General features: G+C 71.4%; 52 protein-coding genes and 1 tRNA gene (2 of these 53 running past the window's edge). 21 read left to right on the top strand and 32 right to left on the bottom strand.

Translation table 11 applies throughout. From position 1 onward, the window contains the following. The 17 genes from atpB to AC07DO_RS23525 form a co-directional block, all read right to left on the bottom strand. Positions 1-496, bottom strand: the 5' portion of a protein-coding gene (gene atpB, locus AC07DO_RS23605) for a F0F1 ATP synthase subunit A (protein ID WP_150188459.1). 275 nt of this gene lie to the left of the window's left edge; only the first 496 of its 771 coding nucleotides appear in the window; it begins with the start codon at positions 494-496; its stop codon lies beyond the left edge, outside the window. Positions 497-772: 276 nt separating this feature from the next. Then, a complete protein-coding gene (locus AC07DO_RS23600) occupies positions 773-1,222 on the bottom strand; it encodes a Cg1360 family ATP-synthase-associated protein (protein ID WP_150216182.1) in 450 nt (149 codons plus the stop codon). 261 nt (positions 1,223-1,483) lie between these two features. Next, entirely contained in the window at positions 1,484-2,794 is a 1,311-nt protein-coding gene (locus AC07DO_RS23595) for an MraY family glycosyltransferase (protein WP_479062304.1), read from the bottom strand. A gap of 70 nt (positions 2,795-2,864) precedes the next feature. After that, positions 2,865-4,202: a serine hydroxymethyltransferase gene (locus AC07DO_RS23590; RefSeq protein WP_479062302.1), complete on the bottom strand. Its 1,338-nt coding sequence runs from the start codon at positions 4,200-4,202 to the stop codon at positions 2,865-2,867. A gap of 49 nt (positions 4,203-4,251) precedes the next feature. Then, positions 4,252-4,902, bottom strand: a complete 651-nt coding sequence (locus tag AC07DO_RS23585; RefSeq protein ID WP_150172254.1) for an arsenate reductase/protein-tyrosine-phosphatase family protein — start codon at positions 4,900-4,902, stop codon at positions 4,252-4,254. Then, the gene (locus AC07DO_RS23580; protein ID WP_150172252.1) at positions 4,899-5,546 is read right to left on the bottom strand and encodes an L-threonylcarbamoyladenylate synthase; all 648 of its coding nucleotides are present in this window, start codon (positions 5,544-5,546) and stop codon (positions 4,899-4,901) included. The genes AC07DO_RS23585 and AC07DO_RS23580 overlap by 4 nt, the downstream gene beginning before the upstream one ends. A gap of 58 nt (positions 5,547-5,604) precedes the next feature. Next, entirely contained in the window at positions 5,605-6,450 is an 846-nt protein-coding gene (gene prmC, locus AC07DO_RS23575; protein WP_150186230.1) for a peptide chain release factor N(5)-glutamine methyltransferase, read from the bottom strand. Positions 6,451-6,487: 37 nt separating this feature from the next. Further along, complete coding sequence (gene prfA / locus AC07DO_RS23570; protein WP_479062299.1) at positions 6,488-7,564, bottom strand: peptide chain release factor 1; 1,077 nt, start codon at positions 7,562-7,564, stop codon at positions 6,488-6,490. Between the two features lie 115 nt (positions 7,565-7,679). Further along, positions 7,680-7,901: a 50S ribosomal protein L31 gene (gene rpmE, locus AC07DO_RS23565; RefSeq protein ID WP_055564417.1), complete on the bottom strand. Its 222-nt coding sequence runs from the start codon at positions 7,899-7,901 to the stop codon at positions 7,680-7,682. 160 nt (positions 7,902-8,061) lie between these two features. Next, positions 8,062-9,174: an LCP family protein gene (locus tag AC07DO_RS23560; protein ID WP_479062297.1), complete on the bottom strand. Its 1,113-nt coding sequence runs from the start codon at positions 9,172-9,174 to the stop codon at positions 8,062-8,064. A 318-nt stretch (positions 9,175-9,492) separates the two neighbouring features. Next, on the bottom strand, positions 9,493-11,586 hold the full coding sequence (rho, locus tag AC07DO_RS23555) for a transcription termination factor Rho (protein WP_479062295.1): 2,094 nt from the start codon (positions 11,584-11,586) through the stop codon (positions 9,493-9,495). 393 nt (positions 11,587-11,979) lie between these two features. Next, on the bottom strand, positions 11,980-12,897 hold the full coding sequence (gene thrB, locus AC07DO_RS23550; RefSeq protein ID WP_479062293.1) for a homoserine kinase: 918 nt from the start codon (positions 12,895-12,897) through the stop codon (positions 11,980-11,982). 248 nt (positions 12,898-13,145) lie between these two features. Beyond that, positions 13,146-14,204 carry a threonine synthase gene (thrC, locus tag AC07DO_RS23545; RefSeq protein WP_479062291.1) on the bottom strand — a complete coding sequence of 353 codons (1,059 nt, stop codon included), beginning with the start codon at positions 14,202-14,204 and terminating at the stop codon, positions 13,146-13,148. A gap of 6 nt (positions 14,205-14,210) precedes the next feature. Beyond that, positions 14,211-15,503 carry a homoserine dehydrogenase gene (locus AC07DO_RS23540; protein WP_479062289.1) on the bottom strand — a complete coding sequence of 431 codons (1,293 nt, stop codon included), beginning with the start codon at positions 15,501-15,503 and terminating at the stop codon, positions 14,211-14,213. A gap of 103 nt (positions 15,504-15,606) precedes the next feature. Next, positions 15,607-16,998, bottom strand: a complete 1,392-nt coding sequence (gene lysA / locus AC07DO_RS23535) for a diaminopimelate decarboxylase (RefSeq protein ID WP_479062287.1) — start codon at positions 16,996-16,998, stop codon at positions 15,607-15,609. Between the two features lie 211 nt (positions 16,999-17,209). Then, positions 17,210-18,328: an ArgS-related anticodon-binding protein NrtL gene (nrtL, locus tag AC07DO_RS23530; RefSeq protein ID WP_479062286.1), complete on the bottom strand. Its 1,119-nt coding sequence runs from the start codon at positions 18,326-18,328 to the stop codon at positions 17,210-17,212. A gap of 221 nt (positions 18,329-18,549) precedes the next feature. Then, positions 18,550-19,089: a response regulator gene (locus tag AC07DO_RS23525; RefSeq protein ID WP_479062284.1), complete on the bottom strand. Its 540-nt coding sequence runs from the start codon at positions 19,087-19,089 to the stop codon at positions 18,550-18,552. A gap of 201 nt (positions 19,090-19,290) precedes the next feature. On the opposite strand from AC07DO_RS23525, the gene AC07DO_RS23520 reads away from it, so the two are divergent. The 3 genes from AC07DO_RS23520 (at position 19,291) to AC07DO_RS23510 (ending at position 21,904) form a co-directional block, all read left to right on the top strand. After that, positions 19,291-19,362 (top strand) — tRNA-Arg (locus tag AC07DO_RS23520). A gap of 368 nt (positions 19,363-19,730) precedes the next feature. Then, positions 19,731-20,750 (top strand): helix-turn-helix domain-containing protein, encoded by a 1,020-nt coding sequence (locus AC07DO_RS23515; RefSeq protein ID WP_479062283.1) that lies wholly within the window; start codon positions 19,731-19,733, stop codon positions 20,748-20,750. Positions 20,751-21,250: 500 nt separating this feature from the next. After that, positions 21,251-21,904 (top strand): YceI family protein, encoded by a 654-nt coding sequence (locus tag AC07DO_RS23510; protein ID WP_479062281.1) that lies wholly within the window; start codon positions 21,251-21,253, stop codon positions 21,902-21,904. On the opposite strand, the gene tatA is transcribed toward AC07DO_RS23510, so the two are convergent. From tatA to AC07DO_RS23495, 3 genes are read right to left on the bottom strand one after another with little or no spacing between them, the layout of a single operon-like run. Continuing rightward, the gene (gene tatA / locus AC07DO_RS23505; protein ID WP_479062280.1) at positions 21,899-22,207 is read right to left on the bottom strand and encodes a Sec-independent protein translocase subunit TatA; all 309 of its coding nucleotides are present in this window, start codon (positions 22,205-22,207) and stop codon (positions 21,899-21,901) included. The genes AC07DO_RS23510 and tatA overlap by 6 nt on opposite strands. Before the next feature lie 22 nt (positions 22,208-22,229). Next, entirely contained in the window at positions 22,230-25,622 is a 3,393-nt protein-coding gene (locus tag AC07DO_RS23500) for a P-type ATPase actuator domain-containing protein (protein WP_479062278.1), read from the bottom strand. Between the two features lie 7 nt (positions 25,623-25,629). Then, positions 25,630-26,004: an ArsR/SmtB family transcription factor gene (locus tag AC07DO_RS23495; protein WP_479062276.1), complete on the bottom strand. Its 375-nt coding sequence runs from the start codon at positions 26,002-26,004 to the stop codon at positions 25,630-25,632. A gap of 336 nt (positions 26,005-26,340) precedes the next feature. Here AC07DO_RS23495 and AC07DO_RS23490 point away from each other — a divergent pair, with 336 nt between their 5' ends. Further along, complete coding sequence (locus tag AC07DO_RS23490; protein ID WP_479062274.1) at positions 26,341-27,111, top strand: thioesterase II family protein; 771 nt, start codon at positions 26,341-26,343, stop codon at positions 27,109-27,111. A gap of 83 nt (positions 27,112-27,194) precedes the next feature. Here AC07DO_RS23490 and ku read toward each other — a convergent pair whose 3' ends face one another. Further along, complete coding sequence (gene ku, locus AC07DO_RS23485) at positions 27,195-28,358, bottom strand: non-homologous end joining protein Ku (RefSeq protein ID WP_479062272.1); 1,164 nt, start codon at positions 28,356-28,358, stop codon at positions 27,195-27,197. A gap of 83 nt (positions 28,359-28,441) precedes the next feature. On the opposite strand from ku, the gene ligD reads away from it, so the two are divergent. Then, positions 28,442-29,332, top strand: coding sequence for a non-homologous end-joining DNA ligase (ligD, locus tag AC07DO_RS23480; RefSeq protein ID WP_479062270.1), 891 nt, complete (start codon positions 28,442-28,444; stop codon positions 29,330-29,332). A 128-nt stretch (positions 29,333-29,460) separates the two neighbouring features. On the opposite strand, the gene AC07DO_RS23475 is transcribed toward ligD, so the two are convergent. Next, entirely contained in the window at positions 29,461-30,207 is a 747-nt protein-coding gene (locus AC07DO_RS23475; RefSeq protein WP_479062497.1) for a dienelactone hydrolase family protein, read from the bottom strand. 302 nt (positions 30,208-30,509) lie between these two features. Between AC07DO_RS23475 and AC07DO_RS23470 the strand changes: the two genes are divergently transcribed. Then, positions 30,510-30,938, top strand: a complete 429-nt coding sequence (locus AC07DO_RS23470) for a nuclear transport factor 2 family protein (RefSeq protein ID WP_479062269.1) — start codon at positions 30,510-30,512, stop codon at positions 30,936-30,938. A 61-nt stretch (positions 30,939-30,999) separates the two neighbouring features. Here the strand turns inward: AC07DO_RS23470 and AC07DO_RS23465 are convergent, their stop codons facing one another. Beyond that, the gene (locus tag AC07DO_RS23465) at positions 31,000-31,809 is read right to left on the bottom strand and encodes a nuclease-related domain-containing protein (RefSeq protein ID WP_479062267.1); all 810 of its coding nucleotides are present in this window, start codon (positions 31,807-31,809) and stop codon (positions 31,000-31,002) included. Between the two features lie 264 nt (positions 31,810-32,073). Between AC07DO_RS23465 and AC07DO_RS23460 the strand changes: the two genes are divergently transcribed. From AC07DO_RS23460 to AC07DO_RS23430, 7 genes are all read left to right on the top strand, one after another. Then, complete coding sequence (locus AC07DO_RS23460; protein ID WP_479062265.1) at positions 32,074-32,676, top strand: hypothetical protein; 603 nt, start codon at positions 32,074-32,076, stop codon at positions 32,674-32,676. 63 nt (positions 32,677-32,739) lie between these two features. Next, positions 32,740-33,432, top strand: coding sequence for a class F sortase (locus AC07DO_RS23455; RefSeq protein ID WP_479062263.1), 693 nt, complete (start codon positions 32,740-32,742; stop codon positions 33,430-33,432). A 65-nt stretch (positions 33,433-33,497) separates the two neighbouring features. Continuing rightward, the gene (locus AC07DO_RS23450) at positions 33,498-34,241 is read left to right on the top strand and encodes a hypothetical protein (RefSeq protein WP_479062261.1); all 744 of its coding nucleotides are present in this window, start codon (positions 33,498-33,500) and stop codon (positions 34,239-34,241) included. Further along, positions 34,241-35,569 carry an ATP-binding protein gene (locus AC07DO_RS23445; protein WP_479062259.1) on the top strand — a complete coding sequence of 443 codons (1,329 nt, stop codon included), beginning with the start codon at positions 34,241-34,243 and terminating at the stop codon, positions 35,567-35,569. The genes AC07DO_RS23450 and AC07DO_RS23445 overlap by 1 nt, the downstream gene beginning before the upstream one ends. A gap of 94 nt (positions 35,570-35,663) precedes the next feature. Further along, positions 35,664-36,023 carry an SH3 domain-containing protein gene (locus tag AC07DO_RS23440; RefSeq protein ID WP_479062257.1) on the top strand — a complete coding sequence of 120 codons (360 nt, stop codon included), beginning with the start codon at positions 35,664-35,666 and terminating at the stop codon, positions 36,021-36,023. Positions 36,024-36,098: 75 nt separating this feature from the next. Next, complete coding sequence (locus tag AC07DO_RS23435) at positions 36,099-37,463, top strand: FtsW/RodA/SpoVE family cell cycle protein (RefSeq protein WP_479062255.1); 1,365 nt, start codon at positions 36,099-36,101, stop codon at positions 37,461-37,463. Position 37,464: 1 nt separating this feature from the next. Next, entirely contained in the window at positions 37,465-38,925 is a 1,461-nt protein-coding gene (locus AC07DO_RS23430; RefSeq protein WP_479062253.1) for a peptidoglycan D,D-transpeptidase FtsI family protein, read from the top strand. Between the two features lie 20 nt (positions 38,926-38,945). Here the strand turns inward: AC07DO_RS23430 and AC07DO_RS23425 are convergent, their stop codons facing one another. Further along, the gene (locus tag AC07DO_RS23425; protein WP_479062252.1) at positions 38,946-40,052 is read right to left on the bottom strand and encodes a ferritin-like domain-containing protein; all 1,107 of its coding nucleotides are present in this window, start codon (positions 40,050-40,052) and stop codon (positions 38,946-38,948) included. Positions 40,053-40,177: 125 nt separating this feature from the next. On the opposite strand from AC07DO_RS23425, the gene AC07DO_RS23420 reads away from it, so the two are divergent. The 4 genes from AC07DO_RS23420 (at position 40,178) to AC07DO_RS23405 (ending at position 43,697) form a co-directional block, all read left to right on the top strand. After that, on the top strand, positions 40,178-41,116 hold the full coding sequence (locus AC07DO_RS23420; RefSeq protein ID WP_479062251.1) for an AurF N-oxygenase family protein: 939 nt from the start codon (positions 40,178-40,180) through the stop codon (positions 41,114-41,116). A 110-nt stretch (positions 41,117-41,226) separates the two neighbouring features. Further along, positions 41,227-41,955: a TetR/AcrR family transcriptional regulator gene (locus tag AC07DO_RS23415; protein ID WP_479062249.1), complete on the top strand. Its 729-nt coding sequence runs from the start codon at positions 41,227-41,229 to the stop codon at positions 41,953-41,955. A 30-nt stretch (positions 41,956-41,985) separates the two neighbouring features. After that, entirely contained in the window at positions 41,986-42,258 is a 273-nt protein-coding gene (locus AC07DO_RS23410; RefSeq protein ID WP_479062248.1) for a hypothetical protein, read from the top strand. A 287-nt stretch (positions 42,259-42,545) separates the two neighbouring features. Then, the gene (locus tag AC07DO_RS23405) at positions 42,546-43,697 is read left to right on the top strand and encodes a C40 family peptidase (protein ID WP_479062247.1); all 1,152 of its coding nucleotides are present in this window, start codon (positions 42,546-42,548) and stop codon (positions 43,695-43,697) included. Here the strand turns inward: AC07DO_RS23405 and AC07DO_RS23400 are convergent. From AC07DO_RS23400 to AC07DO_RS23380, 5 genes are read right to left on the bottom strand one after another with little or no spacing between them, the layout of a single operon-like run. After that, positions 43,667-44,905 carry a styrene monooxygenase/indole monooxygenase family protein gene (locus tag AC07DO_RS23400; RefSeq protein WP_479062246.1) on the bottom strand — a complete coding sequence of 413 codons (1,239 nt, stop codon included), beginning with the start codon at positions 44,903-44,905 and terminating at the stop codon, positions 43,667-43,669. The genes AC07DO_RS23405 and AC07DO_RS23400 overlap by 31 nt on opposite strands. A gap of 28 nt (positions 44,906-44,933) precedes the next feature. Further along, complete coding sequence (locus AC07DO_RS23395; protein ID WP_479062245.1) at positions 44,934-45,551, bottom strand: GTP-binding protein; 618 nt, start codon at positions 45,549-45,551, stop codon at positions 44,934-44,936. After that, on the bottom strand, positions 45,532-45,954 hold the full coding sequence (locus AC07DO_RS23390) for a DUF742 domain-containing protein (protein ID WP_479062244.1): 423 nt from the start codon (positions 45,952-45,954) through the stop codon (positions 45,532-45,534). The genes AC07DO_RS23395 and AC07DO_RS23390 overlap by 20 nt, the downstream gene beginning before the upstream one ends. Further along, entirely contained in the window at positions 45,951-46,448 is a 498-nt protein-coding gene (locus AC07DO_RS23385) for a roadblock/LC7 domain-containing protein (protein ID WP_479062242.1), read from the bottom strand. Before AC07DO_RS23385 ends, AC07DO_RS23390 begins: the two co-directional genes overlap by 4 nt. An 8-nt stretch (positions 46,449-46,456) precedes the next feature. Further along, positions 46,457-49,306: a nitrate- and nitrite sensing domain-containing protein gene (locus tag AC07DO_RS23380; RefSeq protein WP_479062241.1), complete on the bottom strand. Its 2,850-nt coding sequence runs from the start codon at positions 49,304-49,306 to the stop codon at positions 46,457-46,459. 356 nt (positions 49,307-49,662) lie between these two features. Between AC07DO_RS23380 and AC07DO_RS23375 the strand changes: the two genes are divergently transcribed. Continuing rightward, positions 49,663-50,508 (top strand): hypothetical protein, encoded by an 846-nt coding sequence (locus AC07DO_RS23375; protein WP_479062240.1) that lies wholly within the window; start codon positions 49,663-49,665, stop codon positions 50,506-50,508. A gap of 117 nt (positions 50,509-50,625) precedes the next feature. Here AC07DO_RS23375 and AC07DO_RS23370 read toward each other — a convergent pair whose 3' ends face one another. Then, positions 50,626-51,132, bottom strand: coding sequence for a MarR family winged helix-turn-helix transcriptional regulator (locus AC07DO_RS23370; RefSeq protein WP_479062238.1), 507 nt, complete (start codon positions 51,130-51,132; stop codon positions 50,626-50,628). Between the two features lie 257 nt (positions 51,133-51,389). Here AC07DO_RS23370 and AC07DO_RS23365 point away from each other — a divergent pair, with 257 nt between their 5' ends. Next, positions 51,390-52,223 (top strand): lysozyme, encoded by an 834-nt coding sequence (locus tag AC07DO_RS23365; RefSeq protein ID WP_479062237.1) that lies wholly within the window; start codon positions 51,390-51,392, stop codon positions 52,221-52,223. Between the two features lie 58 nt (positions 52,224-52,281). On the opposite strand, the gene lon is transcribed toward AC07DO_RS23365, so the two are convergent. Further along, entirely contained in the window at positions 52,282-54,702 is a 2,421-nt protein-coding gene (gene lon, locus AC07DO_RS23360) for an endopeptidase La (RefSeq protein WP_479062235.1), read from the bottom strand. Between the two features lie 140 nt (positions 54,703-54,842). On the opposite strand from lon, the gene AC07DO_RS23355 reads away from it, so the two are divergent. Further along, a complete protein-coding gene (locus tag AC07DO_RS23355) occupies positions 54,843-55,472 on the top strand; it encodes a GNAT family N-acetyltransferase (protein WP_479062234.1) in 630 nt (209 codons plus the stop codon). On the opposite strand, the gene AC07DO_RS23350 is transcribed toward AC07DO_RS23355, so the two are convergent. Further along, entirely contained in the window at positions 55,384-56,265 is an 882-nt protein-coding gene (locus AC07DO_RS23350; RefSeq protein WP_479062233.1) for a rhomboid-like protein, read from the bottom strand. The two genes, AC07DO_RS23355 and AC07DO_RS23350, sit on opposite strands and share 89 nt — an antisense overlap. Before the next feature lie 185 nt (positions 56,266-56,450). Here AC07DO_RS23350 and AC07DO_RS23345 point away from each other — a divergent pair, with 185 nt between their 5' ends. Then, a protein-coding gene (locus AC07DO_RS23345) for a spermidine synthase family protein (protein WP_479062232.1) crosses the window boundary here: on the top strand, positions 56,451-56,497 show its 5' portion. Its footprint extends 631 nt past the window's final position; the window shows 47 of its 678 coding nt (coding positions 1-47); the start codon lies at positions 56,451-56,453; its stop codon lies beyond the right edge, outside the window.

Raw genomic sequence — 56,497 nt, 5'->3', positions numbered from 1 at the left:
ACACGAGCCACTTGATCGGGCCGAGCGAGTTGTCGAACCCGGTGATGTTCTTCCAACCGCCCACGAAGCCGTGCTTCTTGAAGGTGAGAGGAACCCAGACCAGGTAGACGACCGCCGCGAGCACCGCCGGGTAGGCGATGATCGACGAGACCGGGAACTGGGTCAGCGGGATCACGGACCAGATGTTCATGATCCAGATGAAGAAGAACAGGGAGACCATGAGCGGGACGTACTTCTCGCCGTCCTTCTTGCCCATCGTCTCGTAGACGATCCCGCGGCGTACGAAGTCGTAGCCGGCCTCGCCCATCATCTGCAGCTTGCCCGGGACGACCTTGGCCTTGCCGAACGCCACGTAGAAGAAGGTGACGACGACGAGCGTGGTCATCAGGGCGAGCAGCATGACCTTGTTGAACTCGAACCCACCGACGGTGAACATCGGCTTGAAAAGGAACGAGTGCAGGCCCGGAGCCGGGAAGCCACAGCCGTTGTCGGACATGATCCGACAGCTCCAGTCAAAGGCGAGCTCAGTTTGGTCAGCACTCACCGCGGGCTCCTTCGGCGTGACGCATAGGTACGGCAACCTCGTTGTCGTGTCGGCGCGGCGCGCGGCCGCGGGTCGGCACCGGACTGGTGTTTCGGAAGTGTGAGCGGCATTCAGGCATCGAGCCTCGCGATTGTGCAGGCGTCAGCTCAGATGCCCGCGCCCGCAGTGCCGCAGTTGGCACCGGACGATAGCAGCATCTCGAACGGCCATTTATCCCGCCCCTACCCTTCACGTCGACGACCCCGACTTCTCCGGCTTGTCCTTCTTCGAGGAGTCGCTTTCGGAGTCGGGTTCGACGTAAAGGATCTTCGCCTTCATGTGCGCACGCGCCTGTGCGGCCATCCACACGATGGTCGCCGCGACGAGCGCGGCGGCGAAGGCCCTCGGATTGAAGAGCGTGGTGTCCTTGAACAGACCCATGAAGACGAGGAGCAGCAAGAGTTGGGCGACGTAGAGCATCATGCCCATTGCCTGAAACAGCTGCGGAAGCGATTTCGCCGTCTTCTGCAGGACGAACAGACCGAGCCCCATGAAGGCAATGACAACCACGGTGCCGACGACGGCTCCGATCGCCCCCTTGCCACCGGCAACGACACCGCTCACCGCGGCGACGATCGCGCCGACGGCAGCCGTGGGCACGGCGGACTGAAGGAGATTTCGGGCGTCTTGAGACGGCATGGCGGCAGCTCCGCTTACTGATGGGGGCAGGGTGTCGTCATGGACGAGCGTAGACCCGGGTCGAGAGGGGCCCTCGGGCCAATGGACCGTCGCACTACGGTCCTTCGGCTCTATCCCGGGATCTCGTGAACGGTATCACAAACTATTTGATGAGGTCTTTACCTGTTAGGTGTGCCGACTGTCACACATGAGGAGCAACCTGCGCGTCTGTGCATCCGGAGCGCCAATTTGACTGGTAATGGCGCGATTTCGGGTCGGGCGTCAACGTGACGACTCGGCTTCCCGCCGCTCCTGGAAGCGCGAACGGGCGCCGATCGCGGGCGCTCCGTTGACGCCCGCGGGCACCGGAGGCTCCTCTTCCGTCGGCATCGCGTCCTGGGCGGCCAGTTCGGCGGCAGCGGCACGGCGGCGGCGGTAGCGCGGCGGCACGAAGGCCTCGGCCCACCGCGGGGTGCGCGGGGTGAAGCGCGGCAGCAGGAGCAGGACGAGGCCCAGCGCGCTGAGGGCGACGATCAGCAGCAGGATCCACATGCTCGTCGAGTGGACCGAGTACGCGACGGTGCCGAAGGCGATGAGCGCCGACCAGAAGTACATGATGAGCACCGCGCGGCTGTGCGAGTGGCCGATCTCCAGGAGCCGGTGGTGGAGGTGGCCGCGGTCGGCGGCGAAGGGCGACTTGCCGTTCCAGGTGCGCCGCACGATCGCGAGAACCAGGTCCGCGAAGGGGATCGCGATGATCGTGAGCGGCATCAGGAGCGGGATGAAGACGGGGAGCATCGCGTGCGTCGCGTCGCGTCCCGTGCCGAAGTTCAGCTTCATCGTCGCGGGGTCGACCTGTCCGGTGACGGAGATCGCGCCCGCCGCGAGGATGAGCCCGATGAGCATCGAGCCGGAGTCGCCCATGAAGATGCGCGCGGGGTGCATGTTGTGCGGCAGGAAGCCGAGGCACATGCCCATGAGGATGGCGGCGAAGAGCGTGGCGGGCGCCGCTGCCTCGATGCCGTAGCCGTACCAGATGCGGTAGGCGTACATGAAGGACGCGGCGGACGCGATGCAGACCATGCCCGCGGCGAGGCCGTCGAGGCCGTCGACGAAGTTCACGGCGTTGATGGTGATGACGACCAGGGCCACCGTCAGCAGCGTGCCCTGACCGGACGTGAGCGAGACCGTGCCGACGCCGGGGACCGGGATCCACAGGATCGTCAGACCCTGCATCACCATGACGCCCGCGGCGATCATCTGCGCGCCGAGCTTGATGAGCGCGTCGATCTCGAACTTGTCGTCCAGGACGCCGATCAGCCAGATCAGCGCCGCGCCGGAGAGCAGCGCGCGCGGTTCGTTGGAGTTCTCGAAGACCGCGTTGAGGTTCGGCAGGTGGTCGGCGACCAGGAGCCCCGCACAGAGTCCGAAGAACATCGCGATCCCGCCGAGCCGGGGCGTGGGCTCCCGGTGCACGTCACGAGCGCGGATCTCCGGCATGGCGCCGGCCACGATCGCGAACTTCCGCACCGGGCCGGTCAGCAGGTAGGTCACCGCGGCCGTGATGCAGAGCGTCAGCAGGTATTCACGCACGGGCTTCCCCACAGGTCTCGCTGGCCATCTCAGCCCCACACCCTAGCTCTGCGCGCATACGGTTGAGGACTTACGGGTAGCGACGATGGTTGCACGACTCTCCGTCGCCCTCTGACCCGACTGCCCCTTGCCAGGCCGGATACGGCGGAAATCCTCCCACCAGTTCACGTACCTCTTCTCGTACGTTCGTGTCCTCGCGCACCGCTTCGACCAGCAGGCCCGCGATGCGCGCCTGTTCCGGGGCGCTCATGCCCTGGGTCGTGACGGCCGCCGTGCCGAGGCGCAGGCCGCGGGTGTCGTCGTGGGGCAGGGCGCAGGTGTCGAGGAAGATCCCGGAGGCGGCGAGACGGCCGCGGGCCGTGTGGGCGTCCACTCCCAGGGGGGCCGGATCGGCCAGGATCAGGTGGGTGTCCGTGCCGCCGGTGGTGATGGCGAAGCCGCCCACGGTCAGCGCCTCCGCCAGGACGCGTGCGTTGCGGACCACCTGATGGGCGTACCCCGTGAACGCCGGCGTGGCCGCCTCGCCGAACGCCACGGCCTTGGCGGCGATCGTGTGCATCTGTGCGCCGCCCTGCGTGAACGGGAAGACGGCGCGATCAATACGTTCCGCAAGATCCGTCCCGCACAGCAGGAGGCCGCCCCGCGGGCCGCGCAGGACCTTGTGCGTCGTGGCGCAGACGACGTCCGCGTGCGGCACGGGGCTCGGCGCCGCTCCCCCGGCGATCAGGCCCATGGGGTGCGCCGCGTCGGCGATGAGGTACGCGCCCACGTCGTCGGCGATCTCTCGGAAGGCCGCGTAGTCGATGTGCCGGGGGTAGGAGATCGAGCCGCACACGATGGCCTTGGGGCGGTGCGAGCGGGCGAGGGCGTGCACCTGGTCGTAGTCGATGAGGCCGCTCTCGGGGTCCACTCCGTACCCGACGAAGTCGAACCACCGGCCGGAGAAGTTCGCGGGCGAGCCGTGCGTGAGGTGCCCGCCGTACGGCAGGCCCATCGCCAGGACCGTGTCGCCGGGCCGCAGCAGCGCGGCGTACGCGGCGAGGACCGCCGAGGAGCCGGAGTGCGCCTGCACGTTGGCGTGCTCGGCGCCGAACAGGGCCTTGGCCCGGTCGACGGCGATCCGCTCGGCGATGTCGACGAGCTCGCAGCCGCCGTGGTGGCGCGCGCCGGGATAGCCCTCGGCGTACTTGTTCGCGAGCGGCGAGCCGAGCGCCGTGAGGACGGCGGGCGAGGTGAAGTTCTCGGCGGCGATCAGCTGCAGTGCGTCGGCCTGTCGGGCGGCCTCCGCGGCGAGGACCTCGGCCAGCTCGGGGTCCTGCCTGCGCAGCCCTTCGAGGTCCGTGTAGGCGACGGGGGCGGCGGGTGCGGTGGACGCGGCGGGTGCGGTGCTGACCGTGCTGAGCGACATCGTGGGCTCCGGGGCCTTGCGGGGGTGACCTCAGATCCAATGTAGGCCGCTACATGTGCGCGGGCACCCCGGTCAGCGCCGTCACCACGGGGTCGAGTGCCTGGTTGATCTCGTCGCCCACCGACCGGAAGAAGGGCAGGGGCGCCCCGTACGGGTCGTACACCTCGTCGGCCTCCACGTTCGGCGCGAGGAGCCAGCCGCGCAGCGCGGCGGCGGCCCGCACCAGGGCGCGGGCCCGCTCCACCACTCCGCCGTCCGGGTCCGGCAGCGTCGTCATGTCTATGGCCCGTACGAGCCGCGTGAACTCCTTGAGCGTGAACGTGCGCAGGCCCGCCGAGTGGCCCATGGAGATGACCTGCGCCCGGTGGTCGCGGGTGGCGGTCAGCACCAGGTCGGCGCGGATGACGTGGTCGTCGAGGAGCTCCCGGCCCATGAAGCCGGTGGGGTCCGCGCCGAAGTCGGCGAGGACCGTCTCGGCGTTGGTCTCCATGGGAGCGCCCTCGTGGCCCCAGGTGCCCGCGCTCTCCACGATCAGGCCGCCGGTGAGGGGGTCGCCGAGGCGGTCGGCCAGGGCATGTCTGGTCAGCCGCTCGGTGATGGGCGAGCGGCACACGTTGCCGGTACTGACGTGGAGGATGCGGAAGGTGTCCGCAGAGCCCGGGAAACCCGCTATGCCACGCCCCGTCTCAGGGGCTGTCAATTCGCCACCTCGAGGTCGGGTACCACCTTGCGCAGCTCGTCCGCGTCGAGTGCGCCCGCGCGGAGCAGCACCGGCACCTTGCCCGTGACGTCGACGATCGACGACGGGACGATGCCGGGGGTCGGGCCGCCGTCCAGGTAGACGGAGACGGAGTCGCCGAGCATCTCCTGCGCGGCGTCGCAGTCCTCGGGGGCGGGGTGTCCCGTGAGGTTGGCCGAGGAGACGGCCATCGGGCCGACCTCGGTGAGCAGCTCGATGGCGACGGGGTGCAGCGGCATGCGGATGGCGACCGTGCCGCGGGTGTCGCCGAGGTCCCACTGCAGGGACGGCTGCTGCTTGGCGATGAGGGTCAGGGCGCCCGGCCAGAAGGCGTCGACGAGCTCCCAGGCCATCTCGGAGAAGTCGGTGACCAGGCCGTGCAGCGTGTTCGGGGAGCCGATCAGGACGGGCGTGGGCATGTTGCGGCCGCGGCCCTTGGCGTCCAGCAGGTCGGCGCACGCCTCCGGGGAGAAGGCGTCGGCGCCGATGCCGTAGACCGTGTCGGTGGGCAGCACGACCAGCTCGCCGCGGCGGACGGCGGACGCGGCCTCGCGCAGACCGGTCGTACGGTCGGTCGCGTCGTTGGTGTCGTATCGCCGTGCCATTAGTCCGGACTCCTCACTGAAAAGCTGACACTGATGATCTGGGTCGTCAGGGCTGTCGTCACGGCATCGCCTTGCGGGCGGTGGCGAAGCGCGGGCGGTTGTTGAGGTCGGGGTGGTCGGCCGCGTCGGCCCAGCCGCGTTCCTCGGTGAAGATCCACGGGACCTGGCCGCCCTGGGTGTCCGCGTGCTCGATGACGACGACTCCCCCGGGCCGCAGCAGCCGGTGCGCGGTGCGCTCGATGCCGCGGATCAGTTCCAGGCCGTCCTCGCCGGAGAAGAGGGCGAGCTCGGGGTCGTAGTCACGGGCTTCGGGGGCGACGTACTCCCACTCGGTGAGCGGGATGTACGGGGGGTTGGAGATCACGAGGTCGACCTGTCCGTCGAGCTCGGGGAAGGCCTCCCTGGCGTCTCCCCGTACGAGCTCGACCCTGGACCCCTCGACGTTCTTCCGCGTCCATTTCAGGGCGTCCTCGGACAGCTCCACGGCGTGCACCCGCGAGCGCGGCACCTCCTGCGCCATGGCGAGGGCGATGGCGCCGGAGCCGGTGCACAGGTCGACGATGAGCGGCTCGACGACGTCCATCGCGCGGACGGCGTCTATGGCCCACCCGACGACGGACTCGGTCTCCGGACGCGGCACGAAGACGCCGGGGCCGACCTGCAGCTCCAGGTACCGGAAGAAGGCCCGTCCCGTGATGTGCTGCAGCGGTTCGCGGGCCTCGCGGCGCGCGACGGTCTCCCAGTAGCGGGCGTCGAAGTCGGAGTCCTTGACGGAGTGCAGCTCGCCCCGCTTCACGCCGTGCACGAAGGCGGCGAGCTCCTCCGCGTCGTTGCGCGGCGAGGGCACGCCGGCGTCGGCCAGCCGCTGGGTGGCCTGGGCCACTTCCGCGAGCAGCAGGTTCACGCTGGTCCTCCGGGGCGGGTCGTACGAGCGGGTGTTCTTACGCGGCGGCGAGCTTGGCGGCGGAGTCGGCGTCGACGCAGGCCTGGATGACCGGGTCGAGTTCGCCGTCGAGCACCTGGTCCAAGTTGTACGCCTTGAAGCCGACGCGGTGGTCCGAGATCCGGTTTTCCGGGAAGTTGTACGTACGGATCTTCTCGGAGCGGTCGACGGTGCGGACCTGGCTGCGGCGGGCGTCCGCGGCCTTGCTCTCCGCCTCCTCCTGGGCCGCCGCGAGGAGCCTGGAGCGCAGAATACGCATCGCCTGCTCCTTGTTCTGGAGCTGGCTCTTCTCGTTCTGGCAGGAGGCGACGACTCCGGTGGGGACGTGCGTGATGCGGACGGCGGAGTCCGTGGTGTTGACGGACTGGCCGCCGGGCCCCGAGGAGCGGTAGACGTCGATGCGCAGGTCGTTGGCGTGGATCTCGACGTCGATCTCCTCGGCCTCGGGCGTCACGAGGACACCGGCCGCGGAGGTGTGGATGCGCCCCTGGGACTCGGTGGAGGGCACGCGCTGCACGCGGTGCACGCCGCCCTCGTACTTCAGCCGCGCCCAGACGCCCTGGCCGGGCTCGGTCGCGCCCTGGCCGCCCTTGGTCTTCACGGCGACCTGGACGTCCTTGTAGCCGCCGAGCTCGGACTCGGTGGCGTCGATGATCTCGGTCTTCCAGCCGATGCGCTCCGCGTACCGCAGGTACATGCGCAGGAGGTCGCCGGCGAACAGGGCGGACTCGTCGCCGCCCGCGCCCGCCTTGATCTCCAGGATGACGTCCTTGTCGTCGGACGGGTCCCGGGGCACGAGCAGCAGCCGCAGCTTCTCGGTGATCTCCTCGCGCTGCCGCTCCAGGTCCTTGACCTCGGCGGCGAAGTCCGGGTCGTCGGCCGCGAACTCGCGCGCGGTCTCGATGTCCTCCCCGGTCTGCTTCCAGGAGCGGTACGTCGCGACGATCGGGGTCAGCTCGGCGTAGCGCTTGTTGAGCTTGCGCGCGTTGGCCTGGTCGGCGTGGACCGACGGGTCCGCGAGCTTCTGTTCGAGATCGGCGTGCTCGCCGATCAGTTCCTCGACCGCCTCGAACATCGGGGGCTCCTGGTCTTCTGCGCGGTGGTTCTCCGCGAATTGGCTGCGGGACGGCAAAAGCGCCGGTCCCGGCCACCCCTTCGTGAGGGCGGCCGACGACCGGCGCAGTGGCTCGCTACTTCTTGGCGGAGCCGGCCTTGCCGAAGCGGGCCTCGAAGCGGGCCACACGGCCACCGGTGTCGAGGATCTTCTGCTTGCCCGTGTAGAACGGGTGGCACTCGGAGCAGACCTCGGCACGGACGGTGCCGCTGGAGATCGTGCTGCGGGTGGTGAACGACGCGCCACAGGTGCAGCTGACCTGCGTCTCGACGTACTCGGGGTGGATGTCGCGCTTCAAGGTGTCTCCTAGTTTCGGGAGGGCGCCGGGTCGTACGTGCGGATTGCTCGTACGTGAACCGGGGCCGACGTACCAGTCTGCCAGGACCGGCCGTATCTCCCAAAACCGGGGTGGAGGCCGATCTATTCCGGGCGGGTGTCGTCCCGGCCCGGATCACCGGTCAGTGGCTCGCAACCACGTCGCCCGCGTCGCCCTTGTCACCGGCGGACTTCTCCGTGGCGGACTTGGGGATGGGCTTGTCGGCCCTGAGCGCGTCCCAGACCTCCTGGTCGGCCTTCTCCAGGGGAAGGACGCGGTTGGGGTCGTTCGGGTCGTACTGGATGGGCAGCGTGACCATCTTCATGTCGCCCGCGCCGATGCCCTTGAGGCCGTTGGCGAAGCTCGCGAGGGACTTGACGTCGTTCAGGTCCGAGTCGGTGGTGACGGCGCTGGTCGCGTCGTCCGCGAGGTCGAACAGCTTCTTCGGGTTGCTGAAGACGCCGACGTCCTTGACCTGGTCGAGGAGGGCCTTGATGAAGGCCTGCTGGAGCTGGATGCGGCCGAGGTCGCTGCCGTCGCCGACGCCGTGCCGGGTGCGGACCAGGCCGAGGGCCTGCTCGCCGTCGAGGGTGTGGGTGCCTGAGTCCAGGTCGAGGTGGCTGTCCTTGTCGTGGATGGCCTTCTTCGTGGTGATGTCGACGCCGCCGAGGGTGTCTATGAGCTTCTTGAAGCCCGTGAAATCGACCTCTACGTAGTGGTCCATCCGGATGCCGGACATCTTCTCGACGGTCTTGACGGCGCAGGCGGGGCCTCCGACCTCGTACGCCGTGTTGAACATCTGCCGCTGCCCGCCGGCCTCGGTCTTGCCGTCCTCGGTCGCGCAGTCGGGCCTGGATATGAGGGTGTCGCGGGGTATGGAGACGACGCTGGCCGTCTTGTGGCCCTTGTAGACGTGGACGATCATCGCCGTGTCCGAGCGGGCGGCGCCCTCGTCCTTGCCGTACTTGGCGTTGTCGCCGGAGCGCGAGTCCGAGCCGAGGACGAGAATGTCCTGGGAGCCGTTGTCGACGTCCATGGGGCGGTCGGTGCCGAGAGCGGCGTTGATGTCGACGCCCTTGATGTTGCCGTTGAGCTTGAAGTACACGTAGCCGAGGCCGGTGCCTCCGAGGACGGCCACACCGGCGGCGGTCCAGGCGGTGACGACGAGCACCTTCTTGCGCGTACTGCGCGGCTTGCGGCGGCGGCCCCGCTTGCCGCGCTTCGGCGCGTCGGCGGCCATGCTGTCGTCGGTCATGCGCTCCTCAGTCCCGTCGGTCGGCTACCCCCTGTTTTCAGGGTCGGATCGGCGTGTCGTGACTAGTCAGACGGCCAAACCGTCTGAAGGGTTGCACAGCGCGTTGTGCGCGCCCCCGGCACCGTTGGTGACCGACCGTGTACCGCCACCCCACGAATTCAGGCCTCACCTGCGGCTTTTTACGCCACCGGACTACCGCCCGTGACCGTGAGAATCTCTTATGCGTGTGGCCAAGGTCTCTCCCCGGACGCATTCCGTACCAAAAGGGCCGCCCCGTCACAGCTGTGACGGGGCGGCCCTGTGGACTGCTGAGGACGACTAGTCGTTGCCGTTGCCCGGCGTCGGGGTCGTCTTCTGGATCTGCAGCAGGAACTCGGCGTTCGACTTCGTCTGCTTCATCTTGTCCAGGAGCAGCTCGATCGCCTGCTGCTGGTCGAGCGCGTGCAGCACACGGCGCAGCTTCCAGGTGATGGCGAGCTCGTCGGAGCCGAGCAGGATCTCTTCCTTGCGGGTGCTGGACGAGTCGACGTCCACCGCCGGGAAGATCCGCTTGTCGGAGAGCTTGCGGTCCAGCTTGAGCTCGAGGTTGCCGGTGCCCTTGAACTCCTCGAAGATCACCTCGTCCATGCGCGAGCCGGTGTCGACGAGCGCGGTGGCCATGATGGTCAGCGAGCCGCCGTCCTCGATGTTGCGCGCGGCACCGAAGAAGCGCTTCGGCGGGTAGAGCGCGGTCGAGTCGACACCACCGGACAGGATGCGGCCGGAGGCCGGGGCGGCGAGGTTGTACGCACGGCCCAGACGCGTGATCGAGTCGAGCAGCACGACGACGTCGTGGCCCAGCTCCACCAGGCGCTTGGCGCGCTCGATGGCGAGCTCGGCGACCGTGGTGTGGTCCTCGGCGGGGCGGTCGAAGGTCGAGGAGATGACCTCGCCCTTCACCGACCGCTGCATGTCGGTGACCTCTTCCGGACGCTCGTCGACCAGGACGACCATCAGGTGGCACTCGGGGTTGTTGTGCGTGATCGCGTTGGCGATCGCCTGCATGATCATGGTCTTGCCGGTCTTCGGCGGGGCCACGATCAGACCGCGCTGCCCCTTACCGATGGGCGCGACGAGGTCGATGATGCGGGTGGTGAGGATGCCGGGGTCCGTCTCCAGGCGGAGGCGGTCCTGCGGGTACAGCGGGGTCAGCTTGTTGAACTCCGGTCGCCCGCGCCCGGATTCGGGCGCCATGCCGTTGACCGAGTCGAGGCGTACGAGCGCGTTGAACTTCTCGCGGCGCTCGCCGTCCTTGGGCTGACGGACCGCGCCGGTGACGTGGTCGCCCTTGCGCAGGCCGTTCTTGCGGACCTGGGCCAGCGACACGTACACGTCGTTGGGTCCCGGGAGGTAGCCCGACGTACGGATGAACGCGTAGTTGTCGAGGATGTCCAGGATGCCCGCGACGGGGATCAGGACGTCGTCGTCGGAGACCTGCGGCTCGTTGCCGAAGCCCTGCTCGTCGCGGCCGCGACGGCCACGGCGGTCGCGGTAGCGCCCGCGGCGTCCGCGACGCCCGCCCTCGAAGTCGTCGTCGTCCTGCGGACCGTTGTCGCGCTGCTGACGGTCCTGGCGGTCCTGCCGGTCCTGACGGCCGCCACCCTGCTGCTGGCGGTCCTGGCGGTCCTGACGGCCGCCGCCCTGCTGGTCGTCGCCCTTGTTGCCGCGGCGGTCGCGGTCGCGGTCACGGCTGCGGCCCTGACGGTCGCGGCGCTCGCGACGGCCGTCGCCGCCGTTGTCGCCGGAGGCGTCGTTGCCCTTGTCGCCCTTGGCGCCCTTGTCGTCGGACGCGTCGCCCGCGGCCTCGCCCTTCGCCTCGGCGGCGACCGTCTCCGGGCTGCCCGCGTCGGCGGTGGCACGGCGCCTGCGGCGCTCGGCCGGCGGCTGGTCCTCGGCGCCGCGCTCGCCCTCGCTCGCGCGGGCGGGGCCGCCGGCGGGCTGACCGGGGATGTCGATCTGCTGCTGGGCGGCGGACTTGTCGGCCTTGCCCTCGGACTTGCCGCTCGCGGCCTTGGCCGGGGCGCTCGCCTTGGCGGCGGGCTCGGCGTCGTCACCCGTGCGGGCCTTCGAGGTGGCACGGCGCTTGGGCTTGGTCTCGGTGGTGTCCCCCGAGGAGGCGGCGCTCTTCGCCGGGGCTCCGCCCCCTGCCTGCGCCTCCTTGATGACCTCGATCAGCTGGCTCTTGCGCATGCGCCCGGTGCCCTTGATCCCAAGGCCCGATGCGACCTGCTGCAGTTCCGCCAGCACCATGCCCTCGAGGCCGGTGCCGCGGCGCCGCCTCGACCCGGCCGAAGCACCGGTGGCAGGCGCCGCGGAGGCGTCCGTGGCGGGCGTGTCGGCAGTCACGCCCATCAGATCGGTGGTGTCGCTCACGAAGGGTCCTTCCCTGGAGCGGACGTCGGCCTGTCTGGCTCGGCGACCGGTTGTGCTGTCCGGCGGTCGGTCCTTGCATTCTGTGGGCCGTGCCGGGGCGGTGGTCCGCCAACGCGGCGGAAGAATTCATTGGTGATGGCGATTCCCGGTGCGGTGCCACTGAAGTGCGGTGTCACCCGGCTCGGTCACGCCGGTTCCGGAGCGTGCTCAGGACCGCTCAGTGCGGGGCACGAAGCAGTTTGGGAGGCTCCCGGAAGAATGGTTGTCCCGGACGGGGACACAAAGCACCTCGCCATGGTGAGGTCGGGTGCAGACTTGAGATTAACACTACCGGATCCAACAAACATTCCCCCTCTCAGGATCGGGACACCCCGAATCCCTTCGTTCGCTGCGTCAGGGCGCGAGCGGCAGCACGCTCGCTCCCGAGGCGTCGAGCTCCAGGCGGTTGGCCGCCCAGCCCTCTCCAGCCAGTCGTGCGACCTTGTCGGCCGCACTGTCTTCGGCCAGCGCGAGGACCGTGGGCCCCGCGCCGGAGATCACCGCGGGCACGCCGTCGGCGCGCAGCCGTTCCACCAGGGCGGCGCTCTCCGGCATGGCGGGAGAGCGGTACTCCTGGTGCAGACGGTCCTCGGTGGCGGGCAGCAGCAGCTCGGGGCGCCTGGTCAGGGCCTCGACGAGCAGGGCCGCACGGCCCGCGTTGGCGGCCGCGTCGACGTGCGGGACGGTGCGCGGGAGCAGGCCGCGGGCCGTCTCGGTGAGGACGGGCTTTCCGGGGACGAAAACCACCGGAACGATGGAATCGACGGGTTCCATCCTGATCGCGCGGGCGGTGCCCCCGTCCATCCAGGAGAGCGTGAAACCGCCGAGAAGACACGCGGCGACATTGTCCGGATGGCCCTCGATCTCGGTGGCCAGTTCCAGCAGCGCGGCGTCGTCGAGCCTGGCCTCGCCGCCTATCGTCACGGCGCGCGCGGCGACGATGCCCGCGCAGATGGCGGCGGACGACGAGCCGAGGCCGCGGCCGTGCGGAATGCGGTTGGCGCAGACGATCTCAAGGCCGCGCGGCTGTCCGCCGAGCAGGTCGAAGGCGGTGCGCAGGGAACGTACCAACAGATGTGACTCGTCGCGCGGGAGGGTTTCGCTGCCCTCGCCGGCGATGTCGATGTTCAGGCCGGAGTCGGCCACCCGGACGACGACGTCGTCGTACAGCCCCAGCGACAGGCCCAGGGCGTCGAAGCCCGGACCGAGGTTGGCGCTGGTGGCGGGGGTGCGCACCCGGACGGCGGCGGCGCGGAACGCGGGACCGGCCATCGCTCGATGACTCTCCTTGAGCTGCGTGTTTTTGAGGCTGCGTATTTTCGGTACGTGCCACGTGTACGGAACACCCGAAGGCCGCGAACAACGGCGGCACCGCGGCATATGCGGCGGGGCGGGTTCGGTACAGCCTATCGAAGGAAGGTTCTGTGGCGACATAGGGCGCACAGGAGGCGCACGATGCGTGTCGTAAGCCCCCTGTGCCACCCCCTGTACAGGGTCGCGGGTTTCGTCAGCCCACGTGGTTACGCGAGGCCGAGGCGCTCGGCCGCGGCGGCCGCGTCGACCGGGACGGTGACCGGCTGCGGAGCGCCCGCGACGGCCCAGTCCGGGTCCTTCAGGCCGTTGCCCGTGACGGTGCAGACGATCTTCTGGCCCTTGTCGACCTTGCCCTGCTCGGCGGCCTTCAGCAGACCGGCGACCGAGGCGGCCGACGCGGGCTCCACGAAGACACCCTCCTGGGACGCCAACAGCTTGTAGGCGCGCAGGATCTCACGGTCCGTCACCTCGTCGATGAAGCCGTCCGACTCGTCGCGCGCGGCGAGCGCGTGCTGCCACGACGCGGGGTTGCCGATGCGAATCGCGGTGGCGATCGTCGAGGGGTCCTTGACGACCTCGCCGCGCACGATGGGCGCGGAGCCGGAGGCCTGGAAGCCCCACATCCGGGGGGTACGGGTCGACACCGCGTCGGCCGCGTACTCCTTGTAGCCCTTCCAGTAAGCCGTGATGTTGCCGGCGTTGCCGACGGGAAGGACGTGGATGTCCGGGGCATCGCCGAGCGCGTCGACGATCTCGAACGAGGCGGTCTTCTGGCCCTCGATCCGGAACGGGTTCACCGAATTGACCAGCGCCACCGGGTAGTTCTCCGACAGAGCTCGAGCGAGGTTCAAGCAGTCGTCGAAGTTGCCGTCGACCTGGAGGATCTTCGAGCCGTAGACGAGCGCCTGGCCCATCTTGCCGAGCGCGATCTTGCCCTGCGGCACGAGGACCGCGCAGACCATTCCGGCGCGTACGGCATAGGCGGCCGCGGACGCCGAGGTGTTGCCGGTGGAGGCGCAGATGACGGCCTTCGCGCCCTCCTCCTTGGCCTTGGTGATCGCCATGGTCATGCCGCGGTCCTTGAAGGACCCCGTGGGGTTGGCGCCCTCGACCTTGAGGTGGACCTCGCAGCCCGTGCGCTCGGAGAGCACCTGTGCCGGTACGAGCGGCGTGCCGCCCTCCCGGAGCGTCACGACCGGCGTGGTGTCGGAGACCGGAAGACGGTCCCGGTACTCCTCGATGATTCCGCGCCACTGGTGGGTCATTGCTGCTTACTCCCCTTCAACCCGCATGATGCTGGCGACACCACGCACGGTGTCGAGATTGCGCAGCGCCTCGACGGTACCGCTGAGGGCGGCGTCGGGCGCGCGGTGGGTGACGACGACGAGGGAGGCCTCGCCGTCCTTGCCCGTCTGACGGACCGTATCGATCGATACGCCGTGTTCGGCGAAGACCGTCGCGACCTGGGCGAGCACGCCCGGCTTGTCGGCCACGTCGAGGCTGATGTGGTAGCGCGTGACGACCTCGCCCATGGAGCTCACGGGCAGCTGGGTGTACGCGGAGTCGCCGGGCCCGGTGGCTTCGGCGAGCTTGTTGCGGCAGACGGCGACGAGGTCGCCGAGGACGGCGGACGCGGTGGGCGAGCCACCCGCGCCGGGCCCGTAGAACATGAGCTGCCCGGCGGCCTCGGCCTCGACGAAGACGGCGTTGTAGGCGCCGCGCACCGATGCCAGCGGGTGGCTGAGCGGAATCATCGCGGGGTGCACGCGCGCGGTGACGGACTCGCCGTCGGCGGCCCGCTCGCAGATGGCGAGCAGTTTGATGGTGCAGCCCATGCGTTTGGCGGAGGCGAAGTCGGCGGCGGTGACCTCTGTCATGCCCTCGCGGTACACGTCGTCGAGGCGCACGCGCGTGTGGAAGCCGATTCCGGCGAGGATCGCGGCCTTGGCGGCGGCGTCGAACCCTTCGACATCGGCGGTCGGGTCGGCTTCCGCGTACCCCAGCGCGGTGGCCTCGTCGAGGGCTTCCTGATAGCCCGCCCCCGTCGTGTCCATCGCGTCGAGGATGAAGTTCGTCGTCCCGTTCACGATGCCGAGGACGCGGTTGACCTTGTCGCCCGCGAGGGACTCGCGCAGCGGCCGGATGAGCGGAATGGCACCGGCGACGGCGGCCTCGTAGTACAGATCACGCCCGTGCTCGACGGCGGTCTCGTGCAGCGCGGCGCCGTCCTGGGCGATGAGCGCCTTGTTCGCGGAGACGACGGAGGCGCCGTGCTCGAAGGCGGTGGTGATGAGGGTGCGGGCGGGCTCGATGCCGCCGATCACCTCGACGATCACGTCGATGTCCCCGCGCTTGACCAGGGCGGTCGCATCCGTGGTGATGAGCGAAGGATCGATTCCCTCGCGCACCTTGGAGGGGCGGCGGACGGCGACCCCGGCGAGCTCCACCGGGGCGCCGATCCTGGCTGTGAGGTCGTCGGCGTGCGTCGTCATGATGCGCGCCACCTCTGAGCCGACAACCCCACAGCCCAGCAGCGCCACCTTCAGCGGACGCGTACGCATCATCCGACCTCACTTCTCATACATCTACGGTGGGACCAGTCTCACCCACCGGAACGGACTTTCTGTCCATCGTCCGGATCCTGAGACATCTATTTCATCTTTTGCGTCATCCGACGTCGAGACGCAGGAGATCTTCCTCCGTCTCACGCCGGACGATCACCCGCGCCCCGCCGTCGCGCACGGCGACGACGGGCGGGCGAAGTGCGTGGTTGTAGTTGCTCGCCATGGAGCGGCAGTACGCGCCGGTCGCGGGCACGGCGATCAGATCACCGGGCGCGAGGTCCGCCGGAAGGAAAGCATCTCGTACGACGATGTCACCACTCTCGCAGTGCTTGCCCACGACACGCACCAGGACGGGGTCGGCGTCGGAGGAGCGGGAGACGAGCGCGACGGTGTATTCGGCGTCGTACAGCGCGGTGCGGATGTTGTCGGACATGCCTCCGTCCACGGAGACGTAGGTGCGGAGTCCTTCGAGGGGCTTGACGGTGCCGACCTCGTAGAGCGTGAAGGCGGTGGGCCCGACGATGGCGCGCCCCGGCTCGACGGAGATCCGGGGCGTCCGCAGCTTCGCCGCCGCGCACTCCCGGGTCACGATCTCGTTCAGCGCCGTGGCGATCTCGTGCGGCTCGCGGGGGTCGTCGTCGGAGGTGTAGGCGATGCCGAGCCCGCCGCCGAGGTCGATCTCGGGCAGCTCGACGCCGTGCTCGTCGCGCACCTCGGCGAGCAGCTGCACGACGCGGCGGGCGGAGACCTCAAAGCCGGCCATGTCGAAGATCTGCGAGCCGATGTGGGAGTGGATGCCGATGAGTTCGAGCGAATCGAGCTTCAGCACGCGCCGCACGGCCTCGGCGGCCTGCCCGCCCGCGAGCGCGATGCCGAACTTCTGGTCCTCGTGCGCGGTGGCGATGAACTCGTGGGTGTGCGCCTCGACGCCCACGGTCACGCGGATCTGCACGCGCTGCCGCTTGCCGAGCCGCTCGGCGATGTGCGCGACGCGGACGATCTCCTGGAAGGAGTCGAGCACGATGCGGCCGACGCCGACGGCGACGGCCCGCTCGATCTCTTCGGGGGTCTTGTTGTTCCCGTGGAACGCGATGCGCTCGGTGGGCATCCCGGCGTCGATGGCGGTGGCGAGCTCGCCCCCGCTGCACACGTCGAGGTTGAGCCCCTCCTCGTGCAGCCACCGCACGACGGCGCGGGACAGGAACGCCTTGCCGGCGTAGAACACATCGGCCTCGCTGCCGAAGGCGTCACGCCAGGCCTGGCACCGGGCGCGGAAGTCGGCCTCGTCGATGAAGTACGCGGGCGTACCGAACTCCTCGGCGAGCCGCGTCACGTCGATCCCGCCCATGCGCACGCCCCCCTCGGGGTCACGGGTGACGGTGCGGGACCAGACCTTGGGGTCCAGCGCGTTGAGATCGGCGGGCGGCGCGCTGTAGTGCCCTTCGGGGAGCACGTCGGCGTGGCGGGGGCCTGCGGGGTGGGCGGAACGGCTCATGGGTGTGGTGTCTCGTCTCTTGCGGAGGTGACGGCCGTGGTGGGGGGACGCGATCGCGGAAGGATCGGCTGCGGACGCGGGTGCGGGTCCGGTTGCGGGTGCCCGAGGCGGGCCCCCGGTGCGCGCACGTTCTCGCCTGCGCGCGCCGTCTCGCTCGCGCGCCCCGTCTCGCTCGCGCGCTCCTTCTCGCTTGCGTTCTCACTCACGGATGTCACTGGAATTCGGGTGCGTTGATGCCGAGCAGGGACAGGCCACCGGCGAGCACCGTCCCGGCGGCTTCGGCGAGGGCCAGCCGGGCACGGTGGGCGGCCGAGGGTTTCTCGTCACCGCGCGGCAGGACGGCTCCCTGCGGGTCGCTCTGAAAGGCCAGGAACGCGTCGGCGATGACGACGAGCTGCCTGGCGAGTCGGTCCGGGGCGCGGTGGCGCCCTGCGGAGGCGAGGGTGGCGGGGTAGTCGCCCAGGAGGGTGAGGAGGGCGTCGCCGAGGGCCGAGGGGGTGACACCCGGGTCGCTCTGCGGCTGGGCGTCGAAGCCCAGCTCGGCGGCGTTGCGGGTGAGGGCGCGGGAGCGGGCGTAGGCGTACCGGACGCGGAAGAGCGGATTGCTCTCCCGCTGTACGAGGTGGTCGTCGCCGCCCTGCGCCGGGGTGACGCGGGGGTGGTCGTGCGGGGCGGGGTGGAGCAGTGCCCAGCGGGCGGCGTCGCGGCCGAGGCGGAGGACCGCGTCGGCGGGGGCGGGGGCCGGGACGGGGCGAAGGGTGGGGAGGGGCTCGGGGGGCCGGCCGTACGCGTCGATGCGTACGTCGAGGGCGTCCGTCCACGCCGGGTCGGTCTCGCCGTCGCACGTCACGCGGACGAGGACGCCCTGCGAGCGCAGGACGCGGCGGGCGCTGTCGGCGAGGACGGCGGCCCGGAGCTCGCGGGGCACGTGGATCTGGGCGAGGCCGCCGGTGTCGGGGTGGACGTGGCCGTAGCAGCGGCCGCGCTCGCGGATCTCGCGCACGAGGGCGGCGGAGCCGGCGCGGGCGCGGGCATCGGTGAGCGTGATGTTGAGGAACCCGGGCCCGGTGATGTCGACACCGGCGATGCCGGGCTCGGCGGCGAGCCGCGACGACAAGACGTCGGCGACGTCACGCGGCGTGCGTCCGGCGGCGCGGGCGACCTGGAGGGCGACGTTGGTGGCGAAGTCTCCGCGTCCCCCGGGCCGGGGCCGCTCGACCCGCACGTTCCCCGCCTCCACGGGCGCGATCACGTCCCCGCTGAGCTCCCCGGCATCGACGGCATGACGCATGGCGCGCAGCACGGTGCGGGAGAGCTCGACGGGGGTCACGGGTCCAGCGTATGGGAGGAGGGGGGTGGGTGGGCGACTCGGTTTCGGGGATGGTCCGGGATGTGGACGGGGGCGGCGACCCGGCTGCGGCTACGGGGCTGCCGACACAACTACGGGGTTGCGTCCGACCAGGCCACCACACCGGTCGACGCGTCCGTACGCACTACTGGGTACTGCCTACTGGTCTGATGGGGACTGGCTACTGGTCCGATGGGTAGTGCCTACTGCTCCGACGCCCCACACCCCGCACCACCGCGACGAGGATCACGTCCAGCCGTGACGCCCTCACGCACTCTTTCCCCACCGGAGTCGGGGTCACCTTCTCCTTCGGCCTCCGACTCCCCCTCCCCCATGCCGCCCCGTTCCCCTTTGCCCTCCGTTCCACCCTCCGCCGAGGTCAACTGGCGGACGATGCCGACGAGTTCGTTCGGTTCGAAAGGCTTGGCGAGGAAGGCGTCGACACCGACATCGAGGCCGCTCTCGACCTCGTACTGCGTGCACGCGCTGATGAGGACGATGGGGAGGTCACGGGTCCGTGCGTCGGACCGCAGCCGCGCCGCGGTCCGCAGCCCGTCGAGCCGGGGCATCACGACGTCGAGGGTGACCACATCGGGCTGGACCTGCTGCACGACGTCCAGGCATTCGACACCATCGGCCGCGGTCACGACCTCGAAGCCCTCCAGCTCGAGGTTGACCCTGATCAGCTGCCGGATGACCTTGTTGTCGTCCACAACAAGCACGCGGCCGGGCACGCCTGGCACAACTCGAGAGTAGGTCCGCGCCCACCACCGCGTCCCGGTTTTCCCTACTTCCGCCCCGTGCGGCCCGCCCGGCCACCGCTCCCCTCCCCCGCGGAACGACCCCGCCCACGGCCCGCCCCGGAACCAGGGAAATACCTGTTCATGGCGAGCCCCGGAGAGCTGGTAGGGTTCTACCCGTCACCGCGCAAGCCGCGCTGATACGCCCCCGTAGCTCAGGGGATAGAGCAACGGCCTCCGGAGCCGTGTGCGCAGGTTCGAATCCTGCCGGGGGCACCTTCGATTAGGTGCCCAAAGACCCCGTCACCAGCGGAAACGCTGATGCCGGGGTCTTCGCGTATGTGCGGGCGTGTGCGGGCATGTCCGGCCTGATGCGGCCGTGCGTCGAGGCCGCCCCCGTTTCGAGGAGACCCGTACGCGGAGTTGCGAAGGTTTGCGACGCGCTCGTTTGCGCTGCTCGTCCCGCAGGGGTTCCAGGGGTGAGATCCGCGTTCGGGGCCGCGTGCAGGAACCCTCGCGTCGGAAAGGGGTGGTGGAGCCTTCCCCCTGCGGGGTGGTGGGCGCACGCTTGGTGCGGGGCAGAGGGGGCGAGCGTACGAGTGAAAGGGTTGAGGATGATCCGAGCGTGCCTGTCCAGTGAGGCCGTGCCCCCCAAGGAGCGGTTCGACTGGTGGTTCGGGCTGAAGTCCGCGTCGCCGATCGCGACGACGTTGCACAGTGACTTCACCGATGATTTCCCCGTCGCCGTCGATCATGTGGATCTGGGGGCCGCGACGCTGACCACCATGGCGTATCCGTCGGCCGAGGTGCGTCGGACGGCTCGGCACATTCGTAGAGGGGATCCTGGGAGTCTGCAGGTTTCTCTGACTCTGCAGGGGCTCAGCGGCTTCGAGCAGGCCGGGCGGAACGTGCAGTTCGGGGCGGGGAACTTCCTGCTGTACGAGTCTTCTTCGCCCTTCGAGGGGTGGATGCGGCGGCAGGACGAGAGTGGTGAGAGCGGCGCTGCCACTCGGAGCATCGTGGCCACGTTGCCCATGCACCTGCTGCCGTTCCCGGCCGACCGCCTCCCCGACCTCGTCTCCCGACCCCTGTCCGGTCGTGAGGGGTTCGGTTCACTGCTCTCGGTCTTCATGCGTCAGGTCGTCGATGATCCGGGGCAGTTCGGGGACACGCCCGCGGCCGCCGACCGGCTCACCCATACGCTCGTCGACCTCGTGGGGCACCTTGCCGCCCAATATGTCGACGTCGAGCGCTCGTTACCGGCCGAGAGCCGTACACGCGCCCTGTTGCTGCGGGTGCAGAGCCATGTCCGAAGGCATCTGCGCGATCCCGGACTGAGTCCCGACAGCATCGCCGCCGCGCATCACATCTCCACGCGGTACCTGCACCGGCTCTTCCAGGAGCAGGGGCTGACCGTCTCCTCCTGGATACGGCAGCTGCGCCTCGAACGCTGCCGTCGGGCGCTGGCCAATCCCGCCCTCGCCACCGTGCCCGTCGGCGCCATCGCCGCCCGCTGGGGGTTCACGCGGCCCGCTGTCTTCACCCGCGCGTTCCGTGCCGCGTACGGGCTCACCCCCAGCGAAGTCCGCGCACGCACGGTGCTCAGCGGCGGGAGTGCGCTGGCGGTCAACAAGAGTGCGCCCTTGGTCAACGACGCCGAGTGAGCGGTCGGGAAGACTTTGGGGCGGCGGCGAGAACGGGGGTTCGCCGCCAGTGTCCGCCACTGCGCCCGAAGGAACGGGGGAGGGCGTAGGGGCGCGTACACCTGATGAGGCGGTGTGCCGGCCGACGACGTGTGCGAGTGCGTGCGTTGCAAGTGTCGTGTGCGTTGCATGTGTCGCGTGCGTGCTTGTGTTGCGTGCGGTGCGTGCGTGCGTCGGGGCCGGCATGCCGCTCGGGGCGCCGGGTCTGCCCGGGGGGCTATGTGACGGGGCGCCGGCGCCCTCCCCTCCCTGCTCCCTGCTCCCTGCTCCCTGCTCCCTGCTCCCTGCCGTGACCGTGTGTGACGTCCGGCCGTCCGACCGTGCATCCACATCATGTTGATCCTGTGCATCTTTGCCGTCGGCACCATGGAACCCGGACGAGGCCACCCATCTTGCGAGGTGGCGGGCGCGGGGCGCGTGATAGCACGGAGCGATCATCGTCGAGGGAGGGTACGGACCCCGTGGGCATCTTCAGCCGTCGCCAGACCGCCACCATCGAGCCGACGTGGGCCGGCGGCACCGGCTCGTCCGGCACGTACGCCTCCGCCGGCGGTGTCGCGCTCGACTCCGCGCTGCGCGGCCTGACGGGGCAGTGGACCATCGACGGTCCGCACAGCCGCGTCGGCTTCTCCGTGCGGCACGCCATGGTGACGACCGTCCGGGGCGCCTTCGCCGACTACGACAGCACGCTGTACTTCGACGGCGACCGGCCCTCCGCGTCGCGGGCCGAGATCGTCATCCGGGTCGCCAGCGTCGACACGGGCGTGGAGCAGCGGGACGCGCACCTCGTCGGCGCCGACTTCTTCGACGCGCGCCGCTTCCCGGAGATGGTGTTCCGCAGCACGTCCACCGTCCACGACGGCGGGGAGAGTTTCCGTATGGCCGGGGACCTGACCATCCGCGACGTCACCCGTCCCGTCGAGCTGCAACTCGACTACCTGGGGTCGGTCGTGGACCCCTTCGGTTTCGAGCGGGTCGGGTTCGACGGCACCACCACCATCGACCGCACCGACTGGGGGCTGGTCTACAACCAGCGCCTCGCGGCGGGCGGCACGATGGTCAGCGAGAAGGTGCGGCTGCAGTTCGACATCTCGGCCATCCGGGCCACGTCATGACGTGACGTCGCTGCCGGTCCGCTCGGGGCGCTCGGCGCGCTCGGTGTGTTCGGACCGCCCGGTGTGCTCGGTGCGCCCGGTGTGCTCGGGGCGCTCGGTGCGCTGTCCGGCCGGCTCCTGCTCCCGCTGCGCGTCCTCGTCCCTCAGCGCCTTCGTCTCGCTCTTGAGGATGCGCAGGGACTTGCCCACCGAGCGGGCGACGTCCGGGAGTCTCTTGGAGCCGAACACCACGACGACCACGAGAAGCACGATCAGTAGGTGCCAGGGCTGCAGGGCGTTGCGGATCATCTGGGCCCTCGTCATTCTTCCGTCAGTGACACTTGCCTTATTGCGCAACTGTACAACCGTTACTCCGGGGTCCGACGCGGGATCGGAGTGCCAGAAGCGCTGTCGCGTAGAGGGCCAGGACCAGGGCCACGAGTGCGTAGTAGAAGGGTGGCAGGGGTGTCATGCCCAGGGGAGGGCCCAGGGGGGAGAGCGGGAGGAGGATGCCTGCGGCTGCCAGGCCCATTGCCGCGTAGGTGACCGGGGTGGCCGTCCTGCCCGGGGCGGTCGTCGCGTACGTCGCGCCGCGCAGGAGCAGCATCGCCAGCGCCTGCGTGAGCAGGTTCTCGGTGAACCAGCCCGCGTGGAACAGCGACTCGTCCTCCGTCCCCGTCGGGCCCGGTGCCGCGAGCGCGAGGACCGCGAAGGTCGCCAGGTCCGCCGCCGCGTTGAGCACGCCGAAGCCCGTGATGAGGCGGAGGAAGGCGCGGGGGCGCAGGACGGTGGGGCGGCGCAGGGCGGTGGGGGCGGGGCGTTCGTGGGCGAAGGCGAGTTGGGCCGCGTCGAAACAGAGGTTCTGGACCAGTACCTGGGCCGGGAGCATCGGCAGGAAGGGCAGGAGCAGGCCCGCGGTGAGCATCGCTATGACGTTGCCGAGGTTGGAGGAGAGCGTGATGCGCAGGTACGTGGCTATGTTCGCGCCGCTGCTCCGGCCCGCGGTGACGGCGCGCTCGATCGTGGCGAGGCCGTCCACCACGCCACTGGGCAGGGGGCCCGCCACGCCGCCCGTTGGACCTTCCGTTGGGCCGCCCGTTGGACCTTCCGCTTCGGAGTCGGAGTGGGGGGTCGTGGTGTGTGGAGTGCCGTACGGCGTGTGCGGAGTGCCGTACGGCGTTTGCTGCGGCAGCACCACGTCCGCCGCCTCCCTCGCCACCGGCACCGCGTCGTGCGGAGCCAGGCCCACGTCGGCCGCGTGCAGGGCCGGCAGGTCGTTGACGCCGTCGCCGAGGAAGCCCGTGGTGTGGCCGTGGGCTCGCAGGGCCGCTACGACGCGGGCCTTGTGGTCGGGCGTGCAGCCGGCGAAGACCGTGGTGCGGTGCGCCAGTTCCGCCAGGGCTGCGACGTCGGCGGGAGGGAGGGCGTCTATGTCCTCGGCCGTACGGATGGCGTCGGGGGCGAGGGGAAGGTCCAGGTCTCGGCAGACGCGTGCGGCCGTGCCCGGGTGGTCGCCGGTGAGGATCTTGACCGTGACGCCTCGGTCGGCGAGCGCGCGCAGGGCGGGACCGGCTGCCGGGTCCGGGGCGTCGCGGAAGGTGACGAACCCGACGAAGGTGAGTCCGTGCGGGTCGGTCGGGGGGTGGGTGGTTGGGGGGTGGGTGGTTGGGGGGTGGGTGGTTGGGGTCCGGTTGGTCGGAGGCTGGTCGGTCGGGGGCCAGTCCGTGGGGGGCGGGTCGGTCGGGGGGCGGTTGGCCGCGGTCCCGTCGGTCGGGGTCCGGTCAGCCCTCACGGCGTCGGTGGCCGGGCGAGTGCCGTCAGTCGGAGGGTGGTTGGCCCCGGGCCGGTCGGTCGAGGACCGGTCAGCCCTCACGGCGTCGGTGGCCGGGCGAGTGCCGTCAGTCGGAGGGTGGTTGGCCCCGGGCCGGTCGGTCGAGGACCGGTCAGCCCGCGCGGCGTCGGTGGCCGGGCGAGTGCCGTCGGTCAGGGGGTGGTTGGCCCCGGGCCGGTCGGTCGAGGACCGGTCAGCCCGCGCGGCGTCGGTGGCCGGGCGAGTGCCATCGGTCACGGGGCGGTTGACCCCGGGCCGGTCGGTCGAGGGGCGGTTGGCCGCGATGCCGTCGGTCGAGGACCGGTCAGCCCGCGCGGCGTCGGTGGCCGGGCGAGTGCCGTCGGTCAGGGGGTGGTTGGCCCCGGGCCGGTTGGTTGAGGGGCGGGCGGCTCGCTTCGCGTTGTGGGGCGGGCGGGTGTGGTCGGTCGTGGCTACGGCCAGGAGGCGCAGGCCGGTCGCCGCGTGGTGGGACGCCAGGGCATGGAGGCGTGCGCGTTCCTCGTCGGGCAGAGCGCAGAGCTCCAGTACGTTCTCGACGGCACCCTTGACCACCAGCGTGTGGACGCCGAGCCCCGCGCCGGGGCGTGTGACGACCGCGGTGGCGAGGCGGCGTACGGGATCGAAGGGCCGTGCCGTGATGCCTTCGTAGGCGGAGCAGGAGGGCGGGGTGGGGCCGTTGGGAGCCTCTGCCTCGTTCAGGATGGCCTCGTCCAGCGCGTCCGGGGTGGGCAGGTCGGCCAGTTGCAGGGTCCACCACGCGTTCACCGCCGCCCAGTGCAGCGCCTCGGGGGCGTCGCGGCCCGCCGCGTCGAGGCTGCGGTCGACGACGGGGCGGTCCTGCGTGAGCGTGCCGGTCTTGTCCACGCACAGGACGTCCATGGCGCCGAGGTCGTGCAGGGCGGGCAGGCGTCTGACGATCACGCCGTGGGCGCGGGCCAGGTGCGCGGCGCCCCGGGCCAGGCACGTCGTCACGACGACCGGCAGCATCTCCGGCGTGAGTCCCACCGCGACGGCCACGGCGAACGGCAGGGTCTCCAGGCCCCGGCCCCGCAGCGCGGCGTCCGCCACGAACACCAGCGGAGGCGTGAGCAGCATGAAGCGGACGAGGATCCAGGAGATGCCGTGCACGGAGCGGTCGAAGGCGCGGGCCCCTGCCCTCTCGCCGCCGCGAACTCCCCGTGGCGTGTACGTCGTCGTGGCGAAGCGCGTGTGCCGTCCCGTCGCCGTGACCACGGCCGTACCGCTGCCCGCGGTGACGCTGCTGCCCTGGAAGCAGAGGTGGGGGGCGGGTCCGGGTTCGGGTTCGGGTTCGGATCCGGGTTCGCGTCCGGGGCGGGGGCGGGTCGGAGTTGCGGTGTCGGGTGGCGTCCAGGGGTGTTTGTCCGTCGGCGACGACTCGCCCGTCAGCGGTGCCTCGTCGACCGACAGCCCCGTCGCCGTGAGCACCTGCGCGTCCGCCGGGATCACGTCCCCGGGAGCGAGCCGGACGATGTCGCCGGGGACCAGGTCGTCGGCGGGCAGTTCCCGGGACATCGCCCGCTCGTCGGAAGTCGGGCGACGCACGACCGTCGCCGTCGTCGGCACCAGGTCACGCAGAGCCGCCATCGCTCGGTCGGCCCGGTGTTCGCCCGTCGCGCGGAGCGCGCAGCTCACCGCCACCAGGACGGTGATCACGGAGGCCGTGCCCCAGGCCTCCGTGCCGGCCGAGACAAGGCCCAGGCAGAACAGGACCGCGGTGAAGGGGTCACGCAGACCTCGTACGAAACGGCGTGGCCAGGACAGTGGGCGCAGGGCCGGCGGCACGTTCGGACCGTGCCGGGCCAGGCGCGCGTCGGCCTCCTCCTCCGTGAGGCCGCGTGGTCCGGTCTCCAGCGAGCGCAGGACCTGGAGCGTGGTCGGTCCGGACACCGGACCCTCAGGCACCGGTTCCGCGGAACCGGCGGGCCGGAGCGGTGGACGCCCCGGCGCGCGACGCGAGTTGGGTGACCATGAGACGTACGACCGTCACCACGTCGGGGTCGGCGACGAAGTACACCACGCGGCGGCCCTCGCGGCGCGACCCGACGAGCCCGGCCAGTTTCAGCTTGGTGAGGTGCTGGCTCACGGCGGGCAGCGCGCCGCCCACCCGCTCCGCGAGACCGCTCACGTCGCTCTCGCCCTGCGCCAGGGCCCACACGATGTGCAGCCGCGCGGACGAGGCGAGCAGGCCGAAGGCGGCGGCCGCTTCCGTGAGCAGTTCGGGGGGCGGGTCGTCGTGGCCGCCGGCAAGAGAGGGGACAGGGCCGCTCACAGCAGGGCCGCTCACAGCAGGGCCGCTCACGCCGTCCGGTGCCGTCCGTCGGCCTCCCGCTCTCACCACCGTCGCCCTTCTCGTCGTCCTCGACGTACTCGACGTACTCGTCGTCCTCAACGTTCGGCGTCAGTCTAGGTCGGAGCCCGTCGGCCTCCGCCCGCCCCGGGCTCCGCCCCCGGCCTCCCACGCCCCTCCCCCGGTCTTCGGCCCGGCGCACCCCTCGGGCATGCTGACCAATGGCCGATGACCAATGGCCAAGGCCAATGACGTGGGAACAGAACACCCCACTCCGAGATCGCCGCCTCGCGCGGCAGCGAAAGGATGGTCGCGCTCGTGGGCGACTGGATACGTCACTTCCACCCCGCGCCCGCCGCCGGGACCCGCCTCGTCTGCTTCCCGCACGCGGGCGGCTCTGCCAGCGCCTACCACGCGCTGTCGGCCGCCGTCTCCGGCACCGTCGACCCGATGGTCGTGCAGTACCCGGGGCGCCAGGAGCGGCACGGCGAGCCGTTCGCCGAGCGCGCGGACGACGTCGTCGACGCGGTGCTCGCCGCGCTCACCGCGCTCGCCGGGCCGGGTGACGGCACGCCCGTCGCTCTGTTCGGACACAGCATGGGCGCGATCCTCGCCTTCGAGACCGCGCGGCGCATGACGGCCGAGGGACGGCCGCCCGTGACCCTGTTCGTCTCCGGGCGGCAGGCCCCCTCGCTGCCCTTGCGCCCCACGACGACGGGGCGGCCGGTGCACGAGATGTCCGACCGCGAACTCGTGGACGAGATGCGCAGGCTCTCCGGCACCGCGAACGAGCTCCTCTCCTCCCCCGAACTGCTGCCGCTCATCCTGCCGCCGGTACGCGCCGACTACCGGCTCCTCGACGCCCACGTCCACCGCGCCGGGCCCCCGCTCGGCTGCCCGGTCGTCGCGCTGACCGGAGACGCGGACCCCCGCGTCACGGTCGAGGGAGCGCGGGCGTGGGAGAGCGAGACGCGCGGCGACTTCTCCTGCCACGTACTGCCCGGGGGCCACTTCTTCCTCGACGACCACCTGCCGTACGTCGCGGAGGTCGTCGCCTCCTCACCGGCGGGCCGGGGCACGACGGCCTAGGCACGACGGTGTAAGCGCGACGGCTTGGGCGTAACGGGGGTAGGCGCGACGGCGTGGGCGCGGGAACGTCTCCCGTCCCGCGGTCAGGCGGAAGCCCTGCGCCTCCCCGCCCCTGCCCTCGCCGCCCCCGCCCCCGCCGTCTTCTTCGCCGTCGACTTCTTGGCCGCCGCCGCCTTCTTCGTCCCGGTCGACTTCGCCGTCGTCGTCTTCTTGGCCGTCGTCCTGCGCGCGGTCGACTTGGCCGACGTCTTCGAGTCCGAGGCCTTCGCCCCCGTCGCCCTCTTCGCGGCGGGCGCGGCCTTCGCCTTCGCCGACGTCGACTTCTTCCCGCCCACCTGCTTGGGCATCGCCCGCGACGACTTGCGGGCGAGCGGCGTCACTTCAGCCACCGCCCCCGAACCCGAGTCCACACCCCCCGAACCCGAGTCCGCACCCGCCGAGCCCGAGCCCACGCCCTCCGGGTGCTCGCCCCGCGCCGTGCGCGCCTCGCGGACGCTGTTCTCCAGGGCGGCCAGCAGGTCGATGACCTTGCCGCCGCCGTCCCCGGCCGGTGCCCTCTCCGCCGGGGTCACTCCGTCGACCTTGGCCGCGACCAGTTCCTCGACCGCTTCGCGGTAGTCGTCGTGCAGGGTGTTGATGTCGACCTCGCCGAGGGTGTCCATCAGCGCGTCGGCCAGGTCGAGCTCGGCGTCGCGCACGGTGACGTCCGTGTCGGGGGCCACCCCTTCGGGCGCGCGGATCTCGTCCGGCCAGAGCAGTCCGTGCATGGCGATCACGTCGTCGACGACGCGCAGCATGCCGAGCCGCTCCCGGCCCCGTAGCGCGAACTTCGCGATGGCCACCTTCTGGCTCCGCTTGAGGGCCTCGCGCAGCAGCGTGTACGGCTTGGCGGCCGGGGTTCCGCTCGCCGCGAGGTAGTACGCGGCGCCCATCTGGAGCGGGTCGATGCGGTCCGCCGGGACAAAGGCGACGATCTCGATCGTCTTGGCGGTGGGGATGGGCAGCGTGGCCAGGTCCTGGTCCGTGATGGGGATGATCGAGCCGTCCGCGTCCTCGTACCCCTTGCCGATCTCCGCCGTCGGCACCTCGCGCTCCTCCAGCTCGCACACCTTGCGGTAGCGGATGCGGCCGCCGTCCTCCGTGTGGATCTGGCGGAAGGAGACCGAGTGGCTCTCGGTCGCGTTCACGAGCTTGATCGGGATGCTGACCAGCCCGAAGGAGATCGCACCGTTCCATATGGATCGCACGTCCGACACCTCACTGGGGGGGCGGGGATAGACCGACTTGTGGCGCTATGGGCACTATGAGCGCTTTATGGGACTCTCATCCTATGACGCCGATCACAGAGGTGGAGGGGCGGCGGCTCGCGCTCAGGAACCTGGACAAGGTCCTGTATCCCGCGAGCGGCTTCACCAAGGCCGAGGTCCTGCACTACTACGCCTCCACGGCCGACGCCCTCCTCCCCCACCTCCGCGACCGGCCCGTCTCCTTCCTTCGCTATCCGGACGGGCCCGACGGCCAGCAGTTCTTCTCCAAGAATGTGCCGCCGGGCACCCCCGACTGGGTGCATACCGCCGAGGTGCCCCGCTCCCGCTCCGAGGGGACCGCGCACCAGGTCCTCGTCCAGGACCTGGCCACGCTGATGTGGGCGGCCAACCTCGTCACCGAGTTCCACGTGCCGCAGTGGCGGGCCGACGCCCCGGCCCGGGCCGACCGGATGGTCTTCGATCTGGACCCGGGGCCGCCCGCCACCGTGGTGGAGTGCTGCCGGGCGGCGCTCTGGCTGCGGGAGCGGCTGGCCGCCGACGGTTTCCACGTGTACGCGAAGACGTCGGGCAGCAAGGGCCTGCATCTCCTCGTACCGCTGGAGCCGACCTCCTCCGAACGGGTCACGGCGTACGCCAAGTCGCTGGCCGTCGCGGCCGAGCGCGAGCTGCCCGAGCTCGTCGTGCACCGCATGACGCGGAGCCTGCGGCCCGGCAAGGTCTTCGTCGACTTCAGCCAGAACGCGGCCGCGAAGACCACCGCCGCGCCCTACACCCTGCGGGCGCGGCGGGAGCCGACCGTCTCCACCCCTGTGACCTGGGACGAGGTCGAGGGGTGCGACGAGCCCGGCCGGCTGGTCTTCACCGCGGACGACATCGCGCCACGCCTCGCGGAGCACGGGGACCTGATCGGGCCCCTCGACGACCCCGGCCGGGCCCGCCCCCTGCCGTCCTGACGGGTGGACCTCAGGCCGGGCCTCAGCCCGGACCCCAGCCCGGATCCCAGACCGGACCTCAGCGGAGCAGCACCTCGGTCGGCCTCACGTCAGAAACGGCCCGACCCCACGTCAGACGCAGCCCGACCTCACTTCAGATGCCGCGCGAAGAACCGCGCCGCCCCCTCCCCCGCGGACTGCGGAACCCCCGCATGCCCGCCCATGTTCGCGTGCAGGGACTTCTCCTCGGAGCCGAAGGCGTCGAACAGGTCCAGGGAAGCCTGCCGGTCGTTGCCCTCGTCGTCCCACTGCAACAGGACGTGCAGCGGAACGGTGACCTGCCGGGCCTCCTCGAACACGGCACGCGGCACGAGACTCCCGGCGAACAGGACAGCGGCCGAGACGCGCGGCTCGACCGCCGCGAGCCGGACCCCGATGGAGATCACTCCCCCCGAGTATCCGACCGGGCCGCCGATCCCGGGCAGCGCCAGGAGGGCGTCCAAAGCGGCCCGCCATTCCGGTACCGCCTGCTCCACCAGCGGGAGGATGAGCCGGTCCACGATGTCGTCGCCGACCGGCTCGCCGGCCGCCACGGCCCGGCGCAGCTCGGCGCGGGCCCCGTCGACGACGGCCACACGGGGACGGACCCCGGCGCCGGGGAGCTCGATGGTGGCCGCGGCGAAGCCGTCCGCCACGGCCTGTCGGGCCCGGGCCGCCAGCCTGGGGTACATCTTGTCCAGTCCGAGCGGCGGGTGTCCGAGCAGGATCAGCGGCACCGCGGTGGACGGCTCGGAGTCGTCGGAAACAGGCGTCCACAGGATGCCCGGAACCTCACCGAGGGTGAACTCACGCTCGAGGACGCCGCCGTCGAGGTGCCTTTCGGAGGTGAAACGCATGGTCGTGGAATGCATGGTCGTGCCTTTCGGGATGCGCGGAACGGCGCTCCCGGACGATCTGTCGCCCGACCGTGACCCCTGAGGAGAGCACCCACGTCGATACGTTCACGGGTACCACCTCCTCGGTCTCTCGCACGGCCGCGGGAAACGTAGCAGTGGCCGCCGTCGCCCTCCAACAGGTTTTCGGGCTCATGGGCACGCCGAGTCGTGACCGGTGTCACAGCTAATCAAGTTTGACTACATATCCACCGTGGCATACCTTCCTCCGTACGCCGTAGTCAAAGTTGATTAGAGGAGACCGCGTGACCTTTCTTCCCGACACCGGATACGTCCCGACCGACGAGGACCGCGCGAGCCTGGACGCCTGGTTCGCCGAGTACGACGCGCACAGCGCGAAGCGCGATGTCGAGCGGATGGCCGACCTGGCCGTCTTCCCGCTCAACCTGGTCAGCGACGACTCCGCGGGCGACGGGCGGGCGGCGCAGTGGGACCGGGAGCAGTTCGTGGGGACCATGACGCACGTCATGGGGGACGGCGGCGAGGACATCACGTTCGAGTCCACGCGCACGCCGGTCTTCCTCTCCCCCGCGATGGCCGTCGTCTTCACCGACTCGGTGATGACGGCGAACGGCGAGACGCAGCAGCTGCGCTACGCCGACATCCTGATCAGGCGCGGCGGCTCGTGGGCCTTCCAGACCATGATCCAGGGCGGCTGGGGGGACAACCTGTAGCGACCGGGGGCGGCCAAAGGGGACCCGGCCGGCAACGGCCGAGGGAACCCGGTCGGCGCCGTCAGACCCGCTCCCACGTCCGACGGTCCCTGGCCAGCGCGTGCAGCGCCTCCACATCGGCCGGTTTCAGCACCCCTCCGAAGCGGGCCAGCGCCGGCAGATCCGCCTCGCGCAGCACCCGCACGTCGCGTGGCGGCGCCGCCACGTCCAGGTCGGCGGCGCCGGACCCGGCAAGGACCAGGACGGGGCGGACCTCCGCCGTCAGCGCGAAGGACGCCCTGCCCGCGTCCGAGCGGAGCGAGCGCAGCAGGGGGAACGGCTCGGCCCGGCCGACCGTCACCATCGGGTCGGCGATGCGCACCCGCTGCTTGCGGACGGCGAGGGTCGCCACGCAGAACAGGCCACCGGGACCTATCAGCAGATGGTGGATGCGGGCGTCGCCGGGCAGCGGCAGGGAGTGCAGGACCCGCCAGCCCGCGCCTTCGAGCGCGTCCAGCGCCTCGCCCACCGACTGTTCGGCGGCGAGCGCGCGGTGCCGGGCGTCGGCGCGCAGCCTGCGGGCGGGCGCCGGGTCGCGGTCGAGGGAGATCCGCAGGGCCTCGCCGGGGCGGTTGGGGGCGAGGTCGTCGTCCGGATGGAGGGCGAGGCGGGCCAGTTCGGCGGGGGTCGGTACGGGCGGCGGACCCACGGTGACCTGGCCTGCCAGGAAGGGGGCGAGAACATCGAGGACGTCCTCCTCGCGCTCCTCGCTGAGCAGGTTGACGCGGGACGTCTCGCGGTCGTACCAGGCCACGTTCCTGCCGTCCGCGAGGTAGACGTACAACCGCTCCTGCCCGTGCCTCCAGGCCGGTACGACACGCAGTCCGGTCATGAACCCTCACCCCCTCGACCATGGGAACAGCCCACACGCTCCCCGGCAAGAACCGGGTCGAGGCCGGGAGAAGTTGGGGCGTCTTTGCGCCGAGTGCGCCCGGTCCGGGCGTGACGTCCCACCCACCCCGTAACGGCACTGCCCACACAGCGACGGACCGCTGTTACATAGCCGCCGAATTGCCGCAATGGCGGACATCTAGCTTCTTACGAGTCCCCCCGATCACGCCGGAGCGATCAGCCGACCGACCGTAAGGAACGTCCCATGAGCCTCAACCGCCGCCACCCCCTCCTCCGCACCGCCGCCGTCTCCACCCTCGTCGGCGGGGCCCTGCTCCTGCCGGCCGCGGGAGCCTTCGCCGACTCGCCCGCGCCCGCGCCGACGGCGTTCGAGCCGCACGCGAAGGGCGAGGTCCACGAAGTCACCCTCGGCAACGGCGCGACGGCGAAGGTCCGTAATCGCGGCGGTGCGTACGTGGCGACGATCTCCCTCGAGGGCAAGGAGATCGCGACCCTCTCCGCCACGCGTCGGACGGTCACCCAGGGCGGCGTGAAGTACGAGCTGCGGCCCTCCAACGGGCACATCGGCATCGCCTACCTCGACGGCAAGGACCGGACGGACGGCGGCAAGAACGACCAGAAGGTCGCCCCGCGGCCGAAGAACGGGCCGAAGAACGACCAGAAGCAGCGGCCCGCCCCGCGCACCGGCGACAAGACCGTCGCCCCCGAGGGCGGGGTCAAGGCCGGCGCCGAGGGCGTGCGCGACGCCGGGGACCCCGCGTTCCTCGTGGCCGGCGGCGGCATGGCGGCGGCCGGTGCCGCCGGTCTCGGGTTCGCGATGCTGCGCCGCGGCCGCTCGGACGGCTGACCCCGGGCCGAACCGTCGGCCGGCACTTTCCCGCCGCCCTCCGCCACCCACAGGAGCCCCCACATGGCCCGTCGCACCCCCACCGATTTCGGACCCGACACCCCGCCCACACCTCACGCGTCCGTGCGAGCCCGGCAGCACAACGCCCGTACCGCTCGCATCGCCGCCGCGGCAGCCCTCACCGGCGCCCTCGGCATCGGCCTGATCGCCTGTGGACAGGGCGGCGGCGGCAAGGGCGACCCGGCCCCCGATGTGAAGGTCCACAACGCCGCGACCGCGCGGGCCGAGCAGGCCGTCGCCCCGCTGGAGGCGTCCAGGCCGACCGGGCTGCGGATCCCGTCCGCGGGGGTCGACGCCAAGTCGATGCTCGACCTCGGCGTGGGCGCGGACCACGAGCTCGACGTGCCGCCCGTGGACAAGGCGGACGAGCCCGGCTGGTGGACCGGTGGGGTCACGCCCGGCGAGAAGGGGCCCGCCGTGATCGTCGCGCACTACGACACGGTGAACGGTCCGGCGCTGCTGAAGAACGTCGCGAAGGTCAAGGTCGGCGACACTGTCGAGGTGCCCCGTGCGGACGGCAGCACGGCGACGTTCAAGGTGCGGGAGATCCAGCAGGTCGGCAAGAAAGACTTCCCCACCCATAAGGTGTACGGGGCGACCGGTCGACCCGAGTTGCGCCTGCTGACCTGCGGTGGGCCCATCGTGGGCGGTCACCGCTCGGACAACATCATTCTCTACGCCGACCTGGTGACGTAACAATGGTGACGTAACGACAGGCCTGGTGCCACGACAGGCCGCGTCCCGCGGCAGGCAGGAGTGCAGTGCAACGCAGCCGGCTCGCGCCCGCCGCCTTCGCCGTCCTCGCCGTCCTGCTGGCCGGCGGCTGCGGCGATCCCGGCGGGCTGCGGGGCGCGGGACCGACGCCGACCGCCGAGGGGCCCACGCACCTCTGGCCGGACCTGCCGTCCCCTTCGGTGCCCGCCGAGGACTACGGCGCCATAGAGGCCGTCAAGGTCAAGGGCGTCGAGGTGCCGAAGGGCGATCTGCGCAAGGTGGACCCGGTCGACGTCGTGCGCGCGGACTTCACCGAGAACCCGGGAACGTACGAGCCCACCGACCGGGCGTACAAGGAGACCCTCGAACGGCTGAAGGACTGCGCCGAGGACGGCTCCGGCGAGCAGGGGCGGTGCCCGGTCCTCAAGGCGTACTACCGCGACCTGACCGGCGACGGCAGGGACGACCTGATCGTCGGCGTCTCCACGCCCGACGACAACCTCGACATCCGCGTCTACGCCGAGGAGAAGCGGCAGCTGACGCAGATCATGGAGATGAGCGACGCCGTGCTCGGCGTCGAGCTCGCCGGGCGGGACCTGATCATCCGCGCGATCTCCAGCCTCGCGGGGTACGAGTACCACACCGTGTGGTCCTGGGACTCGCACCAGAAGGCGATGCTGCCGACCAGCGACGAGATCGTCCGCTCCGCGAAGGGCCCCAGGACGAAGGCGCCCAAGTCCTCGACGCCCCGGCCCTCCACCCGTCCCTCGCCCTCGGGGAGCGGCGGGTGATGAGTCACCGTCAGCCGCGCGGGCCGCGGCTCCCCGCCTGGACGGCGACCCTCACCTGGAAGGCCGCCGTCTTCATCACCGTCATGTGCTGTGCGCTCGCCGCGCTGCTCGGCGCGCTCGTGCACGTCTCGGTGACCAACCAGACCGTGGGCCAGGCCCGCGACCGCGCCCTCTCCCGCCTCGACGAGGTCACCGAGCGGTACGAGGCGGGCGACCGGCTCGGCCCCGGCGCGGGCGTGGACCCCGTGGGCCTGCCCTCGCGCCTGCGCGACCTCGCGGTGAGCGGGCAGCGCGGCACGATGGTCGCCGCCCACGACTCACGGCCGACGATGTGGGCGGCGGGGCCCGCCGACGGGGGCCGCGCCATCGCCGTCCAGGTCGACTACGCGCAGGGCGCCCGCACCATCGACGGGCTGGACCGGGCGATCCTCGGCTCATCGGTCCTCGCGATCGGGGCGACGCTGCTGGTCGGCGCGTTCGCGGTGACACGGGTGACGCGGCGGCTGCACCAGACCGCGCAGGTGGCCCGGCGGATCAGCGCGGGCGACCTGGACGCGCGCGTCGAGGATCCGCACGCGCGGCCCGACGACACCGGTTTCCCGCGGCACCAGGACGAGGTGGCCGCGGTCGCCGGGGCCCTGGACACGATGGCGTCCACGTTGCAGGGCAAGCTGCTGAGCGAGCAGCGGTTCACCGCGGACGTGGCGCACGAGCTGCGCACCCCGTTGACCGGGCTGCACGCGGCGGCCGAGCTGCTGCCGCCGGGGCGGCCGACCGAACTGGTGCGGGACCGGGTCGCCGCGCTGCGCACGCTGACCGAGGACCTGCTGGAGATCTCCCGGCTCGACGCGAAGAGCGAGGCGGTGGATCTGGACGCCCATCAACTCGCTCCACTGGCGGAGCGGGTGGTGCGTTCTTCCGGGGAGGGCACGGAGCTCGTCGTCGTACGCGATGTCTGTGTGGACACCGACCGGCGGCGCCTGGAGCGGGTGCTCGGCAATCTCGTGGCCAACGCGCACAAGCACGGGCGGTCGCCGGTCCTCGTGACCGTGGACGGTCCCGTCGTCTCGGTGCGGGACCACGGCGAGGGCTATCCGGAGTACCTCGTGGAGCACGGGCCGCAGCGCTTCCGCACCGAGGGCACCAGCAAGGGGACGAGCAAGGGCCACGGCCTCGGGCTGACCATCGCGCTGGGCCAGGCCGCGGTGCTGGGTGCGCGGCTGACCTTCTCGAACGCGGCGGACGGCGGGGCGGTGGCGACGCTGCGGCTGCCGTACGAGACGGCCGGGGACGGCGAGGAGACGGGCAGTCCGCACGGCGGCACGTGAGCTTGCGCGTGCCCGAAGTGCCGCTTTTAGTGTGAATTGCGGCTCGTGGGCATTCGCCTCGGCCGCCCCGCTCCCCTTCCCCCGAGGAGGCCCCATGTCCCCGCGGACCACGACTGTCCGGCTCGGCATACTCGCCGCCGACGGCGCCCTCGCGGCGCTCGCCGCCGCAGGACCGGCCGTCGCCCTGGACGGCGCAGGCGACGCCGGCAACAACCCGCCCGTCTACAAGGGCCGCGTCACCGCCAAGTCCGGACTGCTGCTCCACACCTCCCCGACCCGCGGCAGCAAGGTGATCCGCACGGTGCCGCGCGGCAAGGTGGTCACCATCTTCTGCAAGACCAGGGGCGACCGCGTCGCCAACAACAACCTCTGGTACCTGCTCACCGACGGAAGCTGGGCCTGGGGCTCCGCGCACTACATCGCCAACATCGGCAAGGTCCCGCGCTGGTGCTGACGCCGCCCCGCCCCACCCGGCCGACATAATCGACATAAGCGGACTTCAGGGTGGATTGCTTGCTACGTTCCCGGCATGGCCGGAACCAGCGCGGGCACCGCACCCCCAGCGGTCCCGGCTGTCCGTGTCCCCCGGCGCCGCGGCACCGAACTCACCCTGCTCGTCGTGGCCGTCCTGCTCTCCGTGTACGGCTACTGCGCCGTCGGCCTCGCCAAGAACAACACCGTCCCGCCCGGCGCCGCCGGCTACGGCGCCGGGCTCGGCGTGCTCGCGCTCGTGGCGCACCTCGCCGTCCGGCTCCGCGCCCCGTACGCCGATCCTCTGCTGCTGCCCATCGCGGTGCTCCTCAACGGCCTGGGCCTGGTCCTCATCTACCGGCTCGACCTGGAGACCCCGCACGACGAGGCGGCGCCCGCGCAGCTGATCTGGTCGACGGCCGGCGTGGGCCTGTTCATCGCCGCCGTCCTCTTCCTGCGCGACCACCGCGTGCTGCAGCGCTACGCCTACCTCTCCGTCGTCACCGCGCTGGTCCTGATGATCGTGCCGATCTTCTTCCCCGCCGTGAACGGCGCCCGGATCTGGATCAGGATCGGCGGCTTCTCCATCCAGCCCGGCGAGTTCGCGAAGATCCTGCTCGCCGTCTTCTTCGCCAGCTACCTCGCGGCCAACCGCAACGCCCTCGCCTACACCGGCCGCACCCTGTGGCGGTTCAAGCGCCTCCAGCTGCCCACCGGGCGCGTGCTCGGCCCCATCGTGGCGATCTGGCTGCTCAGCGTCGGCGTCCTCGTCCTGGAGCGCGACCTCGGCACCTCGCTGCTCTTCTTCGGGCTCTTCGTGATCCTGCTGTACGTCGCCACGGGCCGCATCGGCTGGATCGCGGTCGGCCTGCTCCTCGCCGCGCTCGGCGCGTTCGCGGTCGGCTCGCTGGAGCCGCACGTCCACAGCCGTGTGGAGGACTGGCTGCACCCCTTCGCCTCCATCGACGCGGGCCGGGGTCCGAACCAACTCGCCCAGTCGCTCTTCGCGTTCGCCGCCGGCGGGATGCTCGGCACCGGGCTCGGGCTCGGGCACTCCATCCTGATCGGCTTCGCCGCGAAGTCCGACTTCATCCTGGCGACGGCGGGCGAGGAGCTCGGCCTCTCGGGGCTCTGCGCGATCTTCCTGCTCTACGCCCTGCTCGTGGAGCGCGGCTTCCGCGCCGGGCTCGCCCTGCGCGACGCCTTCGGGCGGCTGCTCGCGATCGGGCTCGCCTCGATCCTCGCGCTCCAGGTGTTCGTGATCGCGGGCGGCGTCATGGGGCTGATCCCGCTGACCGGCATGGCGATGCCGTTCCTCGCACAGGGCGGCTCGTCCGTCGTCACCAACTGGATCATGGTGGCGCTGCTGATCCGGGTCAGCGACTCGGCCCGCGGCCAGCCCGTCCCCGCGGAGGCCGCGTGACATGAAACGGTACATCCGGCACGCCGCCGCGTTCTGCGCGCTGCTGCTCATCGCCCTGCTCGTCAACGCCACCCGCGTCCAGGTCTTCCAGGCCGACTCCCTCGACGCCAACGAGGCCAACCGCCGCAACGCCATCGTCCGCTTCGAGCAGCCGCGCGGCGACATCCTCGTCGACGGGCGGCCCGTGACCGGCTCCCGTGACACCGGCGAGCAGCTCCGCTACGAACGCACGTACCGGAACGGGCCGTTGTACGCGCCCGTGACCGGCTTCGCCTCACAGGTGTACGGCACGACCTTCCTGGAGGACGCGGAGGACGACATCCTCTCCGGCACCGATCCGATGCTCGCCCCGCTCCCCCTGTGGAACGACATCACGCGCGCGCAGAACCCCGGCGGCAGGGTCGAGACCACCATCAAGGCCGCGGTGCAGCAGGCGGCCTACGCGGGCCTGGGCGGCAAGCGGGGTGCGGTCGCCGCGCTCGAACCGTCGACCGGGAAGATCCTCGCGCTGGTCAGCACACCTTCGTACGATCCCGAGAGGCTCTCCGGGACCGACCGGGCGGTGGCCGACACCTGGGCGGAACTGAACGGCGGCGCGACGAAGCCGATGCTGAACCGGGCGATCCGGCAGACCTATCCGCCCGGTTCGACGTTCAAGGTGGTGACGGCCGCGGCGGCGCTCGACTCGGGCGCGGTGACGGACCCGGACGCACCGACCAAGTCCCCGAACCCGTACACGCTGCCCGGCACCAGCACCCAGCTGACCAACGAGGTCGACGGCTGCACGAACGCCAGCCTGCGCTACGCCTTCCAGTGGTCCTGCAACACGGTCTTCGCGAAGCTCGGCGTCGACACGGGCCTCGCCCCGATGGCCGGCACGGCCCGCGACTTCGGCTTCAACGACGGCGGACTGAGGATCCCCTCGTCCGTCGCGGCCAGCAACTTCGACACGTCGATGGACCGGGCGCAGCTCGGGCTCTCCGCCATCGGGCAGTACGACACCCGGGCGACGCCGCTGCAGATGGCGATGGTCTCGGCGGCGGTGGCCAACGGCGGATCGGTGAAGGCGCCGCACCTGGTGGACCGCACGACGACCGAGGACGGGGACGTGGTCGACGCCACGGGCACCAAGACCCTGCGACAGGCGATGAATCCGGGCACGGCGGCACAGCTGCGCGAGATGATGACGCAGGTCGTCGACGAGGGCACGGGCACGAACGCCGCGATCCCCGGCGTGACGGTCGGCGGCAAGACGGGTACCGCTCAGCACGGCATCGACAACTCCGGTACGCCGTACGCCTGGTTCATCTCCTGGGCCCAGGCGGCCGACGACCCGGAGCCGTCGGTCGCGGTCGCCGTCGTCGTGGAGGACGCGGCGGCGGACCGCGGGGACATCAGCGGCGGCGGCAGCGCGGCACCGATCGCGAAGGCGGTGATGGAGGCGGCGGTCGGCGCCCACTGAGCGAGGTCTCCTTCCGGGCCCTACCCCGCTTCACCCGACGCGATCGCGTCCCGCACCTCGGCCACCCGCTCGTGCTCCTCGGCCGCGAAGCGCTCCGCGTCCAGCTTCTCGGCGATCTCCTCGTCCTCGGCCATGAGCAGGTCGAGGTTGGCGTTGCCCATCTCGAAGACGCCCATGTCGACGTAGGCCTCCTGGAGGCGCTTGCCCCACAGGCCGATGTCCTTGACGCAGGGCACGATGCGGGAGAAGAGCAACTGGCGGAAGAGCGCGAGGAATTCGGACTGCTCGCTGTACTCCTGGGCCTGCGCCTTGGGAATGCCGAAGTTCTCCAGGACCTCGTCGCCGCGCAGCCGGTCGCGCATCAGGTAGCAGCCCTCGATGACGAACTCCTCGCGCTCGCGCAGTTCGGCGTCGGTGAGCTGCTGGTAGTAGTCGCGCAGCGCCATCCTGCCGAAGGCCACGTGCCGGGCCTCGTCCTGCATCACGTACGCGAGGATCTGCTTGGGCAGCGGCTTGTCCGTGGTGTCGCGGATCATGCCGAACGCGGCGAGCGCGAGGCCCTCGATGAGGACCTGCATGCCGAGGTAGGGCATGTCCCAGCGGGAGTCGCGGAGCGTGTCGCCGAGCAGCGCCTGGAGGTTGTCGTTGATCGGATAGAGCATGCCGATCTTGTCGTGCAGGAAGCGGCTGTAGATCTCCGCGTGCCGTGCCTCGTCCATGGTCTGGGTCGCGGAGTAGAACTTCGCGTCCAGGTCGGGGACCGACTCGACGATGCGGGCCGCGCACACCATCGCGCCCTGCTCGCCGTGGAGGAACTGGCTGAACTGCCAGGAGGCGTAGTGCTTGCGCAGCTCGCCCTTGTCGCGGTCGGTCATCTTCGCCCAGTGCGGCGTGCCGTACAGCGTCATCGACTCGTCGGGGGTGCCGAGGGGGTCGAGCGGGTCGACCTCCAGGTCCCACGCGATGCGCTTGGCGCCGTCCCACTGCTTGTCCTTGCCCTTCTGGTAGAGAGCGAGGAGGCGGTCGCGCCCTTCGTCGTACTCCCAGCTGAAGCGGGCCGAACTGGCGGACGGTACGCGCCAGTTGAGCCCGTCCGGTGGACTGGTGTAAAGCTCGTGCGTCGCCATGACGGCAGGCTCACACGCTCCTGGACAAGGGGTCAACAAGTCGTGCGCAAGGGATTGACGGCCTTGCTGACAGGCAGTCTCATAAGAGTTGACCGCCGGTAACCCGCGACAAGGCAGGAACAGTCATGACGACCGTGACGGAAGACGTTTCGCTCGAGGGCCTGCGGGACGCGCTCGGACTGCTCAAGGACCGCGAGCAGGTGGCCCTGCGACTCCTGGAGTCGTCCGCCAAGCACTCCTTCGACCCCGACAAGGAGCTCGACTGGGACGCGCCGCTCGAAGAGGGCAAGTGGTTCTGGCCGCCGGAGCTCGTCTCCCTCTACGGCACCCCGATGTGGAAGCGGATGTCCGAGGAGCAGCGGTTCGACCTGGCCCGGCACGAGGCGGCGTCCCTCGCCTCGCTCGGCATCTGGTTCGAGATCATCCTCATGCAGCTGCTCGTGCGGCACATCTACGACAAGTCGGTGACCAGCGCCCACGTGCGGTACGCGCTCACGGAGATCGCCGACGAGTGCCGGCACTCCATGATGTTCGCCCGGATGATCCAGAAGGGCGGCGCCCCGACGTACCCCGTCACGCGCCTCAACCACAACCTCGCGCGCATCCTGAAGACGGTCTCCACCACCCCCGGCTCGTTCGCCTGCACGCTGCTCGGCGAGGAGATCCTCGACTGGATGCAGCGGCTGACGTTCCCCGACGAGCGCGTCCAGACGCTGGTGCGCGGGGTGACCCGCATCCACGTCGTCGAGGAGGCCCGCCACGTCCGGTACGCGCGTGAGGAGTTGCGGCGCCAGATGGTGACCGCCCCCGCGTGGGAGCGCCGGCTGACCCGCCTCAGCTGCGGCGAGGCCGCCCGCGTCTTCTCCCTCGCCTTCGTGAACCCCGAGGTCTACACGAACGTGGGCCTGGACCGCAGGGAGGCCGTCGCGCAGGTGCGGGCCAGCGGGCACCGCAGGGAGGTCATGCAGACGGGGGCGAAGCGGCTGACGGACTTCCTGGACGACATCGGTGTGATGCGGGGGGTCGGCCGACGGCTCTGGCGGAGTTCGGGGTTGCTGGCCTAGGTTCTTCCGCCGCGGGCGCGCTGTGGCCGGTCGCGCCCGCGCCGCGGAGCCGCGGATGTCACAGTCCCGCGCCTCTGACGGGGCGCATCCCCCGGGTTACGCTGCGGAGCATGACCTCGCCCGCCGCCACCACGCCCGCGTACCGCCGCCTGAGCGTCGAGGCGCGGCGGCGGCAGCTCCTCGACTCCGCCCTCACCCTCTTCGCGCACCGCGCGCCCGAGGAGGTCAACCTCGACGACGTCGCGGAGGCGGCCGGCGTCTCGCGGCCGCTCGTGTACCGCTACTTCCCCGGCGGCAAGCAGCAGTTGTACGAGGCCGCGCTGCGGTCCGCCGCCGACGACCTGGAGCAGTGCTTCGCCGAGCCGCCGGAGGGCCCCCTCTCCCGGCGGCTCTCCCGCGCCCTCGACCGCTACCTGGCCTTCGTCGACCAGCACGACGCGGGGTTCAGCGCGCTGCTGCAGGGCGGCAGCGTGGTGGAGACGTCACGGACCTCCGCGATCGTGGACGGCGTCCGCAGGGCCGCCGCGGAGCACATCCTCAGCCACCTGGACGTGCCGGAGCCGGGGCCCCGGCTGCGGATGACCGTACGCATGTGGATCACGGCGGTCGAGGCGGCCTCCCTGATCTGGCTGGACGAGGAGAAGCAGCCGCCGCTCGACGAGCTGCGGGACACGCTCGTGGAACAGTTCATGGCGGTGCTCGTGGCGACGGCGGGACGGGACCCGCAGACCGCGGAGGTCGTCCGGTGGGCGCTGACCCTGGAGACGCCGGAGGGCCCCGTGGGCGCCCTCGCCCGCCGCGTCCTGCCCGTGGTGGCCGACGCGGCGCACCTGCTCTGACCGTGGCGGCGCGGGTGTGACACTGGGGGCGTGAAGAGCGAAGACACCCCGTTCGTGGACGGGCCGCTGGACGGCCGGGTCCTCCCGGTCCTGCTCGGGCCGACCGGACACCCGCCGAAGGTCTACCGCGTCCCCGTCCCGGACGACGCGGGCGGCCCCCCGACGGTCCTCGTCTACCGCCGGGTCCCCGCGGCGGGCGGCAGCCGGATCTCGCTGGGCGCGCGGTGGCAGTACGAGTACGACGCCGGGGGCGACAAGGGGTCCGGCCTGAAGTGGCCGTGGTCCAAGCCGGGGCCCCGCTGACGGTGTGTCCCTGCGGGTGCGTCGTGGCCGGCCGCGCAGTTCCCCGCACCCCTGAAGCGCCCCTCCGGGGGCGCCCCGGAGGGGCGCTTTTAGGGGCGCGGGGAACTGCGCGATCAGCCCCCACCCGCCCGCAGGCGTGAGGAACGGGACGCAACCCACCACGCCGACATCCCCTGCAAGGGTGACCCAGGTTGCGCCGACCGCCCCCGCCGGGAGGCGAACCCCGCGGACGGGTCGGAAGCTCACCCTGCGCGCAGGAGGGTCCTCCGCGCACCGGAGGTGATGACGTGTCAGCCACACTGCTGCGGTGGGTCTGCACAGGGGCCGCCCTCGGCGCCCTGTGCACAACCGCTCCCCCCGCCCACGCGGACCCGAGCCCGGGAGAACGCCCCGTTTCCCAGCTCCTGACGGACCTTCAGCGGCTGTACCGGACGGCGGAGGAGACCGCGGAGACGTACAACGCCACCGAGGAGAAGCTGAAGGAGCAGCGGGCCAGAGCCGCCGCCCTGGACCGGAAGCTGGCGAAGGCGCGCGCCTCCGTGCGCGACAGCCGGAGCGACGCGGGACGCTTCGCACGCCAGCAGTACCAGGGCACCGGCAACCTCTCCCCGTACATGCGCCTGCTGCTCGCCCGTGACCCGCAGCGCGCCCTCGACCAGGGCCACGTGCTCCAGCGGGCGGCCGCGGGCCGCGCCGCCACCGTGCAGCGGCTGACCAGCGGCGAGAAGAAGGCGGGCGACCTCGCGGGCGCCGCGAAGCGGGCCCTCGTCGCCCAGAGCGCCCTGGCCGCCCGGCAGAAGAAGCAGCGGGACCGGGCCGACGGGCAGCTGCGGGACGTCGAGCAGCTGCTCTCCTCGCTGACCGCCGAGGAGCTGGCCGCGCTGCGGCAGGCGGAGGAGTCCGACACGGCGGAGGCCCAGAGGAAGTTCATGGCGTCCGGCGCCCTCGGCGGCAGCCCGGCGCACCGTGCTCCGTCACGGCAGGGCGACACGGCCGTCGACTACGCCGTACGGCAGATCGGCCGGCCCTACAAGTGGGGCGCCGAAGGACCGAAGGCGTTCGACTGCTCGGGCCTGACCCAGCGGGCCTGGGCGCACGCGGGCCGCAAGATCCCGCGGACCAGCCAGGAGCAGTGGGCGGAGCTGCGCCGCATCCCCCTGTCCAAGCTCCGCCCGGGGGACCTGGTCGTCTACTTCCCGAAGGCCACGCACGTGGCGCTGTACCTGGGCAACGGCAAGGTCGTCCAGGCACCGCGCCCCGGCGCCCGCGTCAAGGTCTCCCCCATCGCGGCGAACCCGGTCCTCGGGGCCGTGCGGCCCGACCCCGGGGGCCGGGCCATGCGCGGCTACACGCCGCCGAAGCTGCCCGCGGGCGCCACCTCGGGCAGCGACCTCGGGTTCGGCAGGAGTCAGGCGCCGGACGCGACCGACTCCAGGTAGGCGGCCGCCTTCTCCGGGTCGAAGAAGAAGTTCTCGAAGTCGGCCGGGTCGTTGAAGCCGTTGACGAACCGGTCGGCGACCGGCTGGAGCTCACCGGCCGCGCCGAGGAGGTTCAGGACGTGCTCCGGCGGGGCGCCCAGCATCGCGTTCGTCCACTTGGTGACGTGCTGCGCCGTCTCCCAGTAGCGGTCGAAGGCCGACTGCATCCACTCGGCGTCGAAGGGCTTGTCGCCGTGCTCGACGATGGAGGAGAGGTACGAGGCGGCGCACTTGGACGCCGAGTTGGAGCCCTGGCCGGTGATCGGGTCGTTGGCGACGACGACGTCGGCGACCCCGAGGACGAGGCCCCCGCTGGGCAGCCGCCCGATCGGCTTGCGCACGGTGGGGGCGTACCGCCCGGCCAGCGTGCCGCCCGCGTCGGTCAGCTCGACCTTCGTGGCGCGCGCGTACTCCCAGGGCAGGAACTTCTCCAGGAGTTCGAGGGTGAGCGCCAGGTGCTCGCTGGGGTCCTTGACGCCCTGGAAGACGTCGAGCGGGCCGCCGGGGATGCCCTCCCAGAAGAGGATGTCCGCGCGGCCGGACGTGGTGAGTGTCGGCATGACGAAGAGCTCGCCCACGCCGGGCACCATGTTGCAGCGCACCGCGTCGAACTCGGGGTGCTCCGGGCGCGGGCCGAGGCCGTGCACGTACGCCACCGCGAGCGCGCGCTGCGGGGCGTCGAACGGCGAGCGGGCCGCGTCGCGCTCGAACATGGAGACCAGCTCGCCCTTGCCCGCGGAGACGAGCACCAGGTCGTAGGTGCGCGAGAAGTAGTCCAGGTCGCCGACGGCCGCGCCGTGGATGACGAGCTGGCCGCCGCGCTGCGCGAACGTGTCCATCCAGCCCGCCATCTTCACGCGCTGGTCGACGGATTGCGCGTACCCGTCGAGCTTGCCGACCCAGTCGATGACCCGTGAGCCGTCGGGACCGGCGACGGAGACGCCGACGCCCTCGATCCGCGGGGCCTGCGACTCCCAGAAGTTCACCTGGATGTCGCGCTCGTGCTGGAGCGCCGTGTGGAACATGCACTGCGTGGACATGACCCGGCCGGACCGGATCTCGTCCGCGGTGCGGTTGGACATCAGGGTGACCTCGTACCCCTGTGCCTGGAGTCCGAGGGCGATCTGGAGCCCGGACTGGCCGGCTCCGACGACAAGTATCTTCCGCATGCGGGTCCTTCTTACTTCCTCAGGGCTCTTACTCGGGGGTCGCGTCGAGCGCGTGGCCGACCAGGGCGAGGAGCGACTCGACGACCGAGATCCGCTGCCTGGCGTCCATGATCAGTACCGGTATGTGCGGCGGCACCGTCAGGGCCTCGCGCACGTCCGCCACCTCGAACTTCTCGCTGCCGTCGAAGTGGTTGACGGCGACGATGTACGGCAGGCCGCAGCTCTCGAAGTAGTCGAGGGCCGGGAAGCAGTCGGACAGGCGGCGGGTGTCGGCGAGCACGACGGCACCGATCGCGCCGCGCACCAGGTCGTCCCACATGAACCAGAACCGCTGCTGGCCCGGCGTACCGAAGAGGTAGAGCACCAGGTCGTCGTCGAGCGTGATGCGGCCGAAGTCCATGGCGACCGTCGTGGTCGTCTTCTCCGGGGTGGCGGTCAGATCGTCGGTGTCGGCGCTCGCCTGCGTCATCAGCGCCTCCGTCTGGAGGGGCGTGATCTCGGAGACGGCGGTCACCAGCGTCGTCTTGCCGACGCCGAAACCACCCGCCACCACTATCTTCGTGGCGATCGGGGCGCGTGACCTGTCCGTCTGCCAGGCCTGCAACTGACCCTCGTTCTCGAGGAGTTCAGAGACGGCGGAGTCCACTCAGCACCCTTTCCAGCAGTGCGCGGTCGGGCTGTCCCGGGCCGTGGCCCGTTCCGTACACGCGGATCTTTCCCTGGTCGGCGAGGTCGCTGAGCAGGACCCGGACCACACCGAGCGGCATCTTGAGGAGCGCGGAGATCTCCGCCACCGTGCGCATGCGGCGGCAGATCTCGACGATCGCCCGCATCTCCGGCATGACCTTCGACAGCGTGCCCTTGGGCAGTTCGAGGCGCTCGTCGGGCGCCTCGATCGCGGCGTTGCTCGCCACGAACGTCTCGACGAGCAGGACGTGTCCGAACCTGGTCCGGCCGCCGGTCAGCGAGTAGGGGCGGACGCGGGCGGGTTTTCGGTCGCCGCCCCGCTGCGGCAGCTTCGGCGTCTTGCTGCGGCTGCTGCTGCTCATCGGGCACTCTCCATCGACTGGCGCAGTTCGCTGCGGAGTTCGGGGGTGAGGACGTGCCCGGCGCGGCCGACGAAGAGGGCCATGTGGTACGCGACGACGCTCATGTCGCAGTCCGGGGTGGCGTGCACGCCGAGCAGCGAGCCGTCGCTGATCACCGTGACGAAGAGGCTGCCCTCCTCCATCGCGACGACGGTCTGCTTGACGGCGCCGCCGTCCATGAGCTTCGCGGCGCCGATGGTGAGGGAGCCGAGCCCGGACACGATGGTCGCGAGGTCGGCGCTGGACCCCTTGGGCCCGGTGGGCTTCTCCGCGGGGCTCTCCGCGTTCCGCCCGGGGTCGGAGGAGAGCAGGAGCAGCCCGTCGGACGAGACGACCGCGACGGAGAGGAGCCCGGGCACCTCCTCCACCAGGTTCGTCAGGAGCCAGTGCAGGTTGCGTGCTTCCCTGCTCAGGCCGTACGTGGCGGGTTCGGCGGAAGAACTGGGCGTGCGCATGGGCGCAGTCAACTGCTTGCCTCCTCGACTGGGTCCCCCATTACGTCTGCGGCTCGTTCGTTCTGCTCCGACGGCTCGGCCGTCAGTTCGTCCCCGGCGATCTCGGCCTCCACGTCCCGTCGGCCGCTGATCGCGCCCTGGTGGAAGCCGCCGAGGCGGCGCCGGAGCGCCTCCGCGTCCACGGAACCGGTGCGCGGCTTGGGCGCGGCGGCCGCGGGTGCGGTGATCTTCGGGGTGCGCTTGGGCAGGCCCTTGTCGGTGACGCGCTCCCACTTGGGGGGCGTGGGCCGGTCGGAGTCGGGCGCGGACTCGGACTCCGCGGGCTCGGGCTCGGGTGCCGGCTCCGTCTCGGGCTCCGGTGCCGGGGGCACCGCGAGCTCCATGGTCGTCTCCGGCGACGGGGACGGCTCGGCGGGCTGCTCGGCTGCCGGCTCGGCGGGCTGCTCGGGAGACGGTTCGGCGGGCTGCTCGGCTGACGGCTCCGCCGACGGTTCCCGGGACGGCTCCGCCGACGGTTCCGGGGACGGCGAAGGCAGCGCCGTCTCCAGGGTCCGCTCGGCCGCCGCGATCAGCGGGTCCTCGCCGGGCGCGCCGGTCAGCCGCCCCGGAAGCACGTTGGAGTTGGCCTCGGCCTCCGACCCCGGCAGATGGGTCAGCGGCTCGCCCCCGCGCGGCGGCGTGACCACCGCGGCCTGCGAGGGCGCCTCCGCGAGGATGCCCTCGGGCAGCACCACGACCGCCGCGACCCCGCCCTGCTTCTGGTCCCGCAGCCGCACCCGCGCCCCGTGCCGGGCGGCGAGCCGCGCGACGACGTACAGGCCGAGCCCGAGGCCGTCCCCGCTCTCCTGGTCGTACGCGTCGTCGGGGTCGAAGTCCGCGAGGCGGGCGTTGAGCTCCCGCATCCGGTCCTGGGTGACGCCGATGCCCTCGTCCTGGACGGAGAGCATGACCTCGCCGTTCTCCAGGAGCCAGCCGGAGACCTCGACGGAGGAGTCCGGCGGCGAGAACGACGTGGCGTTCTCCAGGAGTTCGGCGGTGAGGTGGCTGATGTCGTCCGCGGCGAAGCCCGCCACGTGCGTGTGCGGCGGCAGCGTGGCGATGCGCACGCGTTCGTACCGCTCGATCTCGGAGACGGCCGCGCGCACCACGTCGACGAGCGGGACGGCGCCGGGGTGCTGATGGCCGTGTTCCGCGCCGGCGAGGACCAGGAGGTTCTCGCTGTGCCGCCGCATGACGGTGGCGAGGTGGTCGAGCTTGAAGAGCGTGGCGAGGCGGTCCGGGTCCTGCTCGCGGTCCTCCAGGTGCTCGATGACGGCGAGCTGGCGCTCCACCAGGCCGAGCGTGCGCAGGGCGAGGTTGACGAAGGTGCCGTGGATGGACTGGCGCACCCGCTCCAGGTGCGCGGAGGCCTCGGCGAGCTCCTCGCGCAGCGCCGCGCGCTCGTCGGCCATGGACTGCCGCTGCCCGATGAGGTGCTTGCGGTCCGATTCGAGGGTGGCGAGGCGCTCGGTGACGGCGGCCGCGTGGCCGTGCAGGGCGTTCACGGAGCGTACGACCTGGGCGAATTCGTCGTCGCGGCCGGTGAAGCGGATCGGCTCCTGGGGCGCGGGTTCGGTCGCGAGGCGGGCCGAGCCGAGGCGCAGGACGGCGAGCGGGCGGGTCAGCGAGCGGGCCGCGCCCATGGCGACGCCGACGGCGACGAGGAGGCAGACGCCGACGAGGGCGATCCGGATCTCCAGCGCCGTGACGTCGTCGTCGCGCAGCTGGGCGAGGTGCTTGGTGCGCTCGACGCCGAGCGCGGACTCGGCGCCGCGCATCGTCTCGATGCGGGCGGAGAGCGCGGCGTCGACCTTCTTGCGGTCGTAGCGCCGCTCGGCCGCGGAGAGCTCGGGCTGGTCGGTGAGGCGCTCCAGGTACTTCTCCGCGGCGCCGACCTCGGAGCCGGTGACGGTCGATTCGTACGTGGCGCGGGCCGGGTCGCTCGCCGCGTCGCGGAAGTCGGCGAGGGCGGCCAGTTCACGGACCCGGGCCTGCTGGGCGGCGGAGCTGAGCTCGTCGCGCCGCTTGGCGTCGGCCGGTGACTCCTCGGTCACGGTGGTCGGCAGGCCGGTGACCGGGTCGACGGCGGAGGTGTCGGTGGGGCGGGGCAGGGCGAGCGCGGCGAGGAGGAGACCGCGGGCGGCGGCGGCCTGCTCCACGGCGTGGTCGAGGTCGGCGAGGGCGAGGGCGCCCTGGTTCGCCCCGGGGGGCAGCTTCTCGGCCAGGTCACGGGTGAGGCCGTGCAGTTCGGCGATGACCTTCGTGTACGCCTCGTGCGCTTCGAGAGCAGTGCTCTTGCCGGTGAGCGCCGCTCTGCGCACGGCGGCGATGTCGGCGAGGTCGCCGCGCAGTCCGGCGGGCGCGTCGGCGCCGCGGAGCTCGTCGATCTGCCGGTCCACGCGGGCGCTGCGGCTCTGGGAGAGGCCCTTGTCCTGCGGTCGCCCGGCGGCGATGAAGGTGGTGACCTCGTCCCGCTCGTCGGCGAGCGAGTGGCCGAGGGAGACCGCCTGCTGGGTCTGTTCGGCGAGGGTGACCAGGTTCTGCGTGTCGTTCAGGTCGCTGGACGCGGCGAGGACGGCGGGCGCGCCCGCGCCCGCGATCGCGGCGGCCACGACCGCGACGGCGACGATCAGCCGATTGCGCACGCGTGCGGTGGGCGCCTTGTTGACCGGCGGCGCCGCGGCGTCGGGCACGGAGGCGTCCGTGGCCGTGCGCTCCGGCACATGCTCGGTTGGAGTCGTCGCGCCCGGCGTGGCCCCTTCCGGGGCCGTCTGCTTGCCTTTGCGCCGAGGCCGCATCTTCTGCACCGGTGCTCGCATTCTTGTTTTCGTCTGCCCTTGGCCCGGGTGACGACCTGTCAACACGAGCGCTCCCCCGGTACGGCTCCTGACCTTTCCAGTGCCGGTTGGTGGCGGTCGCGCATCGCCTGCCTGGCCACCCGAAGGAGTGAACATCGGCGGGGAGTTGGTGGGCAAGTCCCGACGCGGCCGCCGGAGAGCCGTCGCGGTGCGCCGGTTGGACGTCTCCGACCGGCTTTGGCAGGATGCGCCGCCACACCCCTGCCGGAGGTGATCATTCCGGTCGAATTCCGGCGTCCGTGCCGCCCGTACGCGCCTCTCCGCGGTGCCTCTGCGGCTTCTGGTGGCGCCGTGAAGGCCTCGTGCAGACTGGCCGGATGCGTATCGAACTCGCCACCGAGCCCGGTGACCCCGCACGCCCCAACGAGGACTACGCGTCGGTCGCGCTTCCCGCGTCCGGACAGGGTGGATCGCTCGTCCTCCTGGACGGTGTGACCCCGCCCGAGGGGTCGGTGGGCTGTCCGCATTCCGTCCCTTGGTTCACGGCGCGTCTGGGCGGCGCACTGGGGGAACTGTCCGTTTCACGCCGGGATATGACGCTCCCTGAGATCCTGGCGGCCGGCATCACGCGTACCGCTGAGGCACATGGTTCAACCTGTGACCTTTCTCACCCGCGCACCCCTCAGGCAACCGTGGTGCTCGTGCGGTGGGACGAGGAGCGCGTCGAGCACCTGGTCCTGTCCGACTCGGCGCTCCTCATAGCGGGCCACGACCACGAGGTGACGGCCATCCTCGACCGGCGCCTCGCCGAACTGCCGCCCGCCGTGCAGGCCCTGCGCGACCAGGTGCGCGCCCTGCCGCGCGGCTCCGCGGAGCGGGACGTCGCGGCCCGCGCCTACGGAACGGCGGTCGAGGCGCTGCGCAACGCGGAGGACGGTTTCTTCACGGCCGCGTCCGATCCCTCGGCCGCCGAGCGCGCGGTCATCGGTGAGCTGCCGCGGGCGGAGGTCACCGCGGTGGCGGCGCTCACCGACGGGGCAGGGCGGTGGGTCGAGACGTTCCGCGAGGGCGACTGGACCGACTGCCTCGCGCTGCTGCGCAAGCAGGGGCCGCAGCATCTGCTGGACCGGGTGCGGGAGTTGGAGCGCGCCGACCCGGACCGCCTGGCCTTTCCCCGCGGGAAGCGCCACGACGATGCGGCGGTCGTCTACGCGGAGTGGTGAGGGACGCACCCGAGGACGCGCCGAAGGGAACGTACGCGAGGGACGTACGCGAAGAACGTACGCGAAGGACGTACGCAAGGGAGGTCCTCCAGGGACGTCCGCCAGGGAGGCGCGTCCCTAGTGCTCCGCGCTCGCGTTCAGCCGGCCGAGCAGCCGGGCGAGTTCGGCGACCTCCGCCCGGTCCCAGCTCGCGAGCCGCCGCACGTACCGGGCGCGGCGGGCGGCGCGCACCGTGCGGAAGCGGGTGCGGCCGTCGGGCGTGAGCCGGATGAGCCAGGCGCGGCCGTCGGCCGGGTCGGGCTCGCGCGCGACGAGGCCGAGCTCCTCCAGGGCCCGCAGCTGGCGGCTCATCGTGGCCTTGCCGACGCCGATGAAGGCGGCGAGGTCGGTGGCCCGCTGCGGACCCGAGTCGTCCAGGCAGACGAGCAGCCCGTACGCGGCGGGCTCCAGGTCGGGGTGGACCTGCCGCGCCATCTCGCCCGACGAGGCCCGCGCGCGGCGCAGCAGGAGCGACAACTCCCTCTCCAGGGAGAGGAACTCGCGGTCCTCTCCTCGCGCCCCCTGGGCTCCGTGCCCGCCCTCGTCCTGCGCGCCGGGCTTCACACCCTCTTCTGCAGCACCCATGTCCCGCTTTCCCGATTCTGAAAGTTATCGCCGGAAGGCCCTCGCGCCGCGGCCGGGCGGCAGCGGTCTGACCAGTATTTCGCAAGGTCCGGGCCGTGCCGCCCCGATGCCGCCGCCACAGGAGTGGACCAACGGCAGAACACCGGACCCCTTCCCCAGCGGCGGTCTACGTGCGTAGCGTTTTGCATGACATGTTCACACCACTGCATGTCGACAGGTCCCCACCGAGCACCACCGAGGCCTTCGGAGGCACGCACATGCCCGTGCACAGACCCGGAACGGCCCGCCGCTCGCGCTTGTCGCCGGCGGGGGTCCTCCTCGCAGCACTGTCCGCCCTCTCCCTCCTCCTGACGCTCCCCACGGCGGCCCGGGCGGACGACGTCCCCGAGCGCGGCACCGCCCGTCTCGGTCAGGGCGTCATCGAACACGACGGCCAGGGCGGCCGCCCCACCGGTGGCGACGCCACCCAGACCGAGGGCGTCGACGTCAGCAGCCACCAGGGCAACGTCGCCTGGCAGACGCTCTGGAACAGCGGGGTGAAGTGGGCCTACGTCAAGGCCACGGAGAGCGCCTCGTACAAGAACCCCTACTTCACCCAGCAGTACAACGGCTCGTACAACGTGGGCATGATCCGCGGCGCGTACCACTTCGCGACGCCCGACACCTCCAGCGGCGCCACCCAGGCCAACTACTTCGCGAGCAACGGCGGCGGCTGGTCGCGCGACGGCAGGACGCTGCCGGGCGCGCTGGACATCGAGTGGAACCCGTACGGCGCGGCCTGCTTCGGCAAGTCCCCGTCCGAGATGGTCGGCTGGATCCGTGACTTCCTGAACACCTACAAGGCCCGCACCGGACGCGACGCCGTCATCTACACCGCGACCAGCTGGTGGAAGCAGTGCACCGGCAACTACAGCGGCTTCGGCGCGACCAACCCGCTCTGGATCCCCCGCTACAACACGAGCCCGGGCGAACTCCCGGCCGGCTGGGGCTTCCACACCATGTGGCAGTACACCTCGTCGGGCCCGACGGTCGGCGACCACAACAAGTTCAACGGCGCCCTCGACCGGGTGGTGGCGCTCGCCAACGGCTGAGCGCACGGGCGGCGGCCACCCCGGTCGGGGGTGGCCGCCGTGCCCTTTCCGCGCGGAGCTACGCCGCGGCCGGGATCCTCACCTCGGCCGCCGTGAGGGCCAGTTCGAGCACCTGGCGCACATCCGTGACCGCGTGCACGTCGAGCTTCTCCAGGACCTCGGCCGGGACGTCGTCGAGGTCCGGCTCGTTCCGCTTCGGGATGATCACCGTGGTGATGCCGGCGCGGTGCGCGGCGAGCAGCTTCTGCTTCACCCCGCCGATCGGCAGGACACGGCCGGTCAGCGAGATCTCACCGGTCATCGCCACGTCCGTGCGGACCAGTCGGCCGCTGAGCAGCGACGCGAGGGCGGTCGTCAGCGTGACGCCCGCACTCGGGCCGTCCTTCGGCACGGCTCCCGCGGGGAAGTGGATGTGCACGCCCCGATCCTTCAGGTCGCCGACGGGCAGCTCCAGTTCGGCGCCGTGCGAGCGCAGGAAGCTCAGCGCGATCTGCGCCGACTCCTTCATGACGTCGCCGAGCTGGCCGGTGAGCGTGAGCCCCGACGCTCCCGTCTCCGGGTCCGCGAGCGACGCCTCCACGAACAGCACGTCTCCGCCCGCCCCGGTGACCGCGAGCCCGGTCGCCACGCCCGGCACCGACGTACGCCGCTCCGCCGGGTCCTGTGCGGACTCGGGCACGTGGCGCGGACGCCCGATCAGACCCCGCAGGTCGGCGTCCGTGACCGTGAAGGGCAGCTCCCGGTCGCCCATTTCGTGCTGGGCCGCGACCTTGCGGAGCAGCCGCGCGACGGACCGCTCCAGGTTGCGCACGCCCGCCTCACGCGTGTACTCGCCGGCGAGCTTGCGCAGGGCGCTCTCGTCGAGGACCACCTCGTCCTTGTCGAGGCCCGCGCGCTCCAGCTGGCGCGGGAGCAGGTGGTCGCGGGCGATGACGACCTTCTCGTCCTCGGTGTACCCGTCGAGCCTGACGAGCTCCATGCGGTCGAGGAGAGCCTCGGGGATGGCTTCGAGGACGTTGGCGGTGGCGAGGAAGACGACGTCGCTGAGGTCGAGTTCCACTTCCAGGTAGTGGTCACGGAAGGTGTGGTTCTGAGCCGGGTCGAGGACCTCGAGGAGGGCGGCGGCCGGGTCGCCCCGGAAGTCCGAGCCGACCTTGTCGATCTCGTCGAGGAGCACCACCGGGTTCATGGACCCGGCCTCCTTGATGGCCCGCACGATGCGTCCGGGCAGCGCCCCCACGTACGTACGGCGGTGGCCGCGGATCTCCGCCTCGTCGCGTACGCCGCCGAGCGCGACCCGCACGAACTTGCGGCCCATGGCGTGCGCGACGGACTCGCCGAGCGACGTCTTGCCGACGCCGGGCGGGCCGACGAGGGCGAGCACGGCGCCGCCGCGGCGGCCGCCGACGACACCGAGGCCGCGGTCCGCGCGGCGCTTGCGCACCGCGAGGTACTCGGTGATGCGCTCCTTCACGTCCTGGAGTCCGGAGTGCTCGGCGTCGAGGATCTCCTGGGCGCCCTTGATGTCGTACTGATCCTCGGTGTGCTCGTTCCAGGGCAGCTCCAGGACGGTGTCCAGCCAGGTCCTGATCCAGGAGCCCTCCGGCGACTGGTCGCTCGCGCGCTCCAGCTTGTCGACCTCCTTGAGGGCGGCCTCGCGGACCTTCTCGGGGAGGTCGGCGGCCTCGACCCGGGCGCGGTAGTCGTCGGACTCCTCAGCCGCGTCCTTGCTGTCACCGTTGATCTCGCGCAGCTCCTTGCGGACGGCGTCGAGCTGGCGCCGCAGCAGGAACTCGCGCTGCTGCTTGTCCACGCCTTCCTGCACGTCCTTGGCGATGGCCTCGGCGACGTCCTGCTCGGCGAGGTGCTCGCGCAGCTGCTCGGTGGCGAGCTTGAGGCGGGCGACCGCGTCCTCGGTCTCCAGGAGCTGGATCTTCTGCTGGGTGGTCAGGAACGGGGAGTAACCGGAGTTGTCGGCGAGCGCGGCGACGTCGTCGATCTGCGTGACGCGGTCCACGACCTGCCAGGCGCCGCGCTTCTTCAGCCAGCTGGTGGCGAGCGCCTTGTACTCCTTGACGAGCTCGGTGACGCTGCCCGGCAGGGGCTCGGGCACGGAGTCGTCGATCTTCTGGCCCTCGACCCAGAGGGCCGCGCCGGGTCCGGTCGTGCCCGCGCCGATGCGCACGCGGCTCCGGCCGCGGATGAGGGCGCCGGGGTCGCCGTCGGAGAGCCGGCCGACCTGCTCGACGGTGCCGAGGACGCCGGTCGCGGCGTACGTCCCGTCGATGCGCGGAACAAGCAGCACCTTCGGCTTGCTGTCGCCACTGGAACGAGCGGCGGCCTGTGCGGCCTCCACCGCGGCCCGCACGTCGGCGTCGGACAGGTCGAACGGAACCACCATGCCGGGCAGGACCACCTCGTCGTCGAGCGGCAGCACAGGCAGAGTGAGCGAAGTGTACGAGGCGGACTCAGTAGCCATGATCTCCCTTTCGGCATTCAAGTTGAGCTGTACCGACTCAATGCTTGTGAGTGCCGAGATGTTCCCCGGGGCGTGTTCGCTGTGAGCGATCAGGGCCCCCGGCCCCGTCGGCCAAGATCATCGCGTGCAGAATGAGCCGCATGTCGATACCCCACCCGCAGGAAACGGCACGGCCCACCCCGGCGACCGCGGCGGTCGACGACGCCGCGGCGATCGGCCGGACGCTGGCCCTGGCCTTCGACGACGATCCGATGATGCGCTGGTTCTTCCCGGACGAGGCCACGCGCGAGGCGGGGCTCGAGCGGTACTTCGCCACGCTCTTCGCCCGGCAGTACGTCCGCCACGGCCGCTGCGAGCACACCTCGGCGGCGGCCTCCTTCTGGGTGCCGCCGGGCGCGCAGGACAAGGCCGTGCCCGACGCGGAGACCGTCGCGGAGCTCTCGGAGATCCTGGGCGACCGCGCCCCGCTGTTCCGGGAGGCCGCCGCGGCCGCCGCCGCGCACGGGCCCCAGGAGCCGCACTGGTACCTGGCCGTGCTCGGTGCCGCCCCCGCCGTCCAGGGGCAGGGCCACGGCGCCGCTCTCCTGCGTTCAGGGCTCGCGCGGGCCGACGAGGCCGGGCTGCCCGTCTACCTGGAGTCGTCCAAGCCGGCCAACCTGCCGGTGTACGAGCACTTCGGCTTCACGGTGCTCGGCGAGGTCCGGCTGCCGGGCGGCGGGCCGGCTCTGTGGCCGATGCGGCGCGCTCCGCGGCCGCGGGCCGGCGCCTGAGCAGCGGCCAGGTGAGGACACCGATCGCCAGCGCGAGCAGGTGTCCCCAGTTCGTCATCGGGTCGCTGAACGCGATGAGGTCGTCGACCAGCATCCCGCCGAAGCAGACGAGCACGGTCCACCGGAGCCACGGCGTGAGGAGTCCCGCGAGCGCGCCGGCGCTCGCGGCGACGCCGAAGCTGATGCCGTAGTCGAGCCGGTGCAGCGAGCTGTCGGGCAGATGGCCCGCGAGGACCGAGAAGCCGACCGGGACCTCCGTCGCGAGCGTGGCGACGACGTGCCCGAGGAGGAAGACACCGGCGGCGCGCAGCCCTCCGATGCGGCGCTCCAGCGCGGTGAGCACCAGCAGGAAGACGATCGCGTACGGGGACGTGATGCCGCCCGCGATCCACAGGGCGCTGGCGACCAGGACGAGGACGGGGCTCTGCGCGAGGTGCGCGACGTCGGTGCTCGACCCGTGCAGCAGCGAGTCGACGAGCTCCGGGTCGGCGTACCGGGTCAGGAGCGAGGTGGCGGCGAGCACCAGGGCGTACCCGAAGGTGAAGGGCGTGCCGGTGGGCGTGGGCAGGATCCGCCAGGGGCGCGGCCGCCGCGTGGACGCGCCGGCGGCACGGTCCGCCGCGTCCGGCTCGGGGCGCTCCCCCGTTCGGGGTGGCCGGGGCGTCGGCTGCCGCGGTATTCCGTTCAGGGTGCCCGGAGTCCTGGTGGCGGACACGGTCGACGTTTCGGCGTCGGACACGGCCGGGGTCTCGGCGTCGGACGCGGCCCCGGCGGGCCGCACGCTCTGGTTCACGGGGGTGGCGCTCCTTCCGTCCCAGTCCACCCTTTGCCCCTTTTTCCGGCGCTGTCTATGACGGGCGCCACGTGAGGTGCGTCTCACACGTCAACCCGGCGGGTGACTGCTGCGTCGCACGTCCGCCCACGGACGCCCCGAAAACCACCCACGCGGGGGCACCCCCCGGAAATACCCTGTGCGCCATGCACACCCACACCACCGCCCCCGTCGTCCTCGACCGGCGCGAGGG

The organism is Streptomyces sp. NPDC045678 (genome assembly GCF_056432085.1).
The sequence above is the reverse complement of the archived record's forward strand: the minus strand, read 5'-3'. Positions and strand labels throughout refer to the sequence as shown.

Bases quoted from the DNA above. Each gene is read 5' to 3' on its own strand.
- AC07DO_RS23600 (WP_150216182.1), bottom strand. From the start codon at position 1,222: ATGCCGTCTCAAGACGCCCGAAATCTCCTTCAGTCCGCCGTGCCCACG.
- AC07DO_RS23590 (WP_479062302.1), bottom strand. From the start codon at position 4,202: ATGTCGCTCAGCACGGTCAGCACCGCACCCGCCGCGTCCACCGCACCC.
- AC07DO_RS23580 (WP_150172252.1), bottom strand. From the start codon at position 5,546: ATGGCACGGCGATACGACACCAACGACGCGACCGACCGTACGACCGGT.
- prfA (WP_479062299.1), bottom strand. From the start codon at position 7,564: ATGTTCGAGGCGGTCGAGGAACTGATCGGCGAGCACGCCGATCTCGAA.
- AC07DO_RS23560 (WP_479062297.1), bottom strand. From the start codon at position 9,174: ATGACCGACGACAGCATGGCCGCCGACGCGCCGAAGCGCGGCAAGCGG.
- thrB (WP_479062293.1), bottom strand. From the start codon at position 12,897: ATGGCCGGTCCCGCGTTCCGCGCCGCCGCCGTCCGGGTGCGCACCCCC.
- thrC (WP_479062291.1), bottom strand. From the start codon at position 14,204: ATGACCCACCAGTGGCGCGGAATCATCGAGGAGTACCGGGACCGTCTT.
- AC07DO_RS23540 (WP_479062289.1), bottom strand. From the start codon at position 15,503: ATGATGCGTACGCGTCCGCTGAAGGTGGCGCTGCTGGGCTGTGGGGTT.
- lysA (WP_479062287.1), bottom strand. From the start codon at position 16,998: ATGAGCCGTTCCGCCCACCCCGCAGGCCCCCGCCACGCCGACGTGCTC.
- tatA (WP_479062280.1), bottom strand. From the start codon at position 22,207: ATGACGAGGGCCCAGATGATCCGCAACGCCCTGCAGCCCTGGCACCTA.
- ligD (WP_479062270.1), top strand. From the start codon at position 28,442: ATGACGCCGATCACAGAGGTGGAGGGGCGGCGGCTCGCGCTCAGGAAC.
- AC07DO_RS23475 (WP_479062497.1), bottom strand. From the start codon at position 30,207: ATGCGTTTCACCTCCGAAAGGCACCTCGACGGCGGCGTCCTCGAGCGT.
- AC07DO_RS23465 (WP_479062267.1), bottom strand. From the start codon at position 31,809: ATGACCGGACTGCGTGTCGTACCGGCCTGGAGGCACGGGCAGGAGCGG.
- AC07DO_RS23460 (WP_479062265.1), top strand. From the start codon at position 32,074: ATGAGCCTCAACCGCCGCCACCCCCTCCTCCGCACCGCCGCCGTCTCC.
- AC07DO_RS23455 (WP_479062263.1), top strand. From the start codon at position 32,740: ATGGCCCGTCGCACCCCCACCGATTTCGGACCCGACACCCCGCCCACA.
- AC07DO_RS23445 (WP_479062259.1), top strand. From the start codon at position 34,241: ATGAGTCACCGTCAGCCGCGCGGGCCGCGGCTCCCCGCCTGGACGGCG.
- AC07DO_RS23440 (WP_479062257.1), top strand. From the start codon at position 35,664: ATGTCCCCGCGGACCACGACTGTCCGGCTCGGCATACTCGCCGCCGAC.
- AC07DO_RS23435 (WP_479062255.1), top strand. From the start codon at position 36,099: ATGGCCGGAACCAGCGCGGGCACCGCACCCCCAGCGGTCCCGGCTGTC.
- AC07DO_RS23430 (WP_479062253.1), top strand. From the start codon at position 37,465: ATGAAACGGTACATCCGGCACGCCGCCGCGTTCTGCGCGCTGCTGCTC.
- AC07DO_RS23425 (WP_479062252.1), bottom strand. From the start codon at position 40,052: ATGGCGACGCACGAGCTTTACACCAGTCCACCGGACGGGCTCAACTGG.
- AC07DO_RS23420 (WP_479062251.1), top strand. From the start codon at position 40,178: ATGACGACCGTGACGGAAGACGTTTCGCTCGAGGGCCTGCGGGACGCG.
- AC07DO_RS23415 (WP_479062249.1), top strand. From the start codon at position 41,227: ATGACCTCGCCCGCCGCCACCACGCCCGCGTACCGCCGCCTGAGCGTC.
- AC07DO_RS23400 (WP_479062246.1), bottom strand. From the start codon at position 44,905: ATGCGGAAGATACTTGTCGTCGGAGCCGGCCAGTCCGGGCTCCAGATC.
- AC07DO_RS23390 (WP_479062244.1), bottom strand. From the start codon at position 45,954: ATGAGCAGCAGCAGCCGCAGCAAGACGCCGAAGCTGCCGCAGCGGGGC.
- AC07DO_RS23385 (WP_479062242.1), bottom strand. From the start codon at position 46,448: ATGCGCACGCCCAGTTCTTCCGCCGAACCCGCCACGTACGGCCTGAGC.
- AC07DO_RS23380 (WP_479062241.1), bottom strand. From the start codon at position 49,306: ATGCGAGCACCGGTGCAGAAGATGCGGCCTCGGCGCAAAGGCAAGCAG.
- AC07DO_RS23375 (WP_479062240.1), top strand. From the start codon at position 49,663: ATGCGTATCGAACTCGCCACCGAGCCCGGTGACCCCGCACGCCCCAAC.
- AC07DO_RS23370 (WP_479062238.1), bottom strand. From the start codon at position 51,132: ATGGGTGCTGCAGAAGAGGGTGTGAAGCCCGGCGCGCAGGACGAGGGC.
- AC07DO_RS23365 (WP_479062237.1), top strand. From the start codon at position 51,390: ATGCCCGTGCACAGACCCGGAACGGCCCGCCGCTCGCGCTTGTCGCCG.
- lon (WP_479062235.1), bottom strand. From the start codon at position 54,702: ATGGCTACTGAGTCCGCCTCGTACACTTCGCTCACTCTGCCTGTGCTG.
- AC07DO_RS23355 (WP_479062234.1), top strand. From the start codon at position 54,843: ATGTCGATACCCCACCCGCAGGAAACGGCACGGCCCACCCCGGCGACC.